Source organism: Saccharothrix stipae, from assembly GCF_054781895.1.
Map to the genome: position 1 here is coordinate 344,681 of NZ_BAAGTN010000007.1, position 57,140 is coordinate 401,820.

The window sequence follows — 57,140 nt, forward strand, 5'->3', positions numbered from 1 at the left end:
TGTTCAACGGCGGCACGGCGGCCGCGACCGTCGAGGGCACGACGGCCACGGTCGACGGCTTGGCCGCCGGCACCGAGTACACGTTCACCGTGGTGGCCGAGGACGCGGCGGGCAACCGCTCACCGGCGGGCGCCGCCGTCACCGTCCGCACCGACGACGCGCCGGACACCCAGGCGCCCACCGCGCCGAGCGCCCTGCGGTCCACCGCGCAGACCCGGAACAGCGTCGCGCTGGCCTGGGACGCGTCGACCGACAACGTCGGCGTGACCGGCTACGAGGTGTTCGAGGGCACCACCTCGGTCTCCACCACGACCGGCACCACGGCCACGGTCAGCGGCTTGACGCCGGACACCGAGTACACCTTCACGGTCGTCGCGAAGGACGCTGCGGGCAACACCTCCGACGTGAGCGCCGCGCTGAAGGTGCGCACCCAGCCGCTGCCCGACACCGAGGCGCCCGCCGCGCCCGGCAACCTCAGGTCGACCGCGCAGACCGAGAACAGCGTCGCGCTGGCGTGGGACGCGTCGACCGACAACGTCGGCGTGACGGGTTACGAGGTGTTCAACGGCGCCGCGTCGGCCGGTACCACCGCCGGCACCACGGCGACGGTCAGCGGCTTGACGCCGGACACCGAGTACACCTTCACGGTCGTCGCCAAGGACGCCGCGGGCAACACGTCGGCGGCGAGCACCGAGGTGAAGGTCCGGACGAAGGCGGGACAGGGCCCGCCGGTCGTCGAGCACGGCTACGGCCTGTCCGGCAGCACCAGGATCAAGGCCGCCAACGGCACGGTCCCCCTCACCGGTGGCATCGCCGCCGTGCTCGACCTGTCCACCGGGGCGTTCCAGGCCGACCTCACACTCGACCCGACCGTCGGCCGGTTCAAGGCCTTCGGCTTCGTGCCGGTCCAGGCGAAGATCCGGTTCGTGCAGGCGGCCAAGACCACCGGCGCGCTGGCGGGCGGGGTGCTCAAGTCCACGTCGAGCGTGACGGTGAAGCTGCCGCACGTCACCGTGCTCGGCATCCCGGTCAGCACCAGCCCGGACTGCCGGACGAAGACGCCGGCGTCGATACCGCTGGAGTCCAAGCCCGGCTTCGACCCGCTCCGCGGCGGCACGCTGACCGGCACCTACACCCTGCCCGCGCTGACCGGCTGCGGTCCGCTCAACGGCTTGATCAGCGGGATGACCGCGGGGCCGGGCAACACCATCGAGGTGAAGCTGTCGCCGCGCCCGCGGCGCTGACACCCGGCACCTGACACCTGGCACCCGGACGAGTGGCCCCGCACCGGAAACCCGGCGGGGCCGCTCGGCCGCCGCACCCGGACGCGGACCGACAGGTTCGCACAGCGGAAGATGCACGGGGTCGGCGAACTGCGCCACAGTCGCCGAATGACGCATGCGGTGGTGATGGGCGCGAGCATGGGCGGGCTACTGGCGGCACGGGCGCTGGTCGGCTCCTACGATCGGATCACGGTGGTCGACCGGGATCCCTTACCGGCCGACGTCGGGCACCGCCGCGGTGTCCCGCAGGCCAAGCACTTCCACACCATCCTGTTGCGCGGCAAACAGGTGCTCGACGAGATGTTCCCCGGCCTGACCGACGAGCTGGTCGCGGAGGGCGCGGTACCGGTCGGCTTCAACGTCGACGCGCGGTTCGTGCTCGCGGGCCACCCCATGGTGCGCGCGGACACCGGCGCGTCGGACATCCAGACGACCCGGCCGATGCTGGAGGGCGCGGTCCGCGCGCGGATCGCCGACTACCCCGGCGTGAAGATCGTGCCCGAGTGCGACGTGGTCGGCCCGGTGTTCGAGGGCGGCCGGGTGACCGGCGTCAAGGTCACCCGCAACGGCGCGGACGAGGTGCTGGACGCCGACCTCGTGATCGACGCGATGGGCCGGTCCGGCCGGGCGCGGTCGTGGTTGGCGTCGTTGGGCTTGCCGACGCCCGCCGAGGACCGGATCGACGTCAACATGGTGTACGCGAGCCGGTTGGTGCGCCCGCCCACGCCGTTCAAGGACAAGCTGGTGCTCGTCGGCCCGGTGCCCGGCCGGCCGACCGGGTTCGCGTTCGCCGCGCAGGAGCACGGCCAGTGGATGGTCACCCAGGTGGGCATGGCGGGCGACCACCCGCCGACCGACGAGGCGGGTTTCCTGGCGTTCCTCAAGCGGTCCGCGCCGCCGGACGTGCTGGACGCCGTCATCGCCTCCGAACCGCTCACCGAGATCCGCACGCACCGGTTCCCGGCCAGCCTGCGCCGCCGGTACGAACGGCTCCGGCAGTTCCCTCCCGGCCTGCTGGTCTTCGGCGACGCGATGTGCAGCTTCAACCCGATCTACGGCCAGGGCATGACCGTCGCGGCGATGGAGTCCGAGGCGCTGCGCAAGTGCCTGGCCGACGGCGAGACGGACCTGGCGCGGCGGTTCTTCCGGGCCGCGGGCAAGATCATCGACCCGGTGTGGCAGCTCAACGCGCTCGGCGACCTGGCGCTGCCGGAGATCCCCGGTCACCGGTCGCTGTCCACCAAGGCGTTGAACAGGTACGTCGCCCGGATGCAGCGCGTCGCCACGCACGACCCGGTGGCGGCGACCGCGTTCATCCGCACCATCGGCCTGCTCCAGCCGCCGACGTCGATCCTGCGCCCCGACGTGCTGGCCCGGGTCGTGGCCGGCGGGATGCGCCGCGACTGAACCGAGGAGCCCGCGCGAACGGCTACTTTGGGCACCATGCTGCTGCCGTCCGCGATCCTCGCGGTGAGCGCGGTCTTCGTGATCGCGGGTGTGATCAGCCGCCGGGTGCAGCCGCACAACCGGATCGGGCTGCTGTTCGTCGGGGTCGGCGTGGGCTGGCTGCTGGAGTACGTCGTCGACCAGGGGCCCTTCGCGCTGATGCTGGTCTCCAGCCTGTGGCCGTCGGTGCTCGGGCACGCGCTGGTGGCGTTCCCGACGGGCAGGCTGCGCACGGTGCCCAGGCGGCTGGTCGTGACCGCCGGGTACCTCGAGTCCCTCGTGCTGAGCGTGGCGTTCGAGTTCGAGCGCGAACCGTGGGCCGCCGCGGTCATCGGGTCCGAGACGGCGATGACGGCCGTGGTCGGGGGCTCCATGCTGGGCCTGCAACTGCACCGGTGGAGGTGCAGCAGCATGGCGCAGCGGCGCACCCTGACCGCGATGCTGGGCGCGACCGCGGTGGCGATCACCGCGTTCGCCGTGTGGGAGCCGGTGGAACGCGCGGGCCTCGACCCGCCGGTCGTGGTGCTGATGCTGGCGATGAGCGGGATCCCGTTCGCCTACCTCGCCGGGTTGCTGCGCCGCCGGATGGACCGCGGCGAGGTGGCCGACCTGGTGGTGCGGCTCAGCGGCGACAGCAGGCACGCCGGGGTGCAGGAGGCGCTGGCCGCCACGCTGCACGACCCGAGCCTGCGGGTGGCGTACTGGGTGGCCGAGCAGCAGCGGTACGTGGACGCGGACGGCCGGCCGGTCGCGCTGGACTCCGCGCACACCAGGGTGGACCGAGGCGGCGCGCCGGTCGCCGTGCTGCTGCACGACCCGGTGCTCGACCTGGAACTGGTGGACGCCGCGTGCGCCGCGGTCGGCCTGGCGCTGGAGAACGAACGGCTCACCGCCGAGCTGCGGGCCAAGGTGCGGCAGCTGGCCGAGTCGCGCGCGAATGTCCTGCGCGCCGCCGAGGACGAACGCCGCCGGTTGGAGCGCGACCTGCACGACGGCGTCCAGCAACGGCTGCTGTCGGTGGCGATGACGTTGGGCCTGGCGGAAACCGTGCCGCCGCAACGCGGGCGGGTGCTCGCCGCCGAGGCCAAGCAGGCGGTGCTGGCGACGATCGACGACGTGCGCGCGGTGTGCCACGGCATCCACCCGCCGGTGCTGACCGAGCGCGGCCTGCACGGCGCGGTGCGCGAGCTGACCGCGTTGGCCGAGCCGCGGGTCGACCTGACGCTGGACCTGCCCGACACCGTGCCGCCGCTGGTGGAGACGACCGCGTACTACGTGGTCGCCGAGGCGCTGGCGAACGTCGCCAAGCACGCCGAGGCGTCCCGGACCAAGGTCGTGCTCAGCGGTCGGGCCGGGCAGCTGGTCGTGGAGGTCGAAGACGACGGGTGCGGGGGAGCGGACCCAGAGCGGGGCACGGGGTTGCGCGGGCTGTGCGAACGGGTGGAAGCGAACGGGGGGACGATGCGGGTGCTCAGCGCGCCCTCGACGGGCACGAGCGTGCGGGTGGTGCTGCCGTGCGGGTCGTGATCGCCGAGGACTCGACGTTGCTGCGCGAAGGGCTGGCCAGGCTGCTCGCCGAGGCGGGCTTCGACGTGGTCGCGGCGGTGGAGGACGCGCCGACGTTGCTGGCGTCGGTCGACGAGCACCGGCCGGACGTGGCCATCGTGGACATCCGGATGCCGCCGACGCACACCGACGAGGGGCTGCGGGCGGCGGTGGTGCTGCGCAGGCAGTACCCGGCGACCGGGGTGCTGGTGCTGTCGCAGTACGTCCGGGTGAGCTACGCGGCGGAGCTGCTGGACGCGGGCGCGGACGGCGTCGGCTACCTGCTCAAGGACCGGGTGTCGGACCTGGCCGAGTTCACCGCCGCGATCCGGCGCGTGGGTGCGGGGGGCTCGGCGTTCGACCCGGACGTGGTGAGCCGGTTGCTGGTGCGGCGGCGCGACGAGAGCGACGACCGGTTGACGGAGCGGGAACGGGCGGTGCTCGCGCTGATGGCGGAGGGCCGCACCAACCAGGCGATCGCACAGCGGCTGTTCATCGCAGAGCGGACCGTGGAGAAGCACTGCACCAGCATCTTCACCAAGCTGGACCTGTCCGCGAGCCCGCACGACCACCGCCGCGTGCTCGCGGTGCTGCGGTACCTGAACGCGTGACCCGCGGGGCCACCGCCGTGCTGCGTCACCTGAGCCGGTAGCCCGCCGGTGCCCGGGTGGTGCGGTTAACCGCACCACCCGGTGGTGCTGGCACGGTTCCGGCGCGCCCCGGCGCGCGGGCAGGCTCGCACCATGACACTGGGGCGCGACTTGGAAGTTGACCACCTGACGGGCAGCCCGGCGCCGGCGCGCGGGCGGCCCCGGTCCGGCTTCCGCACGGACCTGATCACGGTGCTGCTCGGCACCTGGTTCTCGATCGGCCTGTTCCTGGACGCGTGGGCGCACTCCAACGTGCCCGAGCTGGAGTCCTTCTTCACGCCGTGGCACGCGGTGTTCTACTCGGGCTTCGCCGCGACCGGCGCGTGGATCCTGTGGGTGCTGTGGCGCAACTACCAGCAGGGCCTGCGCGGGCTGGACGCGGTGCCGGTCGGCTACGGCCCGGCGGTGCTCGCGCTGCCCGCGTTCGCGGCCGCGGGCGTCGGCGACTACCTGTGGCACACGTTCATCGGCATCGAGCAGGGCATCGACATCCTGTTCAGCCCCACCCACCTCGTGCTGATCGCGTCCATGATCGTGATCCTCACGACGCCGCTGCGCACGCTGTGGAGCGACCGGGACGTGGTGAGCCCGTCGTTCAAGCAGTTCCTGCCCGCCGGGCTCGCGCTGGCGTTCGCCACCTCGCTGGTGCTGCTGTTCGCCGGCTACGCCGACGCCACCGTGTTCCGCAGCGATCAGGTGATCAGGGCGTTCAGCTTCGACAAGGCCGAGGGCGGCTCGGGCCGGGCGGTGGAGCTCGCCGCCTCGATCATGTTCACCAACCTGATCATGGTTGTGCCGCTGCTGCTGGTCGTGCGCCGGTTCCGGCTGCCGTTCGGCGTCGCGACCCTGCTGGCCTTCGTGGTGATGCTGCTCAGCACGGCCGTCGCGAACTACACCAACATGAGCATCGCCGTCGGGTTCGTCGTGGCCGGCGTCGTCATCGACGTGCTGCTGCTCAAGCTGCGCCCGTCCGAGGAGCGGGTCAAGGAGTACCGGATCTTCGCCCTGGCGGCGTCCTTCGTCACGTGGGCGGTGTACTTCGCGGCGGCGATCATCGACAGCGGCACGACGCCGAGCGTCACCGAGATGTGGACCGGCGCGCCGATCATGGCCGCGCTGCACGGTCTGCTGATGGCGGTGGTGCTCGTGCCGACCGCCCGCCGGTGAGGGTGTCGCCGCCCGCCCTCGTGCTGCTGGTCGCCACCCTGCTGGTCGCCCCGGCCACCCCGGCCCGGGCGCACGCCGGCGGCCTCACGCCGCAGGACCACCTGAGCCGGGTCACCGCGATCGACCCGCCGCTGCCCGGCGTGACGGCGGCGATGGTCAACCACGGCACCCAGCTGGAGATCCGCAACGGGAGCGCGGTCGCCGTCACGATCGCCGCCGGGGGAACCGGTGGGGGCACCGGTGATCCGGCCGAGGTCGCCGACCACGTGGTCGGACCGGGCGAGACCTACCGCTTCCGCGACGAGCGCACCACCGCGCCCCAGTGGGAGATCCCGCTCGGCACGTCGGTGGTCAGGGGGCGGGTGGACGTCACCCCCGGCCCGAACCCCCTGTGGTGGCTGCTGATCACGCTCGCGCTCGCCGTCGGCGGCTACTTCCTGGGCCGCCGCCGGGCGCTGCTCGCGGCCGGCGTGGTCGTGGTGACGGCCGGGCACGTCTGGCACGCGGTCGGTTCGACGCTCGCCGTGACCGGCCAGTCGTTCGTGCCCCTGCTGCTCGGGGCCAGCGGCGTCGGACTGGTGGCGTGGCCGCTTGCCGCGGTCGCGGTGGTGGCGGCGGTGCGGCGGAAGCCGGCGACCGCGTTCGTGGCGGCCGTCGTCGGCGCGATGCTGGTGGTGGCGGGGATACCGGACTTCGACAGCTTCCGGTTCTCCCGGCTGCCGTTCGCCGGTCCGGCCGACGTGGACCGGCTGCTCGTGGCACTCACCCTCGGCGGGGGACTCGGCCTCGCCGCGGGCGGATTCGACTACTTGAGAAGGACTGGTTCGACCACATGAGGACCATCTGCGCCGTGGCGTTCGCCCTGCTCGTGCTCGCGGGCTGCGCGCCGGCGGCCGAGCCCGCGCCACCCTCCGGACCGCTGCGGCTGGAGCTGTCGGTGGACCAGGCGTCACCGCAGCGGGTGGAGGCGGCCCGCGGGCAGGCCGTCGAGCTGACCGTCACCAGCGAGGAGCCGGTGGACGTGCACGTGCACGGGTTCGACGTGCTGGCGAAGGCGGAGCGGGGGAAGCCGGCCGTGCTGGCGTTCACCGCGGACCGGACGGGCACGTTCGACGTGGAGGCGCACCCGGACACGTTGTTGGTGCAGCTGGTGGTGCGGTGACGGTCCTGGCGCACGGCGTCGGCGCGCGGCACGACCTGCCGCTGCCGCTGGACCTGGTGCTCCAGGGCGCGGCGGTCGCGCTGCTGGCGTCGTTCCTGGCCCTGGGTCTGCTGTGGACGACACCGCGGTTCGACACCGCCAAGCCTGATGCCGCCGAACCCGACCGGGACTGGTGGCCGGTGCGGCTGCTGGTCGCGGTCGGCCTGCTGTTCGTACCCGCGCAGGCGTGGCCGCACCTGGTGTTCGTGCTCGGCTGGGTCGGCGTGGCGGTGCTGTCGATGCTGTTCGGCCCGGTGTGGCGGGTGGTCAACCCGCTGCGCCTGGCCACCCGCGTCACGCTCGGCCGCGCGTACCCCGGGTGGCTGGGCCACTGGCCCGCCGCGCTGGGCCTGCTCGCGTTCACCTGGGTCGAGCTGGTCGAGCCGGGCGCCCTGCCGTGGTTCCTGGTGGTGTACGCGGTGGCGAACCTCGCCGGCGGCGTGGTGTTCGGACCGACGTGGTTCGAGCGGGCCGACGGGTTCGAGGTGTTCTCGACGCTGCTGGGCCGGCTGTCGCCACTGCGCGGCAACCCGTTCCGCGCGCTCGTGGCCACGCCCGTGCGGCCGGGTCTGGTCGCGGTGGTGGCGGTGCTGCTCGGCTCGACCGCGTTCGACAGCATCGGCTCCACCCCGACCTGGGCACGCCTGTCGGTGCCCGACTCGGTCGGGCTGGTGGCGGCCGTGGCCGTGGTCGCGGGCAGCTACCTGCTCGCGTGCCGGTCGTTGAGCGGGCGGCTCGCCCACTCGATGGTCCCCATCATCGCCGGGTACGTCGTGGCGCACTACTTCTCGCTGCTCGCGGTGGAGGGCCAACGGGGCGTCGCCCTGCTGTTCGGCGTCACCGGCTTCACCCCGGACGACACCCTCGCCGCACCGGCCCTGGTCGCGTCGGTGCAGGTCGGCGCGGTGCTCGCCGGACACCTGCTGGCCGTGGTGGCCGCGCACGACCGCACCTTGCGGCTGCTGCCGCCCCGCGAGCACCTGACCGGTCAGGTGCCGCTGCTGGTGCTCATGGTCGGTTACACCGCCGGTGGGCTGGCACTGCTGTTCGCCGGGTGAACGCGGTGCCGGCGTGTTCGCGACCGTCTGTCGTGGCACGAACAACCCAATTGGGCTAACCGATTACCTCCATGAGGTGGGTCTCTCCGCATTCCAGCGGTCTTGGCATCGTGATCATGGTGCGGTGCGGCGTGCTCGTCACCTGACAGCCTGGCATTTCCCGGCACACGGATGAACGTTCTTCTCACCGGATCGGGTCTATCACTAGTTTTCGTAGCGTGAAATCGCCAGATCTGTGGAATTCATCCGAGTGACGAAAGGGCGTTGATGAGCATTTATCTCACAGGTCTGCTGTGGGTCGCCGGCGCGGCCGTCGTGGCCGCCGTCCTGGCTTACTTGATCCGCAAGTACGGCGAGCTGGAGGGCCGCTCGGCGAACAACGAGGCCGCGGGGCAGGTGTTCACGATCGTGGGCGGCTTGCACGCGGTCCTGGTGGCGTTCGTGCTCATCGCCCTGTTCGACGCCGTCAACCAGGCCAGTGATGCCTCGTACCGGGAGGCGGACGGGCTGGTCGCCGCCACGTGGGCGAGCGACGCGCTGTCCAAGGAAACCGGCGAGGAGGTCCGTGAGATGTCGCGGGTCTACGCCGAGACCGTCATCGACGACGAGTGGCCCGGGATGATGGAGGGCACCGACTTCGAGTCGACCGGCTGGTCGCAGCTCGACCGGCTGCGCCAGGTCGTGGCCGAGGCGCCCGCCACCGACGAGTGGCAGGTCGAGCGCAAGACCGAGGCCGCGAACCAGCTGTGGCTGGTCTACGAGGCCAGGCAGGAACGGCTGAACGCGGCGGGCGGCGGGGTCAGCTCGGTCGTCTGGTTCGTGCTGGTGGCGGGCAGCGTGCTGGCCGTCTGCCTGCCGCTGCTGTTCGGCGGCCCGCGCATTCGCACCCACGTGCTCATCGTGGCCACCCTCGCCGCCACCATCACGCTGCTGCTGTACGCGACCTACCAGCTGCAGAACCCGTTCGGCGGTGGGGCCGGGGTGAGTCCAGCGGCCTTCGAGGCCGCCGTGGAGCGGTTCGGATGATTGAAGCTCTCGCGCAGGTCGTGTGCACCGTCATCCAGGTCGAGGCGGGGGCGCATGGGCCCTCGACCGCCTTCCAGGTGCGGTTCCCGTCCGGCGAGGCGACCCCGCTCAACCCGCTCGACGTGCGGCTGAACGCCATCGGCTTCTCCGCCAGGCAGAACCTCGTCTACGGCCTGGACCCGCAGGGCAGGCTCGTCGCGCTCGACCGGTCGGGCCGGGTGGTCGGCAAGCCGACGCCGCCCTCGCACCTGCTGGGGCACGCGACGGCGGGCGCGGTGGTGGGCGAGCGGCTGGTGGTGCGTGCCGGGCCGTGGCTGCACTCGGTCGACATCGACCCGAAGAGCCCCACGTTCGGGCACGTCGTGCACAAGGCCTGGCTGTGGCCCTCGGAAGGGGTGACCGTCGACGACTTCGACGTCAACCCGGCCGACGGCCTGCTCTACGGCGTCGCCACCCACCACGGCCGCGGCGTGGTGGTGAGCATCGACCCGCGCACCGGCAAGACGACCACCGTGCCCGGCGTCGCTCGGCTGCCCGGCGGCAGCGGGTACGGCGCGGTGACGCTGGCACCCGACGGCGCGCTCTACACGACCAACAACCGGCACGGCGGCCGCAGCACGTTGTGGCGGGTGGCGCTGGACGGCACGGGCGTGGTCACCGAGATCTCGTCACGGCCGGCGCTGCACACCATCGACTCGACCGGCTGCCTGTCCGCGATCCCGACGCCGACCACGACTACCAAGCCCACCACGACCACGAAACCCACGACGACCACCAAACCCACCACCACCACCACGAAACCCACGACCACCACCACGACCACCACGACGACACCCAGCCCGACGCCGACGACCACCCCGCCGACCACGACCACCCCGCCACCGACGACGACCACCACCACGAACCCGCCACCGACGACCACCATCGCGCGGACGACCACCACACCGCGGGCCGTGCCCCTCGTTCCCCTGCCCAACCCACCGCCGCCACCGCAGCACACGCCACCTCCGCCACCTCCGCCGCCGCCGGTCGACGTGGACATCCCCGATCGTCGGGCGGAGACCTTGGCGCCGGCCAACAACAACGTGCGCGACCAGCGTCGCTGGGGCCTGGTGGCGATGATCCTGATCCTGGGCGCGGGTGCGCTCGCCCGCCAGGCCGCGAGCAGGCGGCGGTAGGACCGGGCGGCTCACACCGCCAGCATCCGCCGCACCTCCTCGTCCTGGAGTTCGTCGGTGGAGCCCGCGTGCACGACCTCGCCCGCGTCCATCACCACGAAGCTGTCGGCCAGCCGCACCGCGAAGTCCAGGTACTGCTCGACCAGCAGCACGGTCAGCCCGGCCTCCCGGTGCAGCCGCTCGATCGCGGCCTCGATCTCGTCGATCACCGACGGCTGGACGCCCTCGGTCGGCTCGTCCAGCAACAGCAGCCGCGGCCGGGTGATCAACGCCCGCGCGATGGCCAACTGCTGGCGCTGCCCACCGGAGAGGAACCCGGCGGGCCGCTTGAGGAGCTGCCGCAACGCCGGGAACACGTCCAGCGCCCCGTCCACCGCCGTCGGGTCGCGGTGCCCGGTGGCCTCCAGCGTGACCTGGAGGTTCTCCCACGCGGTCAGCTGCGGGAACGACACGTGCCCCTGCGGCACGTACCCGATGCCCGCCCGCACCCGCTGGTGCGTCGGCATCCGCGTGATGTCGTGGCCGTCGAACGTGATCCGGCCGGCGGTGGGCGTGAGCGTGCCCATGAGGGTCTTGAGCAACGTCGTCTTGCCGACGCCGTTGCGCCCCATCACGCACACCAGCGACCCGGCGGGCACCTCCAGCCCCACGCCGAACAGCACCCGCGCCCGCCCGTAGGCGGCGTCCACCCCGGACACCGACAGCATCACGTCACCGCCTTCCCCTTGGCCCGCCCCAGGTACACCTCGCGCACCCGCGGGTCCTCCTGCACCTCGGCCACCGAGCCCTCGCGCAGCACGTGCCCCTGGTGCATCACGGTCACCTTGCGCGCGTACTTGCGCAGGAACTCCATGTCGTGCTCGACCACGACCACCGTGTGGGTCGACGCGATCCGGTGCAGCAGCTCGCCGGTCCGCTCGCGCTCGGCGCGGCTCATCCCCGCCACCGGCTCGTCCAGCAGCAACAGCTTCGGCCGCTGCACCAGCAGCATCCCGATCTCCAGCCACTGCCGCTGGCCGTGCGAGAGCACCCCGGCCGGCTTGTCCGCCAACGCGGTCAGCTCCGCCGCCTCCAACGCCGAGGCCACCGCGTCGGACACACCGCGCCGACGCCGCAACAAGGACCGCAGCGGCAGCCGGAAGCCCTCCGCGAGGTCCAGGTTCTCCACCACGGTCAGCTCCTCGAACACGGTGGCGGTCTGGAACGTGCGGCCGACACCCATCCGCACGATGTGGTGCTCCCGCCTGCCCACCAGCTCCCGACCGCCGAACGTGACGCTGCCCGCCGCGGGTCTGGTCAGCCCGGTCACCACGTCGATCAGCGTCGTCTTGCCGGCGCCGTTCGGCCCGATCAGGAACCGCAGCTCGCCCTCCTCGACGGTGAAGTCCAGTCCGTCGATCGCGGCGAAGCCGTCGAACACCACGCGCAGCCCGCGCACCTCCAGCAACGCCCTCACGCCGTCACCTCCGCGGGTCGCCGACGGGCGGGCAGCCGGTGCCGCGCGGACTCGACCACGCCCGCCAGGCCCTTCGGCGCGAACACCAGCACCAGCACGAACAGCCCGCCCTGCAGGTACAGCCAGCCCTCGGCGAAGTCCTCGCTGAACAGGGTCTTGGCGTAGTTGACCGCGATCGCGCCCGCGATGGCTCCGGCGAGCACGAACCGCCCGCCGACCGCGACGCCGACCAGCAGCTCCAGCGACGGCACGATGCCGAGCAGCGCGGGGGAGATGATGCCGACGACGGGCACGAACAGGGCACCGGCCAGACCCGCCATCACCGCCGAGACGGTGAACGTGATCGTCTTGACCACGGCCGGGTCGTAGCCGAGGAACCGCACCCGGTCCTCGCCGTCGCGCACCGCCACCAGCAACCGGCCGAACCGGCTGCGCACCAGCAGCTTCGCCACCAGGAACGTCACGCCGAGCACGACGGCCGCGATCGCGTACACGGCGCGCTGCCCGTTCGGGTCGGTCAGGTCCAACCCGAAGAACTGGCTGAAGTTGGTCATGCCGTTGGTGCCACCGGTGAGCCCCTGCTGACCCACCAGCAGGATCACGAACGCCGCCGCCAACGCCTGGGACAGGATGGCGAAGTACGCGCCGCGCACCCGTTGCCGGAACACCAGCAACCCCAGCAGGAACGCGACCAGGCCGGGCACCAGCACCACCGCCGCCAGCGCGAACACCGGGTTGCCGAACGGTTTCCACAGCGCGGGCAGCTGCTCGACCCCGCTCCACACCATGAAGTCGGGCAGCCCGGCCGACCCGGCCTCCTGCAACTTCAGGTACATGGCCATCGCGTAGCCGCCGAGGCCGAAGAACACGCCCTGCCCCAGCGTCAGCATCCCGCCCTGGCCCCAGGCCAACGCGATGCCGACCGCGACGATCGCGAAGCACAGGTACTTCGCCAGCAGCCCGAGGCGGAACGGCGAGAGCGCGAACGGCGCCACCGCCAGCAGCACGACGCACGCCACGAGGGAGATGCGACCCCACGTCATACCAGCGCCCTCCCCTTCAGCACGAACATGCCCTGCGGCCGGACCTGGAGGAACGCGATGATCGCCAGGAACACCAGCACCTTGGCCAGGCTCGCGTCGGTCCAGAACTCCAGGTAGCCGTTGAGGAACCCGAGCGCGACCGCCGCCAGCACCGCGCCGCGCAACTGGCCGAGCCCGCCCGCGACCACGACCAGGAACGCGTCCACGATGTAGAAGGTGCCCAGGCTCGGGCCGACCGGGCCGACGAGCGTCAGCGCGACGCCCGCCACCCCGGCCAGCCCCGAGCCGAGCAGGAACGTGAACCGGTCCACGCGCCCGGTGGCGATGCCGCTGTAGGCGGCCAACTCCCGGTTCTGCACCACCGCCCGCATCCGCCGGCCGGCGGGCAGCCTGGTCAGGTAGAGCCACACCCCGACCACGCACAGCACGGCGAGCACGATGATGAACACCCGGTTGTACGGCAGCCGGACACCGAGCACGTCCACGCCGCCGACCAGCCACGACGGCGCGGTCACCTGCACGTTGGGCGCGCCGAAGACGTCACGTGCGAGCTGTTGCAGCACCAGGCTCACGCCCCAGGTCAACAACAGCGTGTCCAACGGCCGCCCGTAGAACCGGCGGATCAGCGACCACTCCAGCAGCAGCCCCATCAACCCGGCCACGACGAACGCGACCGGGAGCGCGATGAGGAACGACTGGCCGGCGTCACCCAGGAACGACGAGCTCTGCAAGAGGTACGCGGTGTAGGCGCCCGCCATGATGAACTCGCCGTGCGCCATGTTGATCACGCCCATCTGGCCGAACGTGAACGTCAGGCCGAGCGCGATGAGCAACAGCACCGCGGCGATGCTCAGCCCGATGGGCAGCTGGTTGGCCAATGCCCCCATGGGATCGACCCCCTAACCCAGGCCGCCGGCCCAGTCGTAGGACTTGAGGTACGGGTCGGGCTTGATCGGGCCGGGGGAGGACCACACCTCCTTGATCTGGCCGTCCGCCTGGACCAGGCCGATCCGGGCGGTCTTGGCCACGTGCTGGTTCTCGCCGTCGATGGTGGTCGTGCCCTCGGGCGCCTCGATCGAGATGCCGCCCGCGGCCTTCTTCACGGCCTCCACCTCGGTCGTGCCCGCCTTCTTCACCGCCTCCGCCCACAGGTGGACCGCGTTGTAACCGGCCTCCATCGGGTCGGACGTCACCTTGTCCGCGCCGTACTTCGCCTTGAACGCCTTGACGAACGCGTCGTTCGCGGGCGTGGTGGTGGTCTGGTAGTAGTTCCACGCCACGAGGTGGCCGGCCACGTTCTCCGGGCCGATGCCCTTCACCTCTTCCTCGGCGACGCTCACCGACACCACCGGCGTGGTCTGCGGCGTGATGCCGGAACCGCGCAACTGCTTGAAGAACGCCACGTTGCTGTCGCCGTTGAGGGTGTTGAACACCGCGTCGGGCTTGGCGTCGGCGATCTTGTTGACCAGCGTGCTGTACTCCGTGTGGCCGAGCGGCGTGTACTCCTCGCCCAGGATCTCGATGCCCTTGGCGGCGGCGTACGCCTTGATGATCTTGTTGGCGGTGCGCGGGAACACGTAGTCGCTGCCCACCAGGAACATCTTCTTCTTGCCCTGCCCGGCCAGGTAGTCCAGCGCGGGCACGATCTGCTGGTTGGTCGTCGCGCCGGTGTAGAAGATGTAGGGCGAGCTCTCCAGGCCCTCGTACTGCACCGGGTACCACAGCAGCGCCTTGTTGCGCTCGAACACCGGCAGCATCGCCTTGCGGCTGGCCGAGGTCCAGCCGCCGAACACCGTCGCCACCTTGTCCTGCGAGATCAGCTTCTGCGCCTTCTCGGCGAACGTGGGCCAGTCCGACGCGCCGTCCTCGGTGACCGGGACGACCTTCTTGCCCAGCAGGCCACCCTTGGCGTTGATCTCCTCGACGGCCAGCAGCTCGGCGTCGCGCACGGTCACCTCGCTGATGGCCATGGTGCCGCTCAACGAGTGCAGGATGCCGACCTTGATCTCGTCACCGGAGGCGCCCGCGCCGCCACCGGGTTCGTCGACGCAAGCCGTCACGAGCAGAACGGGCAGCAGGAGGGCGAGCAGACCGCGACTGAAGGTTCCGGGACGCACCGGCGGCTCCTTTCGAGCAGGTGGAACCGAGAAGCTATGAACCGCGTGTTGCGTGCCGGGCGCGCGAGGTTACGTTCGTGTGGCCAGGTGCGCACGGTATGCACTTGTGACCTTCCGTACTCACGATCCGCTGCCATCGCGTCATCCGTTCGGCCGAGCCGGTCGTCCGAAGGTGCGACACGACCGCGGACCTTCGGCCGACGATCGACCACCGCCCCTCGCCCTAGCTTCGCCTCACGGGAGTTGTTCGGGAGGAGCGACATGGGTGGACGCATCGCGGCGTTGGACGTGCTGCGCGGGGTGGCGATCCTCGGCACGCTGGGGGCCAACGTCTGGATCTTCACGCACCCCGAGGGGGTGATGGGCTTCCTGACCGAGTTCGGCGGGGGTGCGGGCGACACCGCGACCACGCTGCTGCAGATGATCAGCAACGGGAAGTTCCTCGGCCTGCTGTCGATCATGTTCGGCATCGGCCTGGCGATCCAGCACCGCTCGGCGCAACGGCGGGGGCGGCGGTGGCCGGGCTGGTACCTGTGGCGCTCGGCGCTGCTGCTCTTCGAGGGCCTGGCGCACTACGTGCTCATCTTCGAGTTCGACGTGCTGATGTTCTACGCCGTGGTGTCCGTGCTGGTCGCCTACCTGGTCGGGCGCGGCTCGCGGGTCCAGACCGGCTGGATGGTCGCGGCGGGCGTGGTGAACCTGGCCGTCGTCGGCCTGATCACGGCGGCGCTGCTGGCCGAGGGCACGACGGTCGGCGACGCGGGGGTCGTCCTCGCCGCGGACAGCTGGTGGGGCGGTGTGCGGGACCGCGTCGAGTACTTCGGGATGTTCCGCGCCGAGGGGTTCCTGGTGCTGCCGCTGAGCACCCTGCTGTTCCTGGGTGGCGCGCGCCTGTTCCAGGCCGGCGCGCTGGAGGACTCCGCGCGGGGCGCGCTGATCCAACGGCGGCTGATGGTGTGGGGCCTGGGTGTCGGCGTGCCGCTGAACGTCGCGGCCACGTTCGCCGGGCCCGAGTGGTTCGCCGTCGAGCGGTACGCGTGCGCGCCGATGGTCGCGTTCGGGTTGCTCGGCGGGATCACCGCGCTGGTCAACCGGATGCGCGCCGAGCCGGGGCGGCTGCGCCGGGGCGTCACGGCGGTCGGCCGGTCCGCGCTGAGCTGCTACATCGCGCAGAACGTGATCGCGTCCGTGCTCTGCTACCGGTGGGGTCTCGGGCTGACCGAGCGCTGGGGGCACCTCGGTGCGTGGTTCACCTTCGGCATGTGGCTGGTGATCTCGGCCCTGCTGCTGGTCGGCGCGTCGTGGTGGATGCGGCGGTTCCCGCGCGGACCGGTGGAAACGGTGTGGAACCTCGCCTACCAGGCGCCGCAACGGCGACGCGCGGTGCAGCCGACGGGCTGAAGGCCGGCGGGTTGAGGCCTGGCGGGTGGGCACCGGTGGATCCCGGTGCCCACCCGGCCGTCACGGGGTGTCCACCAGTGCCTGCCCGCCGTCGCCCAACCCGGTGACGTTGGTGAGGCTCGGGTGCTGCACCGGCCGCAACGCCGGCTTGCCGCTGGACGGGATGCCGAGGTCGGCCGACTGGTTCCAGCCCCACATCCAGAGCCGGCCGGAGGAGTCCAGCACCTGTCCGCCGTGGTAGTGGCTGACGACGTCGACCGCGCCGCCGATGCCCTCGACGCGGGCCGGCACGTTCCTGGTGCACTCGTGGCAGTCGGTGCCGTCGCCGAGACCGGCCCACGCGCTCGTGCCCCACGACCAGACCGTGCCGTCGTCGCGCACGGCGTAGCCGTTCTGGTTGTCGCCGTCGACCGCGACGACCCCGGTCAACCCGGAGACGCGCACCGGTACCCGCGACAGGCCTCCGGTCGTGCCGTTGCCGAGGGTGCCGTTGTGGTTGGCGCCCCACGCCCAGACGCTGCCGTCGGCGGTGACGGCGAACGCGTTGGACGAGCCGGCGGCGATCTCGACGACCCCGGTGAGGCCGCCGACCCGGACCGGCACGTTCGACTCCGGGGCGGTGGACCCGTTGCCGAGCTCGCCGTGCTCGTTCCAGCCCCAGGCCCACACCGTGCCGTCGGCGCGCAACGCGTACCCGGTGCCCCAACTGCCCGCGATCGCGGTGACGCCCGTCAGCCCGGATACCTGCTGCGGCCGCATCGCCGGTGGCCACACCCCGCCGGTGCCGAGCGCGCCGTAGGCGTCGCCGCCCCAGGACCAGACCGTCCCGTCGGCCCGCAGCGCGTAGTGGGTGTTCGAGAAGCCCGCCCCGTCGGTGTTGGCGACCGCGACGACCCCGGTGAGGCCGGGCACCCGCACCGGGAACGGGACGTGCGCGGTGGCGTTCCAGTCGTCACCGGTGTTGTGGCCGGCGTTGAAGCCCCAGACCCACGCCGAGCCGTCGGCCAGCGCCGCGGTCCGCGACGCCACCGACACCACGCCGGACAACGCGTACAACGGCGTCGGCAGGGTGTCGCCCGTCCTCGTCCCGATGCCGAGGTAACCGCCGTTGCCGCCCCACACGTACGCGCAGTCGTGGGTGCACGGCGCGGGCGGCATGGCGAAGTACCCGGCCAGGTCGATGGCGACGTGGGCGTCGCCCGCGTTGTTGTAGGCGTAGAAGCGCCCGCTGTCGACCTCGCCACCGATCTCGACCACGGCGAGGTTCGCCGCCGTCTGGCCGCGCGTCAGGTTCAGGTTGGACGTCCACGGGCCGTGGATGTTGGTGTACTGCCAGGCGGTGATGTGGGTGTCGGCGGTCGGTGCGATCCCGGTGATGTTGACGACCGCGCCGATGGCCTCGTTCGGCACCGCCGCGCCGGGGACGACGCTCCGGTGCTGCGCCTGCCCGATGGGCGTGCGGTTCTGGTCGTAGTTGCCGGTGCCGTCGCGGGTGTCGAAGATCCGCTGCGGCGCCAACGGGGTGAACAGCGCGCCGAACTCCGGTGTGTAGAAGCCCTGGATGTCGACCAGCAGCTCGACAACACCGGCGTTGTTGTACAGGTTCACCAACCGCCCGGCGCCCAGCGCGACGGTCGTCAGGTTGGGATTGGTGCCACCGGTGGGCACGTTCACCGTCGAGGCGTTGGGCCGGGCGCCGCCGGCGGGCCACGCGGTGACGAACGTGTTCGCCGTCGCGGTCGCGGCGGTCACGTTGAGCGCGACGGCGGTGGCCGACTGCGGCACGGCCCACGAGAGGTCCAGCGTCGTGGTGCTCCCGGCGCCGGCACGCACGCTCAGCACGCGATTCGGTTGCACCGGCAGGAACCTCGACCCGGTGCCGGTCGAGTAGTACCCGGCCAGGTCGACGACGACATGGGTGCTGCCCGCGTTGTTGTAGAGGTCGAGCACGCGGTCCGCCCCGACGATCACGGTCACCAGGTTCGCCCGCGTCTCACCCGCCCGCAGGTTCAGGTTGGACACCACGGGCCGGGTCTGCCCGTGCGGTGAGGCCGTGACGTAGGTGTCCGCGGTCGGCTCGGTCCCGGTCAGGTTGACCACGACCGCGGTGGCCGAGGCCGGCACCCGGCCGGCCAGGTCGACGGTCGTGGTGCCCCCGGCACCGATCGGCCCCCGGCCCGAACGGGTGTCCAGGACCCGCGTCGGCGACAGCGCCGTGTAGGTGGACCCGGCGGCCGCGGCTGGTGGCTCGGCCACCGCGGCGGGCCCGGCCGGCACGACCACGGCCAGGGCAGCCGCCATCAAGGCAGCGGTGAGAAACCGCATGAATTCCCCCCGTACTCCGGATCCCCCGACCCGAATTCGAGGCTAACAGCCCACCGCCGGGCGACCGCGGCTCCGCAGGCATCGCAGCCGAAGAGAACCGAGGGCGGGCCGGCGCTGCTATCGTCCGTTGGTCGCCACACGAACGACTGGGGGGTTGCCGTGGGGGATGTGTCCGAGCAGTGGTCGGTGGTCCGGGCCGTGCTGCCGACCGTGACCGGGCGGTTCGCCGAGCTCGTCGTCGCCTCGGACCCGGATGCGCGCGCCACACCCGACTGGACCGTGACCGACACCGCCGCGCACGTCGTTATGATCGCCTCGATCTACACCACGCTCCTGGCGCCCGACGGCGGCGAGGTCGCCGACCCGGCCCTGGCCGAGTTCATCCCCACGGTCACCGTGGACACCGTCGCCGACCTGAACGCCTTGGCGCTGAACCGGTTCACCGAGCGCGACCCGGCGAAGCTCGCGGCCATGCTGCGGTCCATGGTGGCCACCATCCTGGACCTGACCGCGCAGGCCGACCCCGAGCGGACCGTGCCGTGGTTGGGCGCGTCGAAGGTGCCCATCGGCGGTGTGCTCGCCCACCTCGTCAACGAACTGCTCATCCACGGCTGGGACATCGCCCGTGCCGTCGGCACGCCGTGGGCGATCCCGTCGCGTGAAGCGGCGCCGTTCTTCGACCTGTTCATCATCGGCCTGCTGCGCAACGACGTCGGCAGCCTGCTCGACGGCGCGCCACCCCGCGACCGCCGCATCGCGGTCGCCTTCAGCTCCCGCTACACGACGCCGGTGACGGTCGTCCTGCACCGGGGCCGGGTGACGGTCGAGGAGCCGGGCGGGCCGGTCGACGTGCGCCTGGGCTTCGACCCGGCGGTGCTGCACCTCGTGCTGTTCGGCCGGGTCAGCCGGACCCGGGCGGCGTTGACCGGGAAGCTGCGCGTCACCGGGAAGCGGCCGTGGCTGCTGCCCACGTTCCTGCGCGCGGTCCGGATGCCGACGAACTCCCTGCCGCTGTCCGCGAACTAGCCTGCCGACCGGACCCGGGCCGAGCGGACCCGGGCCGAGCGGCTCAGCCGGACAGCAGCCGGCGCAGCGCGGTGGGCGTGTGGCCCAGGTGCTCGCGGACGGTGCGGGTCATGTGGGCCTGGTCGGCGAAACCCAGGTCCACCGCCAGACCCGCCAGGTCGACCTCGCCCGCCTCCAGCCGTTCGACCGCCCGCCCCACCCGCACCCGGTTGCGGAACCTCGTCAGCGACACGCCGACCTCGCGGCTGAACGCCCGGCTCAGCCGGTACGGCGACACGCCGAGCGCCTCCGCGAGCGGCACCAGCCCGGCCGACTCGGGCGCGTCCGCCAGCACCGCCTCGCGCGCCGCGGCCACCACCGCGCGGTCCGCCGCACCGGGCAGCGGGCGGTCCGAGACGCGGCCCACCGCCGCACCCACCAGCCGGACCAGGTCCTCGGCGACGCCGAACGCCACGTCACGGCCGGCCACGAGCCTGCGGTGCGCCAGCTCCACCGCCGCGTCGACGTAGAACGCCGTCCGCGCCGGCCGGTCCTCACCCGCCACGGACCGCCACAGCTCCGGCCGCACCCACACCGCCGTGCACACGTCACCGCCGGCCGGGTGCGCGAACCGCACCGGCTCGTCCGGCGCGTGCAGGTACGCCGTGCCCGGCTCGGCGTCGAACACCCCGTCCCGCGCCCGCCGGCGGAACCGGCCGCGCCGCACCAGCACGACCAGGTGCCCGGACCCGAGCTCGGCCTCCGACCACCGGGCGTGCGCACCCGTGCAGGTCACCGCGTCGACCGCGAAATCGGCCGACGCCACGAGCCGGGTCTGGGTGAGCACGCCCCGGAACCTATGCCGGGGGTCCGACAAAAAAGTTCAATACCGGCGCCCGGCCGGCCGGAGAAGCTGTCCGCACCGAACCCGGAAGGAACGATCATGCGCTTGGCCACGATCCTGCTCGACAGCGCCGACCCGGCGAAGCTCGCGGAGTTCTACGCCGCCGCGACCGGCTGGCCGTCGACCTACGCCGACGACGACTTCGTGTACCTCGGCGACGGCGGCGCGGTGCAGCTGGGTTTCCAGCGCGTCGCCGGCTACCAGGGCCCGAGCTGGCCCGACGACCGCAAGCACGCCCACCTCGACTTCGCCGTGGACGACGTGGGCACGACCGTCGCGACCCTGCTCGACCTCGGCGCGGGCAAGCCGGACTTCCAGCCCGGCGGGGAGAAGTGGACCGTCCTCACCGACCCCGAGGGCCACCCGTTCTGCGTGATGCCCGCCGAATGACGTGAACCGCCCCGCCGGGACTCGGCGGGGCGGTTCGTCGAACGCACGGTCAGGCAGCGGTCGTCACGGGTAGTTGACGACGTACCGCTGCTGCGTGGCCATGTTCGCGGCGCCACCGATGCCGTTCACCACGTTGTCGATCGTGCCGACACCGCCGAGCGACACCGTGACCAGGTCGTGCAGCCGCACACCCGGTCGGTTGGGCACCTCGAAGCCGTTCGCCGTCCGCACGCTCGGGTCGGCCTGGTTGAAGGCGTACACGCCCATGCCCCAGCCCTCGTGCGTGGTGACGTGGTCGGCCACCTTGTACCCGGCCCAGCCCAGCTGGGAGCCGTTCATCCAGGCGGCCTGGTTCGGCGGGTCGTACGGCAGCTCGTTCTGGTAGAAGTACGTGCGGCCGCCGTTGCCGTTCCACACCGTGTTGTACTGCTGGTAGTGCTCGACGAACAACCCGTACGCGGTCACGTTGTCGCCGTTGACGACGACGCCGTTGCGGCCGGTGTTGGCGGTCCAGCCGGTGGGGCCGGTGCCGTGGTCGGCGCGCCACACCCACGTGTGGTCGATGATCACGTTGTCGCTGTTGACCTCCAGCGAGACCGTCGCCTTGCCCGCCTGGGGACCGCCGACGCGCAGGTACACGTCGTGCATCGAGGTCGGGTTGGCGGCGTGCGAGGCCGACGAGTTCGTCGGGCCGAGCTGGAGCAGCACGGGGGAGTTCTGCACACCGGCGTCGACCAGGAAGCCGGCCAGCTTCACACCATCCACATCGGACACGGCCAGCGCGGCCCGGCCGGTGTCCGGCGACAGCGTCGCCAGACCGAGGCCCAGCACCACGGTGTTCGGCCGGGTCACGTTGATCGTGTCGTTGAGGCGGTGCACACCGGGCGTCAGCAGCAGGTGCTTGCCCTGTGCCAGCGCCGCGTTCGTGGTCGCCACCGGGGTGCCCGGCTTGACGATGAAGAAGTCGGCCAACGAGATCGACTGGCCGGCGGGCGCGCCGGACTCCCAGCTCGTGCCGCGGGAGTTGTGCCGCAGCGCGGGGACGAACACCTTGTACTCGCCGTTCTCGAAGTGCAGGAACGGCTTCTCGCGCACGACCGGCGTGGTGTCGACCGTGGTGTGCGAGGGGTTCGGGAAGTGCTGGGCGGGCGCGCCCTGCGAACCGACGAACACCATGTTCCACACCGAACCGTTCCAACCGCCCGCGAGGTTGCTGTTGCGGGTCAGGAACTGCTGCTGCGAACCGGACACCGTGACGCCGTCGATCTTGCTGTCCACGATGAGGCCACCGGACGCCCAGCCGTCGCCGCCGTTCCACAGCTGGACCTGGCCGCTGAGGTGCATCCGCCGGTAGGACGCGGCCTGGGAGACGGCCCACCGCTCGATCTGCCCGGCCGGCAGGTTGACGTGCAGGTTCTCCGCCTGGCGCCAGAAGTTCTGCGTCGCGTTGCCCAGGTTGTTCGGGTTGTCGCCCTGCTGCAACCAGTCGGCCTCGACGCGCACGTGGCCGTTGAGCCGCACGTCGTCCGGCCGCAGGCCGAGGCCCGCGACCTGGGTGTAGAAGCGGAGGTTGACGTCCGCGTCGTACACGCCCGGCTTGTACAGCACGGCGTACCGCTCCGAGCCGAACTGGTTGGTCTTCATCTGGGTGGCGATCTGGTCCAACCGCGACTGCATCGCGGCGCGGTCGTAACCGGGGCCGTAGACCAGCACGTTCGGGCCGAAGTCCGGGTTGCGCGGGTCGGTCGGCGGGATGACGATGCCGCCGGTGGTCTCGGTGTTGACCGCCAGCTCCCACAGCGAGTAGCCGTAGCCGGTGGCGCGCGCCGTGCCGTGCACCCTCAGGTAGCGGCCGCTGCCGGCCACGGTCAGGGTCTGCACACCGCCCGTGCCGGTGGTGGTGGAGTAGGCGGTGTTCCAAGTGGACGCGTTGTCGGACAACTGCACCTGGAACGCCCGGCCGTAGGCGGCCTCCCAGGTGAGCGTCACGCGGCACACCTGCTGCGTGGAGCCGAGGTCGACCTGGATCCACTGGGGGTCGGCGAACGCGCTGGACCAGCGGGTGCCGGTGTTGCCGTCGACGGCGGCGGCGGCAGGGGTGCCGCCGTTCTCGACGGACGACGCGGTCACCGGCCGGTTCAGCGCGGCGTTGGTCGTGCCGCACTCGGCGGCCTGCGCGGACTGGGTGATCACGGGGCTGAGCACCGCGGCGAGGCCGAGTGCCAGCGCGGCGGTCAGGACCCGTGACAGGGAACGGGGAGAGCTCATGGTCCTACCTGACGAGGTAAGGGGCGCGAGATGGCCCGGAGCTGTGCCTCCGTGGCACCGGAGGCGCTGAGAGAGCGCTCTCTCGGAGCGTAACGCCGATGTTGCGAAGACGTCAACGACGGTTCAGGCGGACTCGCGCACCACCAGCGCGGGCTCGAAGATGACCGATTTCGGGCGCAGTCCCGGTTCTTCGACGTGGTCGAGCAGCAACCGGGCCATCCCGGCCGCCATGTCCTCGACCGGTTGGCGCACGGTGGTCAACCGCGGCCGGCAGACCAGCGCGGGGCTGCTGTCGTCGAAACCGACCAGCGCCACGTCGTCCGGCACGCGCCGACCGTGCTTGTGCAGCACCGCCAACGCGCCCTGCGCCATCAGGTCGTTCGCCGCGAACACGCCGTCGATCCCGGGGTGCTCGGCCAGCAGCCGTTCCATGGCCACCTCGCCGCTGGCGGCGGTGAACCCGCCCTCGGCGATGGGGACGTACGGGATCCCGTGCCGCGCCACGGCGTCGCGGAACCCGGTCAGCCGGTCCTGCGACGCGGGCACGTCCAGCGGTCCGGTGATCGCCGCGACCCGGCCGCACCCGCGCCGCACCAGGTGGTCGGCGGCGAGCTTCGCCCCGGCCCGGTGGTCGAGGTCTACGTAGCTGATCGGCACGGGGCGGGCGGGCCGCGCGAACAGCACGGCGGGCAGTTCGGCCGCCACCAGCCGGGCGGGCAACGGGTCCTCGGCGTGGGTCGAGACGAGCAGCGCGCCGTCCGCGCTGCCCTGCCGCAGGAACGCCAGCACGTCCTCCCTGGCCCGCTCGGTGTCGGCGACCATGAGCACCGGGTGCACGCCGCGCGTGCGCAGGAAGCCCAGCACCCCGCTGGCCACCCGGCCGAAGAACGGGTCGGAGAACACCCGCGTGGCGAACGCGTCCTCCTCGCCGGGGTCGCCCGCGCCCGACACCACCAGCGCGATCGTGCCGGACCGCTTGGTCACCAAGGACCGGGCCGCGCGGTTGGGCGCGTACCCGGTCTTGTCGATGGCCGCGCGGACGATCTCCTGGATCTTGCGGTCGACGTTGCGGGTGCCGTTGATGACCCGGGAGACGGTCGCGCGGGACACGCCGGCGACCCGCGCCACGTCCTCCAACGTCGGCGGGGCCGTCGGCGGTCTGCTCATGCGGCTCATTCTGCCATGTCTGGAGAGCGCTCTCCTCGCCTTGACGGACCTCGCCGCCCGTGCCGGGCACGACCGGGCGGTGCCACACTCGAACGATGGACGCCGACGACTTCCGCGCGCGGCTCGTCCCCGGTGCCGACCTGCGCGGAACCACCTTCCCCAGCGGGGAGTTACCCGGGATCGACCTGCACGGCGCGGACCTCCGCGGCGCCAGGCTCGGCGCCCCGGACTTCGACGGCACCGACCTCGTCGGCGCGGTGCTCACCTCCTGCGCGCAGCCGCACGCCCGCCTCGTCGGAGCCGACCTCCGGGGAGCCGATCTCACCTCCACCGACCTGCGCGGCGCGATCCTCACCGACGCGCTGCTCCCCGCCAGCGGGCACTCGGCCGACGGGCACTCGGCCGGCCTCGACCCCTCGGCAACCCGGCGGTGCGCACCGCGCGGATCGACCTCTCCGCGTTCGACGGGGCGCGTTTCGACGCCTCCACGCAGTGGCCCGAGGACGTGCGCGAACAGGTCGTGGCCAACTCGGTCGTCGCCCCGGACGGCAGCCGGGTGATCACCGCGCCACCGAAGCCGCCCGGACCACCTTCCCGCCCGACACCTCGGCGCCGCCGTCGGTCCCAGGAAGGGACCCACCTACACCTGGTGATCCCACCCGGGACCAGACCTAGCCGCGGGTGCTGCGGGCGGTGAGCGGTGTGGTGCCCGCCGACGGGCCGACCAGCACCGTGAACCCGCCGGGCTCGGTCGTCCAGCCGGCCGCGGTCCAGTGCTGGTACGCGCGCTCGGGCACCTCGACGTCGACCTCGACCGCCTCGCCCGCGCCGGCGGTGGCGATGGCCCAGCCGGCCAGCCAGCGCTCCGGCCGTTCGACCGCGCTGTCCGGCCGTGCCAGGTAGACCTGCACGACCTCGCGCCCGGCGCGGTCGCCCGTGTTGCGCACGCGCACTCGGACACCGGACGCGGTGGCGGTGACCTCCTCGTACGCCCAGGTCGTGTAACCGAGGCCGTGGCCGAACCAGTAGGCCGGCCGCGCGTCGGACCGGTGCCAGGCGCGGTAGCCGATGTGCAGGCCTTCGTCGTAGCGCAGGATGCCGTTCTCGGGTGCCACGTTCGACACGGGCAGGTCGCGCGCGGTGGCGGCCCACGTCGTGGGCAACCGGCCACCGGGTTCGCGGACGCCGAACAGCACGTCGGCCAGCCCGTGGCCGGCCTCCTGGCCGGGGAACCAGGAGAGCAGCACCGCGGCCACCTCGTCGCGCCAGGGCAGTTCGACCGGGCCGCCGGAGTTGACCACGACCACGGTCCGGTCGTTCACCGCGCGCACCGCGCGGACCAGCTCGTCCTGGCGTCCGGGCAGGGCCAGCGAGGTCCGGTCGAAGCCCTCGCTCTCGATCTCGTCCGTGGTGCCGACCACGACCACGGCGACGTCGCTCGTGCGGGCCAGCTCGACGGCCAGCGCCAGCTCGTCCGCCTCGCTCAGGTGGGGCGGGTCGGCCGCGAGGACGGTCGCCGTCCCGGTGTGTTCGCGCAGCTCACGGCGTGCCACGAGGTCGACGGTCGTGCCCTCGTCCAGGTGCGCCGTGGCGTGCCGGGACGGCGGGGTGAGGTGGATGACGGCCGGGTCGTCGGTGTCGAGCGGGACGTCTTCGTCCACCAGCCGCTCGCCGTCGACGTCGAGGGTGAGGCGGCCGAAACCGGCGACCGAGATCGTCCAGTCGCCGGTGACGTCCACGGTGAGCTTGCCGTGGATCTCCACCGTGTGTGCGCCGTCGACCAGCGGCACCTCAAGGATGCGGCCGAGGAACCGGTGCTCGGCGGTCAGCTCCGCGCCGTCGGCGTCGAGCAGCCGGACCAGCACGCCGGGCTCGCCGTCGTGCGGGTGGCGGGCGTTGGCGGTGGTCAGCGGCGACGGTCGGGTCCGCGGCCGGACGCCGGCCGTGTGCCCGACCTCGGCCACCTCGGCCAGACCGTCCACGAAGGACACGACCGACTCGGGGTAGACGCCCGCGCTGCCGCCGCCCTGGATGCGGGCGGTGGCGGCGTTGGGACCGAGGACGGCGACCTTCGCACCGGGGGACAGCGGGAGGGTGCCGTCGTTGCGCAGCAGCACGGTGCTCGCCGCGACGGCTTCGCGGAGCAGTTCCAGCGGGGCTTCGACCTGCGGTTCCCGTGCGGCCGTGCCGTTGAGCGCGCCGACCCTGGCGGCCAGCCGGAGCAGCCGTGCGACCTTCAGGTCCAGCGCGTGCTCCGATACGTCGCCGTTCCCGACGGCGGCGACCAGGTCGTTCCAGGGGCTCTCCGGGCCGGGCATGGCGAGGTCCTGGGCGGCGTTCGCGGACGGCGCGGTGGACCGGGTCGCGCCCCAGTCGGAGACGACCAGCCCGTCGAAGCCCCAGGAGCCCTTCAGCGGCTCGTCCAGCAGCGGGCTCTCCGACATGGTGGTGCCGTTGACGCCGTTGTAGGCCGACATCACCACCCACACGCCCGCCTCGACGGCGGCCTCGAACGGGGCCAGGTAGACCTCGCGCAGGGTGCGGTCGTCCACGTCGGCGTCCAGCGTCATGCGTTCGGTCTCGGAGTCGTTGGCCACGTAGTGCTTGGCGGTGGCCGCGACGCCGCCGCTCTGCACGCCGGTGATGTAGGCGGCGCCGATGCGGGCGGTGAGCAGGGGGTCTTCGGAGTAGCACTCGAAGTGCCGGCCGGCGAACGGCGACCGGTGCAGGTTGAGCGTGGGCGCGAGCAGCACGTCCACGCCCTTGCGGCGCGCCTCCGCCGCCAGCAGCACGCCGAGCCGGCGGACCAGTCCGACGTCCCAGGTGGCGGCCAGCGCGGTGGGGGAGGGCAGGGCCAGCGACGTGCTGCGCTCGTCCCACCCCTGGCCGCGCACCCCGATCGGCCCGTCCGACACCACGATCGACCGCAACCCGATGTCCGGCTCGTCGTGCGTCCGCCAGACCGCGGCCCCGGTCAGCAGCCGAACCTTGCGCGCCACGTCCAACTTGCCGACCAACAACCCCAACTCCGGCTCGTCCACACCGACCCCTCACCTCGGAGAGCGCTCTCCCATCCCACCTTCGGCCCCCACCACCCACCATGTCAACCACCCCGACCGTAGAACTCGGGGTACCTGAACGTACGACTCACCCGACCTGAACGTACGACTCACGCGAGAGTCCTACGTTCAGAACGCGCGTGTCCTACGTTCAGAACGCGCGTGTCCTACGTTCAGAACGCGCGTGTCCTACGTTCAGGTACCCCGAGTTCAACGTTCAGGTCAGGCGATGTCGGCGCGGGAGACCGGTTTGCGCGGGTCGGCTGCGCGGTCCAGCAGGGCCGCGACGGGCAGGGTGGCGGCGCCGACGGCGACGGCGTCCGGACCCAGCCGGCCCAGCTCGATCGAGATCTGCTCGTACGGGTGCCGCAACGCGTGCGCACGCGTCGCCGCCACGATCCGGTCCAGCTGGTGCGAGCCGAGGGCCAACCCGGCCCACCCGCCCAGCACGATCCGCTCCGGGTTGAACAGGTTCACCAGGTTCGCGATGCCCGCCCCCAGGTAACCGGCGGTTTCGTCGAGGACGCGGGCTGCCGTCCTCGACCGGGACGCGGCGTCGATCAACGCGGCCACGGCCGACTGCTCGTCACCTCCGGGCAGCTCACGCCCCCGCGCCTTGCGGTACCGGTCGAGGATGCCCTCCGCGCCCACGTAGGCCTCCAAGCACCCCGAAGCCCCGCACCGGCACGGCCGACCGCCGTACACGATCGTCGTGTGCCCCCACTCGCCCGCCGAACTGGTGGCGCCCCGGTACACACCGCCGTCGGTCACGACCGCCGCACCGACCCCGGACCCGATGAGGGCTATCACCACGTGCCGAGCCCCACGACCGGCCCCGAACCACATCTCCGCCTGACCCTGCGTCTTCGCCCCGTTCTCCACGTACAACGGCCACGCGGACTCCGACGCCGAGGCCACCAACTCCTCCAGCCGCACGGCGTCCCACCCGATGGTGGGCGCGTGCACGACCGCCGTCGCACCCTGCTCGACCGTCCCGGGCACGCCGATCCCGACGCCGAGCACGGTCGATGCCGGGACTCCGGCCGAAGCGACCACGTCCCGGACCGACGACGCGATCAACGACGCGACCGCGCCGGGGGACGACGGCGACAAGGCGTGGTCGAAGGCGGCCAGCTGCGTCAGCGACAGGTCGAACAGCTCGACCTTGATCCCGGTCTCGCCCACGTCCACCCCGACCACGTGCCCGAACGCCGGGTTGACGCGCAACAGCACCCGCGGCCGGCCGCCGTCGGAGTCGACCGAACCGGCCTCCACCACGAGCCCGTCGTCGACCAGCTCCGCGGTCACGTTCGACACCGTCGCGGCCGACAGCCCGGTCCGCCGCGACAGCTCGTACCTGCTCAAAGGCCCGTCGAAGAACAGCGTCGACAGCAGCGTCGACCGGTTCTGCCGACGCAGGTCGCGGACGGTGGTGCGCTTCGGAGCCACGGCTCGGACCTTAGTTTGCGACTTAAAATTAGACTAAGTTTGTAACCTGTTCGTTATTGACGTGACTTGGCTCACCGGGGTTGAGTCTGCAACGACACGAGGACGCCGTCGGCGTCCCAGCCGCGATGGCACCCGCGGCCCGCACTCACGAGCGCTCGCCCTTCCCCCGCCCGACAAGGAGAACCCATGCGACTCAGGCGAACGTCCGCTCTCGCCGTCGCGGCAGCACTGCTGTTCTCGGCCGCCTGTTCCACCACGAACCCCGGTGCGAACAGCACGAACGAAGGCGTGCTGAACGTGGGCATGCCGAACGGCCCGCAGACCGAGAACAACAACCCGTTCCTCAACACGTCCGCGGCCAGCTCGCTCGGCTACCGCCGGCTGATCTTCGAGCCGCTGGCGATGGTCAACGAGACCAACCCCACGGAGAAGCCCAAGCCGTGGCTGGCCACCGAGTGGGAGTGGTCGGACAACTACGGCAAGCTGAGCCTGACCATCCGCGACGGCGCGACGTGGTCGGACGGCAAGCCGCTCACCGCCGAGGACGTGGCGTTCACCTTCGAGCTGCTCAAGAAGAACCCCGGCCTCAACGTCGACTCCGTGCCCTACGACGTGATCTCCACGTCCGGCAAGAAGGTCGACGTCGCCTTCCCGAGGTCGCAGTTCGTCAACCAGAAGAAGATCCTCGAACAGCTGATCGTGCCCAAGCACATCTGGTCGACGATCGCCAACCCGAGCACGGACGCGGTCAAGACCCCCGTCGGCAGCGGCCCGTACACGCTCAAGACGTTCACGTCGCAGACCGTCACGCTGACCGTGCGCGACTCGTACTGGCAGGAGCTGCCCAAGGTCAAGGAGGTCCGCTACACCTCCTACAGCGACAACAACGCGCAGACCACCGCCCTGGCGACCGGCGCGGCCGAGTGGAGCTTCGTGTTCATCCCGAACTACGAGGCCGTCTACACCTCCAAGGACCCCGAGCACTACAAGCTCTACTTCCCGCCGGTGCTCGGCATCCACGGCCTGTGGTTCAACACCAAGGTCAAGCCGTGGGACAACCCGGCCCTGCGCCGCGCGGTCAACATGGTGATCAACCGCGACGACATCTTCGTGCAGGGCGAGGCCGGGTACTTCTACCCGAAGGTCGACAACATCACCGGCATCCCGACGCCCGCCGGCGACTCCTACATCGCGCCCGAGTTCAAGGGCAAGGTCGTCAACGTCGACGTCGAGGGCGCGAAGAAGGAGCTGACCGCCGCCGGCTTCACCTTCGAGGGCGACAAGCTCAAGGACCCGTCGGGTCAGCCCGTCACGCTGAAGATGACCGTGCCGTCGGGCTGGTCGGACTACGTGACGAACCTGGAGATCATCAAGGACAACGTGTCCAAGATCGGCATCGAGGCGACGGTCGACCTGCCGAACGCCGACGCGTGGAGCAAGGCGCTCGACACCGGTGACTTCCAGGCCGCGCTGCACTGGACCAACAACGGTCCGACGCCGTACGACATCTACGAGAACATCATGAACGGCGCGCTGTACAAGCCGATCGGCGAGAGCGGCATCAACGGCAACTACGGCCGTTACGAGAACCCCGAGGCGACCGCGCTGCTCAACGAGTACGCCAACGCCTCCGACGACACCGCCCGCAACGCGGCCCTGCACAAGCTCCAGCAGATCCACGTGCGGGACATGCCGGTCGCCATCACCTCCGCGGCCAACGCGGGCGGCCAGTACAGCACGAAGAACTGGGTGGGCTGGCCCGACCAGGCCAACCCGTACGCGCCCGCCCAGCCCACGCTGGAGAACGCGCTCGACGTCGTCATGCACCTGAAGCCGGCCGCATGACGACCGGCACCGCACCGTCGGCCTCCGGGACCACTGAGGTGGTCCTGGAGGCCGATGGCCTGACCAAGCACTTCCCGGTCCGCAAACGCGGGCGCGAGCTGCTGTCCCGGACCGTGCGCTCGGTGCGCGCGGTCGAGGACGTGACGCTCGGGCTGCACCGCGGCCGGGTCACCGCCCTGGTCGGCGAGTCCGGTTCGGGCAAGTCGACGGTGGCCCGGCTGCTGGCGCAGCTCTACCCGCGGACCGCCGGCGTGATCCGGCTACACGGTGAGGCGGTCGAGGTCAAGGGCGGCAGGCGCTTCCGGGCGTACAGCAAGCGGGTCCAGATGATCTTCCAGGACCCGTTCGCCTCGCTGAACCCCGTGCACACCGTGCGCTACCACCTGACCCGCGCGTTGAAGATCCACGGCAACTCGGGCCGCACGCCGCAGGAGTTGGAGCGGGCGCTGGCCGACCTGCTGACCCGCGTGCAGCTCACCCCGCCCGAGCGGTACGTCGACAAGTTCCCGCACGAGCTGTCCGGGGGTCAACGCCAGCGCGTCGCCATCGCGCGCGCCCTCGGCGCCGACCCCGAGGTGCTGCTGGCCGACGAGCCGGTGTCCATGCTGGACGTCTCCATCCGGCTCGGCGTGCTGAACCTGCTGCGCGACCTGAAGGAACGCCTGCACCTGGCGATCCTCTACATCACCCACGACATCGCGTCGGCCCGCTACTTCGCCGACGAGACGTTCGTGATGTACGCCGGGCGCGTGGTCGAGGGCGGCGACAGCGAGACCGTGACCCAACGGCCCGCGCACCCGTACACGCAGCTGCTGATCGACTCCGCGCCGGACCCCGACCGGCCCGCCGCGCAGGAGAAGGACGGCGGCACGGGGGAGCCGCCGAGCCTGATCACGCCGCCCGAGGGCTGCCGGTTCAACCCGCGCTGCCCGCACGCCATGCGGGTCTGCGCGGAGCGGGTGCCGCCGCGGTTCGCCATCGGCGACGACGGCGCGCGCGGCACCGAGGCGCACTTCGCCGCCTGCTGGCTCTACGACGACGACCTGTCCGAGGGCGACAAGGTCAAGCTGCGCGTGGTCGAGGTCGGGTCGGAGACGGCCGGCACCGGCGCCGGGGAGGTGCCGTGAGCTACCTCCTCAAGCGGATCGCGTTCTACCTGTTCACCGCGTGGGCCGCGATCACCATCAACTTCTTCATCCCGCGCGTCATCCCCGGCGACCCGGTGCAGGCGCTGATCACCCGCTCGCGCGGCCAGATGACCAGCGAGGCCGTGCAGTCGCTGTACGTGCTGTTCGGGCTGGACAAGGACGCGAGCCTGGTCGAGCAGTACGTCGACTACCTCGGTCAGCTGCTGCGCGGCGACCTCGGCCTGTCGTTCACGCACTTCCCGTCGCCGGTGTCGCAGGTGCTCGGCGACGGCCTGCCGTGGACGCTCGGCCTGGTCGGCATCACCACCGTGCTCGGCTTCGCGATCGGCACCGCGCTGGGCACGGGCATCGGCTGGCGGCGCGGCTCGTGGGCCGACGCGCTGATCCCGGTGACCACGTTCGTCTCGTCCATCCCGTACTTCTGGCTCGGCCTCATCGCGATCGCGCTGCTGACCGGCCCGGACAGCTTCTTCCCGGCCTCCGGCGCCTACGACGGCGGCCTGGTGCCCAACCCGGACCTCCAGTTCATCGGCAGCGTGCTGCGGCACGGCATCCTGCCCGCGTTCACCATCCTGATCTCGTCCATGGCGGGCTGGATCCTGTCCATGCGCAACATGATGGTCACGGTGGCCTCCGAGGACTACGTGACCGTCGCGCACGCCAAGGGCCTGTCCGACCGCCGCGTGATGGTGGCCTACGCGGCGCGCAACGCGTTGCTGCCCAACGTCTCCGGGTTCGCGCTGTCGTTGGGCTTCATCGTCGGCGGCACGCTGCTGGTCGAGATCGTGTTCTCCTACCCGGGCCTGGGCCTGCAGCTGTTCCAGGCCGTCGGAGCCAAGGACTACCCGCTCATGCAGGGCATCTTCCTGATCATCACGTTGTCCGTGCTGCTGGCGAACTTCCTCGCCGACGTGGCCTACCTCGCGCTCGACCCGCGCACCCGACGGGAGGGCTGAGCCGTGACCGTGGTTCCCACCACCGGGACGGCCACCCCGGTCGCCGCGCCGGTGAAGCGCCGCCGGCTGCGGTTCGTGGCCAACCCCAAGGCCACCACCGGCCTGGTCATCCTGGGCTTCTTCGCCCTGATCGCGGTCATCGGGCCGTGGATCGCGCCGTACGACCCGTCGGCGCGCGGCAACGACCTGCTCCAGGGGCCGTCGGCCGCGCACTGGTTCGGCACCACCCACCTCGGCCAGGACATCTTCAGCCAGATCGTGGTCGGCACGCGCAGCGTCATCGTGGTCGGGTTCGTCGCGGGCCTCGTGGCGACGGTCCTGTCGATCCTGGTCGGCGTCACGTCCGGCTACCTGGCCGGCGCCGGCAGCGAGCTGCTCTCCGCGCTGTCGAACGTCTTCCTGGTGCTCCCGGCGCTGCCGCTGATGATCATCATCACGTCGACCCTGCCGGAGACCGGGACGATGACCATCGCGCTGGTGATCGGCCTGACGTCGTGGGCCTGGGGCGCACGCGTGCTGCGGGCGCAGACGCTGTCGTTGCGCGGGCGCGACTACGTGGAGGCCGCACGGGCCACCGGCGAGAAGACGTGGCGGATCATCCTGTTCGAGATCATGCCCAACCTCACCGCGGTCATCGCCTCCGGCTTCGTCGGCACGGTCATCTTCGCGGTGACCCTGGAGATCACGCTGGCGTTCATCGGCATCGGCGCGGGCGGCGACTGGAACTGGGGCACGGTCCTGTACTGGGCGCAGAGCCAGCAAGCCCTCGGGCAGGGCGCGTGGTGGTGGTTCGTGCCCGCCGGCCTGGCGATCGCACTGCTGGGCACCGCGCTGTCGCTGGTGAACTTCGGCATCGACGAGTTCGTCAGCCCGCGCCTGCGCGGCAGCGGCAAGACCAACGTCAAGACCGCCGACGGCCACACGGTCCGGATGCGCGTCGGCTTCACGCCGGTGCTCGCCACGACGGCCCCGTCCGAGGGAAGGGAGAGGCCGTGACCGACGCGGTGCTGGAGATCCGCGGCCTGAACGTGGACTACGGCCTCGGCGACGAGGCCGTGCACGCCGTCCGCGACGTGGACCTCACCCTCTACCGGGGCGAGGTGCTCGGCCTCGCGGGCGAGAGCGGCAGCGGCAAGTCGACCCTGGCCTACGGGCTGACCAGGCTCCTCCCGCCGCCGGGCGTGATCGCGGGCGGCGAGGTGCTCTACCACCCCGACGGCGGCGACCCGGTCGACGTGCTCCGGATGACCCACCAGGAGCTGCGGGCGTTCCGCTGGGCGGAGGTCGCGATCGTGTTCCAGGGCGCGATGAACTCGCTCGACCCGGTGCACCGGATCTCCGCCCAGCTCACCGACGTGATCAAGGCGCACGACCCGCGCGGCACGCCCGCGGCCCGGCTCGCCCGCGCCCGCGAGCTGCTGCACCTGGTCGGCATCTCCGCCGACCGGCTGGACAGCTACCCGCACCAGCTCTCCGGCGGGATGCGGCAGCGCGTGATGATCGGCATGGCGCTGGCGCTGGAACCGAAGGTCGTCATCATGGACGAGCCGACCACCGCCCTGGACGTGGTGGTGCAGCGGCAGATCCTGCGCCAGCTCGTGGAGCTGCGCGAACGCCTCGGGTTCTCGGTCGTGTTCATCACCCACGACCTGTCCCTGCTGGTCGAGTTCTCCGACCGGATCGCGATCATGTACGGCGGGCGGATCGTGGAGCAGGCGGACTCCGCCGACCTCTACCGCGACCCGCTGCACCCCTACAGCCACGGCCTGCTCAACTCGTTCCCCGCGCTGCGCGGACCGAAGCGCGAGCTGACCGGCATCCCCGGCTCACCACCGGACCTGCGCGCGATGCCCCCGGGCTGCGCGTTCCACCCACGCTGTCCGCACGCAATGGAGCGCTGCGGTGTGGAGGTCCCGGTGCTCGGAACCCCCTCGGCACACGAGGGGCCGGCCGACCGCACCGTGGCCTGCTGGCTGCACCCCGTTCACGACAACGGGCTCTGACCCCGTTCACGACGACGGGTTCCGACCTCCAGAGGAGTTTCCCCAAGTGGAGAGTTACACCGACACCACGGCGCCGACCGTCGGGCTCGACCCCGCGATCGACACCCTGCCCGCCTCGTTCCGCTGGGGCGTGGCGACCTCCGCGTACCAGATCGAGGGCGCCCACGACGAGGACGGTCGCGGACCGTCCATCTGGGACACGTACTGCCGGACGCCCGGCATGGTGCACAACGGCGACAACGGTGACGTGGCGTGCGACCACTACCACCGGATGCCCGAGGACGTCGCGCTGATCGGCTCCCTCGGCGTGGACACCTACCGCTTCTCCGTCGCCTGGCCGCGCGTGCAGCCGGGCGGCAAGGGCCCGGTCAACGCGCCCGGCATGGCGTTCTACGACCGGTTGGTGGACGAGCTGCTCGGCCAGGGCGTCACCCCGTGGGTCACGCTCTACCACTGGGACCTGCCGCAGGAGCTGGAGGACGCGGGCGGCTGGCCGGTGCGCGACACCGCCTACCGGTTCGCCGACTACTCGATGCTCGTGTTCGAGGCCCTGTCCGACCGGGTGCGCCACTGGACCACGCTCAACGAGCCGTGGTGCTCGGCGATGCTCGGCTACTACGAGGGCCGCCAGGCGCCCGGCAGGCAGGACTTCGAGGCGGCCATCCACTCCGTGCACCACCTGCTGCTCGGCCACGGCCTGGCCACGCGGCGGATGCGCGAGGCGGCCACCGTGCCCATGGAGTTCGGCATCACGCTGAACATGAGCCACGCCAGCCCCGCCACCGACAGCCCGGCCGACCACGACGCGGCCCGCCGGGCGGACGGCCTGTCCCGGCGGATCTACCTCGACCCGCTGGTGCGCGGCCACTACCCGGCCGACGTGGTGGCCGACCTGGCGGCGCGCGGGGTGGAGATCCCCGAGGAGCCGGGCGACCTGGAGATCATCAAGCAGCCCATCGACGTGCTGGGCGTGAACTACTACTCCAGCTCGAAGTTCTCCGGCGTGGACGAGGCGGGCAACACCGAGGACGCCGACGGCGTGCCGGTGTGCCGGGAGGTCCGCTACGGCCGCCCGGTGACCGCCATGGACTGGGAGATCGTGCCCGAGGGCTTCACCAACCTGCTGGTGCAGATCGGCGAGGACTACCCGGGCGTGCCGATGGTCATCACGGAGAACGGCGCGGCGTTCGACGACAAGGCCGACGAGGGCGGGTTCGTCCGCGACGACGACCGCACCGCCTACCTGGACTCGCACATCGCGGCGGTGGCCAAGGCTCGCACGGCCGGCGCCGACGTGCGCGGGTACTTCGCGTGGTCCCTGATGGACAACTTCGAGTGGTCCTACGGCTACGACAAGCGGTTCGGCCTGGTGCACGTCGACTACGACACGCAGGTCCGCACCCTGAAGAGCAGCGCGTTGTGGTACCGGGACACGATTCGCCGCGTCCGCGGCAGCTGACGCAACCACGGAAGGGCCGGGGGGACGTGCTCCCCCCGGCCCTTCCGTCGCGCCCGTCAGCGCCGGTAGACGCCGAACTCGTAGAGCGAGTAACCCCACCCGGTGCCGCGCTGGGTGGCGTGCAGCCGCACGTACCGGGCGGTCGCGGTGACGTCGATCGAGTCGACGCCGCCGTTGCCGGTCGTGGTCCCGTACGCGGAACGCCAGCTGTTGCCGTCGTCGGACACCTGGATCTCGTACGCCCGGCCGTACGCGCCCTCCCACACCAGCTGCACGTGCTGGAACGTGGTCACCGCGCCGAGGTCGACCCGCAACCACTGCGGGTCGGACCAGTCGGTGGCCCAGCGGGTGCCCGCGTTGCCGTCGACGGCGTTGGCGGGCGGGAACGGCGCGCCGTCGCCCACCTGCTGGTAGGAGGACGCCGCGGTCGGCTTGCCCCGGGCCACGTTCACGCCCGCCGGCTGCGGCGCGACCACCCGCACCGACTTGGTCTCGATGCCGATGTTGCCGCGGCCGTCCTCGGCCATCACGTACACCTTCCACACGCCGAGCCGGTCGGGTGCGGTGACCGTGAGCCGGTTGCCGCTGACCTGGACGGGCGTGAAGCCCAAGCCGCCGCTGTTGTCGACGTACTTGCTGTTGAACGCCGCCGACCAGGTGATCGGGTCGCCGTTGGGGTCGCTCGCGGCCACGTCGACGTCCAGCCGCGCGCCCGCCGGGATGCTGGTCGGCAGGTTCATGCCGGTGATCACCGGCGGGGTGTTGGCGGGCGTCGCGCCACCGAACGCCCGCTGCACCGCGTAGAACGACAGCCGCTTCTTGCCCGCCGGGGTCAGGTTGAACCACACCGCGCCGAAGTCGTACTCCGTGCCGTAGTGGAACAACGTGCCGCCGAACGACACCCCGGTGTGACCGGTGATGCAGTTCCACGCCTGCGTGTAGCCGTCCCGCTTCTGCACGTCCGTCGGTTCGCTCGGCACGCCGTTGACGTCGTCGGGCACCTCCCACTCACCGGCCGGGCCGGCCTCGGTGAGGATGTAGGGCTTGGTGTACCCGCCGTCGACCCAGTCCTGCCGGACCCGGCACACGTTGCCGTAGGAGTTCACCGAGTACAGGTCGAGGTCGGGCGCGTGGGCCTTGAGGTAGACCCAGGCGCCGGTCCACGCGTCGGTGTTGGTGACCGGGTGGTTGGTGTCGATGGCGTGGATCGCCCGCGCGGCCTCGTTGACGTACTTGGCGTACGCGACGCGCTGGTCCTCCAGCACCGCGCCCGAGTAGCAGTTCTGCAAGCCCAGGATGGACTCGTTGCCGACGTTCCACATGAGCACGCCGGGGTGGTCCTTGTAGGTGGTCACCCACTGCCGGATGGTGTTGAGCATGTCGTTCTTGTAGGTGGCGTCGGTGACGTAGTCGACGCAGCCGCCCGAACCGGGGCCGCCGCCGGGCTGCAACCAGAAGCCGTTCATCACCCGGAGGCCGTTGGCCGCCGCCGCGTCCAGCAGCGGTCGCGTCGAACCGTCGGTGCCCCAGGTGCGCAGGGTGTTGACGCCCATGGACTTCAGCTCCGGCATGTACCGGGCCGCGTCGGCCGCCGGCGGGCCCCAGGTGAGTCCCTTCACCGTCCACGGCCGACCGTCCACCACGAGCTGCCAGTTGCCCTGGGAACCGGTGACGTGCACGCCCGTGCCGGGCGCGGGGGTGTCGCCCTGGGTGCCGTAGACGCGGAACTCCCACAACGAGTAGCCGTAGCCGTTGGCGCGCTGCGTGCCGTGTACGCGGACGTACCGGCCGGAGCCGGTGACGTCGAAGCCCTGCCTGCCGCCGGTGCCGGCCGCCGTGGTGTGGACGGTGGTCCAGGCGTTGCCGTCGGCGGAGACCTGGAGCTGGAACGAGGTGGCGTACGCGGCCTCCCAGTCGAGCTCGACGCGGCTGAGGGTCGAGGTGGCGCCGAGGTCCACCCGCAGCCACTGCGGGTCGCTCCACGCGCTGGCCCAGCGGGTGCCCGCGTCGCCGTCGACGGCCGCCGACGCGGGGGTGCCCGCGCCCTCGGTCGAGGACGCCGTGGCGGGCTTGCCCCGGGAGAGCAGCACGGGTGCGGCGCTCGCCGTGCCCGGGACCACGGTGAGTCCGATGAGCAGGGCGAACCCCAGGACGGTGGCGGACACCACTCTGGCGGATCGGAGGCGGTACATGGCGTCTCCAGCGGGATTGTCGGGTCGAGGTGCGGGAGAGCGCTCTCTCAACCCGCTCGCAGTGTTGCGAACCAATCACGGATCTGTCAACGAGATGCCCCCTTGACACCCGGGTGGACGAGCGGGCAACCTCAGCCGGGAGAGCGCTCTCCCAGCCACGTTCCCACGTCGGCAGGAGGACAAAGGTGTCCCGAAAACTTCGCGCGCCCGCCGCTATCGCCGCGGCCGGCCTACTCGCGACCGTCCTGGCGGTCGCCACCCAACCGGCCCAGGCCGATGAGCTGGTCACGCACCACGAGTTCCAGGCCAACTGCTCGGTCACGGTGCACCGGCCGGACGACCCGATCGTGTTCCCGGGGTTGCCGGGCGCGTCCCACATGCACACGTTCCTGGGCAACAACTCCGTCAACGCGAGCAGCACCAACGCCTCCCTGAAGGCCGGGCAGACCAACTGCCGGACCCCGGACGACAAGTCGGCGTACTGGTTCCCCTCGCTCTACAACGGCGACCAGCTCGTCGTGCCCGACTTCCCGCAGGTCGTCTACTACAAGTCCGGCATCCTGAAGTACCAGGAGGTCCGGTCGTTCCCGGCCGGGATCCGGTTCGTGGTGGGCAGCCCCACCGCGACGCGGGACCAGTTCCGCACCGCGCCGGGCGCGGTGGAGGGCTGGGAGTGCGGCAACAGCGCCCACAACTGGGACTTCCCGTCCTGGTGCCCGCCGGGCAGCCGGCTCAACGTCCGGTACCAGGCACCGAGCTGCTGGAACGGGCGCGACCTCGACTCGGCCGACCACAGGTCGCACATGGCCTACCCGGACCGGGCGAGCCTGGTGTGCCCGGCCACGCACCCGGTGCCCGTGCCGATGCTGGAGTTCAAGATCGCGTTCCCGGTCTCGGGCGACATGTCGCGGGTGCGCCTGGCCGGCGGGCGCGGGTACACCTGGCACTACGACTTCATGAACGCGTGGGACGGTCCCACGTTGCAGGCGTTGGTCAGCCACTGCGTCAACGGCGGCCTCCAGTGCGACCCGCGGGGGTACGACCAGTACAAGCCGCACCGGGGCGCCGCCCTCGGGCCGGACTACCGGTTGCCGCGGTGAGGATCCTCCCGGCCACCCCGGGGCGCCTCCGGGTGCTCTGGGGTGCCACCCTGCTCGCGCTGGCCGCCTGCACCCAGGCCCCGGCGCCCGAACCGCCGTCGGCGTCGCCGTTCAACACCACGGACACCGCGTGGATCCAGTTGATGATCCCGATGAACGAGCAGCTGCTGCCCGCCCTGGACCTCGCACCGCCGCCGCTGGCGCCGTTCGCGGCGGAGCTGAGGGCGTCGCACGAGCAGGAGTTGGCTCAGCTCAAGCGGTTGCGCGACCGCGCCGGGCTGTCGGACGACAACGTGCACGCCGGCCACCAGATGCCCGGCCTGGTGTCGGAGGTGGACCTCGCGGCCCTGCGCCTGGACCCGTCCGGCCTGTCCGCGAAGCTGCGCGAGCACCTGGAGCAGGGCGCGTTGCTGTCGCGCGGCGAGCAGGACAGCGGCGCGGACCGGGAGACCCGCGACCTGGCCGCGTCGATCGGCACGGCCCGTGCCGCGCAGACGTCACGACTCGGGGCGGTGTCGCCTTAGCCGCGCACGACCGGATCAGGCCGAGGGCAGCCCTTCCGGCGCGAGCCCGGCCAGGGACTCCGCCGCGAGGCAGGGGTCCTCGCCGCCGCCGACCACCGACAGCTCCAGCACCGGCAGGTCGTCCGCGTCCTCGGCCGGTGGCGTGTGCCGCAAGCCCGGTTCGCGTTGGGCAACACCGGAGAAATGCGCGACTCCCGGCCCGACGGACTCGGGCGTAGCGTCGTGACCATGAGTGCTGCGGAACGTGGACGGGTGCGGGTGGAGACCGGGACCAAGCGGGTTCGGGCCTACCTGGCGGGCGAACTGGTCGTGGACACCACGCGGCCGGCGTTGGTGTGGGAGAAGCCGTACTACCCGACCTACTACTTCCCGGCGGAGGACGTCCGGGCGACCTTGGTGGCCACCGGCGAGGTGAAGCGCTCGCCCAGTCGGGGCAACGGCCAGGTGTTCGACGTGAAGACCGGCGCCGCCACCGCGGCGGGCGCGGGGCTGCGCTACCCGGACTCGCCGCTGGAGCCGTTGCGGGACCTGGTCCGGTTGGACTGGGACGCGATGGACGAGTGGTTCGAGGAGGACGAGCCGGTCTACGTGCACCCGCGCGACCCGTACACCAGGGTCGACGCGTTGCCCAGCAGCAGGCACATCCGGGTGGAGGTGGGCGGCGTCGAGGTGGCGAACTCGCACCACCCGGTGATCCTGTTCGAGACCGGTCTCCCGGCCCGCTACTACCTGCCGATGACCGACGTCCGGATGGACCTGCTGCGGCCCACCGACCTGCGCACGAGCTGCCCGTACAAGGGCACCGCCGAGTACTGGTCGGTCGTCGTCGGCGACGAGACGCACGAGAACGTCGTCTGGGGCTACCGGACGCCGCTGCCGGAGAGCAGGCAGGTCACCGGCCTGGTGGCGTTCTACAACGAGAAGGTCGACACCTACGTCGACGGGGTCCTCGAAGAGCGGCCCCGCACCCACGTCCGTTAGCCTCCGTGTCGACGCGGTGCGACCGCGCGGTCACCGCTGCCGCCCGTACGGCGGATGGCCGGGCCTGATCACTCCGGGGACGCTTGCCAACCATGAACGTCTTCCCCTCCACCCCGAGGGCACACCGGAACCCCGTGGTCGTCGCTCGGAAGATGGCTCTGCTCAAAGCGCCGCACGTGGCGAAGTTGACGGAGTTCGCCCAGCGCGTCGCCACCGAGCGCAAGGCCGACGTGCCGCTGTTCGACCCGGCGAGCGGCGGCGTGAACTCGAAGGTCCTCCTGCTGCTGGAGTCACCCGGGCCCGCCTCGGCGGGCTCGGGCCTGAACTCCCTCGACAACGACGACCCGACCGCCGCGAACGTGTTCGCCGCGATGGCCGAGGCCGGGCTGTCGCGGCAGGTGTGCCTGAGCTGGAACGTGGTGCCCTGGTACCTGTCCAACCGCGAGCCGACGCCCGCGGAGCTGCGCGCGGCGGTGCCGTACCTGGTGGAGCTGCTCCGGATGCTGACCGCGCTCAAGGCGGTCGTGGTGCTCGGCAGGCCGGCGGGCACCGGCTGGACGCTGTCCGGCCGCGGCCACAAGCTGAAGGTGTTCAACGCACCCCACCCGTCCCCGCTGTCGGTCAACCGCGACCGGGCGGCCCGGTGGCCGCAGCTCGTGGACGCCTTCCGGCAGGCGGCGAAGGCGGTCGAGTGAGCAAGCCGCCGTCGGGTGCCGCGTGAACCGTCATGCGGACCCCGCCGAGCCTTCCTAGGCTGGGCGCATGGCTCATGTGGCGGTGCGACGACCTTTGGCCGGACTCGCGGTGTTCGCCGCCGCCGTGGCCGCGACCGCGGTGATCGGCTCGCTGGCCGCCGTCTCCTCCGCGGCCGAGTACGAGCAGTTGCGCACACCGTCGTGGGCGCCGCCGTCCTGGCTGTTCGGCCCGGTGTGGACGACGCTGTACGTGATGATCGCGCTGTCCGGCTGGCTGTTCTGGAAGCGGCACGGCGCGAGCCGGGAACTGGTCCTGTTCGCCGTCCAGCTGGTCCTCAACGCGGCGTGGACGCCGCTGTTCTTCGCCGCCGGCTGGTACGGCGCGGCCTTGGTCGACATCATCGCGCTGCTGGTCTCGATCATCGCCCTGGTCGTGGTGTTCGGCCGCAAGCACCGGGTCGCCGCGCTGCTGCTCGTGCCCTACCTGGCGTGGGTGGGCTTCGCGACCGCGCTGAACGCGAGCATCGTCGGCCTGAACTGATCGTCAACCCGAACCGACCGCGCGCCCGATCCGACCGTGCAGCTCGCGCAGGTGCGCCACCAGCTCGGGCGGCTCGTGCACCTCGAACTCGCAGCCCAGTTGCAGCAGGTGGAACGCCAGGTACTCGATCGTGTCGCCGAGGTCGCTCACCCGGCAGGTCCGCTCGTCCACGACCTCGACCGTCATGCCGGGGAACCGGGTGCGCACGTCACGGGCGGGCAGCCGGACCGTCGCCACCGCCGTGTAGGTCGGCGCCCGGCTGAGCATGTGCTCCGCCAGGTAGGTCGCCGGGTCGTCGGCGGGCAGCGCCCGCGGCGGGAACCGCGCACCGGTGGGCGTCAACGCGGTCATCCGGTCGACCCGGAAGAACCGCCAGTCGTCGCGTTCCGGGTCGAACGCCACCAGGTACCACCGCCGGCCCGACGGCACCAGGTGCAGCGGCTCGACGTGCCGCCTGCTCTCCGCACCGTCCGCGGCCGAGTAGCGGAACCGCAGCCGTTCCCGGTTCGCGATGGCGGACGCCAGCGTGGTCAGGTGCTCGGGGTCCACGGTCACCCCGTCCGCGCCGAGCACCACCGGCACGGTCGCCGCGCCCAACGCGGCCACCCGTCGCCGCAGCCTCGACGGGAGCACCTGCTCCAGCTTCGCCATGGCCCGCACGGACGCCTCCTCGATGCCCGCCACGGTCTGCCGCGCCGCCGTGCGCAAGCCGACCGCGATCGCCACGGCCTCCTCGTCGTCGAGCAGCAACGGCGGCATGGCCGTGCCCGCGACCAGCCGGTACCCGCCGTCGGCGCCCATCGTCGCCTCGACGGGGTAACCCAGCTCCCGCAGCCGGTCGACGTCGCGGCGGATCGTGCGCGGGCTGACTTCGAGCCGTCGCGCCAACTCGCTGCCCGGCCACTCGCGCGGCATCTGGAGCAGGGACAACAGGGAGAGCAGCCGGCCCGCGGTGTCGGTCACGCCGACCAGCATGACCGACGTCCAGGACGGTTCGTGACCTACTCGCCCGGCTCGACCCGCTCGACCTGCTGGACCTGCTGGACCTGCTCGACCTGCTGGACCTGCTTGGCCCGGCTGGGCGCCACGCGCGGCGGTTCGTTGGGCATCTTCGGGTAGACCGGCGGCCACGGCGCGTCCATCAGCCCGGCCGCCATGTCCCGCTCCGACAGCTCCAGCAGCGGCAGCAACGACTGCGGCTCGTCCACCATCGCCTCCCACGGGTCACCGCGACCCGGCACGGTGGCGATGGTGAGCTCGTCGGGGTCCACGGTGGCCAGCTCGTCCCAGGCGACCGGCGTCGACACCTGCGCGCCCACGCGCGGTCGGACGCACCACGCCCCGAACACCGTCTTGTGCGGGGCGTTCTGGTTGAAATCCACGAACACGCGCGCGCCGCGCTCCTCCTTCCACCACTGAGCGGTGATCAGCTCCGGGTGCCTGCGCTCCAGCTCGCGCGCCAACGCCACCGCCGCCGCACGCACCTGGTAACCGTCCCACCTCGGTTGCAACGCCACGTACACGTGCAGCCCGCGCGAGCCGGTCGTCTTCACGTAGGCCCGGATGCCCAGCTCGTCCAACAGCCCGTGCACGAGCACCGCCGCCTCCCGCACCTGCGGGAACCCCACACCCGGCGAAGGGTCGAGGTCGATCCGCAGCTCGTCGGTGACCTCGGGCGCGGACGCCCGGACCGGCCACACGTGGAAGCCGAGGCACCCCAGGTTCACCGCCCACAGCACGTGCCGGATGTCGGCGGCGACCAGCGCCTCGCTGGTCGTGCCGTTCGGCGTGGACACCACGGTCGTGCGCAACCACTCCGGCGGCGACTTCGGCACCCGCTTCTGGAAGAACGACTTGCCGCCCGCGCCCTCCGGGTACCGCTCCATCAGCAGCGGCCGGTCGCGCATCGTGCGCAGCAACGGCCCGGCGACCGCCGCGTAGTACCGCGCCAGGTCGAGCTTGGTCTCGCCCCGCCTGCTGAAGAACACCTTGTCCGGGCTGGTGATCGGCACGCCCTCGACCTCGATCACGGGCTGAACACGTCCCTCAGCTCCGCCGGCGCGACCTCTTCGAGCTGCGCGTACGTGCACGACTCCGGGGTGCGGTCCGGTCGGAAGCGCACCAGCCTGCTCGTGTGCCGGAACCGCCGCGACTGGAGGTGCTCGTACCGCACCTCGGCGACCAGCTCCGGCCGCACCGGCTCCCAGGACAGCGTCTTGGTCGGCGCCCACCGGCTCTGCGCGCCCGGCGTCGTCGCGTCCATCCCGGCCCACGCCGCCCACGGGTGCCCAGCCAGCGCGTCCTCCCGGTACGGCGCCAGCTCCTCCAGCAGCTCACGGCGGCGCGCGGCGGTGAAGCTGCTGGCCACGCCCACGTGGTGCAGCACGCCCGCGTCGTCGAACAGGCCGAGCAGCAGCGAACCGACGCCCTCGCCGTCCTTGTGCGGTCGGAACCCGGCCACCACGCAGTCGGCGGTGCGCTCGTGCTTGACCTTCCACATGACCCGCTTGTCCTGCTCGTACGGCAGGTCGGTGCGCTTGGCCACCACCCCGTCGAACCCCGCGCCCTCGAACCGGGTGAACCAGTCCTCGGCCCGGTCCGGGTCGTCGGTCGCGGGCGTCAGGTACAGGCCGGGCACGTCGCCGAGCACGTCCGCCAGCAGCCGGCGGCGTTCGCCGAAGGGCGTCGCGGTGAGGTCCCGGTCGTCGAGCGCGAGCAGGTCGAACGCGACGAACCCGGCGGGCGTGTCGACGGCGAGCTTGCGCACCCGTGACGCGGCCGGGTGCAGCCGCAGCTGCAACAGGTCGAAGCTCAACCCCTCCGGCGTGACGATGACGATCTCGCCGTCGACCACGCACCGGGGCGGCAGCCCGGCCAGCAGCACGTCGACCACCTCGGGGAAGTACCTGGTCAACGGCCGGTCGTTGCGTGAGCCGAGCTCCAGCTCGGAGCCGTCGCGGAACACGACGCACCGGAACCCGTCCCACTTCGGCTCGTAGACGAGCCCTGGCTCGCGCGGCACCGAGTGCACGGCCTTGGCGAGCATCGGCCGCACGGGTGGCATCACGGGGAGGTCCACGCCGCCGAGCGTAAGTCCAGCCGGACGTGTTCACCGCAGATCCGAATAGAGGACGGGAGTTGTCCGCAATCGTTCGTAGCGTGGGCAGCACACCGAACGGAAGGCAGAAACACGATGAGCACCACGGCGATCGCCTCGACCGAAGTCACCGACCTGCTGGCCGCCCTGGCCAAGCACCGCGGGTTCCTCCGCTTCACCGTGCGCGGGCTCGGCGACGAGCAGGCCAGGCTGACGCCGACCGCCAGCGAGCTCTCCCTCGGCGGCCTCATCAAGCACGTCCGCACCGTCGAGGAGGCGTGGATGCGGTTCGCGGTCGGCGGCGCCGAGTTGATGGAGAGCGAGCAGTCCGACTGGGTGAACGGTTTCCGGATGCTGCCGGACGAGACCCTGGAGGGCCTGCTCGCCGCCTACGCGGAGACCGCCGAGAAGACCGACCGGCTGCTCCAGGAGCTGGACCTGGACACCTCCTACCCGCTGCCGGAGGCGCCGTGGTTCGAGGCGGGCCTCCGCTGGAGCGTCCGGCGGGTCGTGCTGCACCTCATCGCCGAGACCTCCCAGCACGCGGGCCACGCCGACATCCTGCGGGAGAGCATCGACGGCCAGAAGACGATGGGCTGACCGGCGCCCGGTCCTAGAGGCGGCAGAGCCGGCGCACGGCGTCGGCGTGCGAGGGGTAGCGCGGGGCGAGGGTGTCGGCCGCACCGAAGGTGACCACGTCATCGGTGTAGGGCGGCACCACCACCGTGCCGACCAGCGACCACGCGCCGTCCGGCTCACTGGCCTGCCACACCCCCGCGGGCACCACGACCTGCGGCCGCTGACCGGCCGCGAGGTCCGGACCGAGCACCGGCGTGGTCACCTCGCCGTCCGGGTGCAGCAGCAGCATCCGCAACGGCGCGCCGCAGTGGTATGAGTAGATCTCCACGTGGTCCAGCTTGTGCACGCCGGAGAACTCGCCCGCGCGCAGCAGGTAGTAGATCGCGGACACCTCGGGCGACCGCCACGACTGCCCGAACCACCCGCCCTCCACCGGCAGCTCGGCCAGTCCCAGCGCCGCGATGGCCTCGTCCGCGTCCACGACGACCCCCGTCCCCTTCACGACAACTCGGCTTCCACCGAACCGTGCACCACGACCATGCCCTTGCCCAGCCGCTTCGCCGTGTACATCGCCGCGTCGGCCGTGCCGAGCAGGTCGTCGGCGGTCAACGACGGGTCGAACGCGTCGCGGTGCGAGATCCCGATCGACGCCCGGATCACGTGCGAGCCGTTCTCGGTCCGGTGCGGTTCGTCCAGCGCCCGCAGCACCCGCCTGCCGATCTCCTCCGGCGGCTGCGGGTAGCCGTCGACCAGCACGCCGAACTCGTCACCGCCCAGGCGGGCCACCACGTCCTGGGACCGCACGCACCCCTGCAACCGCGACGCCACGATCCGCAGCACCGCGTCGCCCTCGGCGTGGCCGAAGTTGTCGTTGACGTCCTTGAACCCGTCCACGTCGATGAACAGCACCACCACCGGCGAGGGGCCGGCCAGCGCCGCGTCCAGCCGTTCCCGGAACAGCGCCCGGTTCGGCACCCCGGTCAACGGGTCGTGGTAGGCCTGGTGCCGCAGTCGCTCCCGGCTCTCCCGCAGCTGGTCGAGCAGCCGGACGTTGTCGATCAGCGTCAGCAGTTGCCGTGCGATCACCAGGAGCACCACGCCGAGCCCGACGTAGATCTCCAACGGGTTGAGCCGCACCCCGGTCGCCGTGCCGACCACGATGAACAGGCCCGTGACGAGCATCGGCAGGTACGGCACCAGCAGGTGCAGCAGCTCGCCCGCGCGCAGCCGCGCCGCGCCGGCCCGCTCCCGCCCGCCGCCGCCCGGCGCGATCGAGCTGAGGTAGAACAGCGCCGGGCAGACCATGAAACCGATGTCGGCGGCCGTGGGGATGGCGGTGGCGCCGTTGCTGACCATGTACGCGAACACCCAGCCGGACGACGACTGCGCCAGGCCCGCCAGCGCGATGAACAGCACCGGCAGCTGCCGCACCGAGCGGTGCGTCCACGACGACACCAGCAGCACGACCAGCATCACCAGGTAGGCCGCCGGGTGCGCCACGACGGTCGCGAACCCCGGACCGGAGGTGGCCCACGCGCGGACCATCGACTCCAGCAGCGACACCCACGTGAGCACGAACAGCGAGCCGACCACGATCAGCCCGTCCAGCGCGACCACGAGCTTGCTGCGGTGGCCCGGCAACTTGCCCGACCCGCCGTGCGCCAGCACCAGGATCGCGCACAGCGTGAGCCCGGGCACGAGCATGAAGCCCAGCGGCGCCAGCGTGGACGAGGGCAGCGACACCCCGAGGAACACCTGGCCCCAGATCCACGCGGCCAGGCCGACGACCAGGCTCGCCATCGCCGCGGCCATCCACAGCCGCCAGCGCCGCGCCACACCCTGCCGCCGCCGTGCCGCCCGCCAGTACGACACCATCGCGGCGGCCGAGGCGAGCAGTTGGGTGAACTTGTCGATGGCCACCGACGTGGGTCGGTCGAGCACGCCCGAGACGACGAGGAAGACGATGCCGAAGACCAGAGCGCAGACCGCACCGGAGACGATGCCGAACCGCCTCAGGGTCATGGCACCCCGCTCATGCCGCCACTGGGAGTCGATCAGTTGACCGAGCCACTGTAATGACCTCGTGACGCTGTGTCGATCGCGGGGTGTCTGTTCGTCACCGTGCGCGTGTCATCCGGAGCGGTCGTCGTGATCGAGGTCTAAGGTTTCGAACTGGTGTTCGTCGGCGGTTGAGGGGACCAGCGTGCGCGTGTTCGGAGTCGACCCCGGCTTGACCCGGTGCGGGTTCGGGGTGGTCGACGGCGGTGCGGGCCGCACCGTGCGACCGGTGGCCGTGGACGTGGTGCGCACACCGGCGGACATGGACCTGGCGCTGCGGCTGCTCCAGTTGTCCGACGCGGTCGAGCAGTGGCTGGACCACTACCAGCCGCAGGTGGTGGCCATCGAGCGGGTGTTCAGCCAGCACAACGTGCGCACCGCCATGGGCACCGCGCAGGCGGGTGGCGTGGTCGCCCTGTCGGCGGCCCGCCGAGGCCTGCCGGTCGTGTTCCACACGCCGAGCGAGGTCAAGGCGGCCGTCACGGGTTCCGGTCGGGCGGACAAGGCCCAGGTCACCGCCATGGTGACCAAGCTGCTCGGCCTCAAGACCGCCCCGAAACCCGCCGACGCCGCCGACGCGCTGGCCCTGGCCATCTGCCACCTGTGGCGCGCACCGATGCGGTCGCGCTTGGAGGAAGCACAGGCGAGGGCCGCCGAGATCGCCCGAACGCACCGCGCGAAACTGGCGCAGGCCGGCGCGCGGACCGCGCGGACACCGACCACAGCGACCCCATCAACCACACCGCCGGCCACCAGACGACCGGCGGCCCAGGTCAAGACCACTGCCACCCCGGCCAAGACCACCAGGGCCAAGGCTGCACCGGCCAAAACAGGTCAGGCCAAGACCACATCGGCCGAACCCCGATCGGCCGCGGCGGCCAAGACCGAGGCCACGCCGGCCGCGACCGCGTCGGCCAAGGCAGCGAAGGCCCAACCCGCGACCGCATCGGCCACGGCGAAGACCCCGGCCGCACCTGCCAGGGCCGGATCGGCCGGGTTGGCGGCGGTGCCGATCGCACCTGCCCCCACCCCACCTGCCCCCACCCCTGCCGCCCTCACCCCACCAGCCGCGAGTCCGGCCGCGATCGCGGTTGCGGTGGCCGGGTCGGTGCCGGGCCAAGAGGTACCGGGCGAGAGCGTGTCGGACGCGGCGGCCAAGATGGGGGGCCTGTCGGTGGCGACCGAAGTCGCGCCGGCCAAGGCCGCGAAGACCGGAGGTAGAAGCCAGTGATCTCGTCACTGCGCGGGCAGGTGTTGTCGATCGGGCTCGACCACGTCGTCGTCGAGGTCGGCGGCGTCGGCTTCGCCGTGCAGGCCACTCCCGCCACGCTGGCCACGCTGCGGCGCGGTGAGGAGACCCGGCTGGCCACGTCGCTGGTGGTGCGCGAGGACTCGCTGACCCTCTTCGGCTTCGCCGACACCGAGGCCCGCGAGCTGTTCGGCCTCCTCCAGACCGTGTCCGGGATCGGGCCGCGGCTGGCGTTGGCGACGCTGGCGGTGCTGGAACCGGACAAGCTGCGCGCCGCGCTCGCCGAAGGCAACATCACCGTGCTCACCCAGGTGCCCGGCATCGGCCGCAAGGGCGCCGAACGGCTGATCATCGAGCTGCGCGACAAGGTCGGCCAACTCGCACCCACCCCGACCGCCGGCGACGGCACCGGCCAGGTGCGCACCCAGGTCACCGAGGCGCTGCTCGGCCTCGGCTTCCCGGCCAAGCAGGCCGAACAGGCCGTGGACGCCGTGCTGGCCGCCGACGGCTCGCTCGGCACCTCCGAGGTCCTCCGCCGCTCCCTGGCCACGCTGGGCCGCAAGCGATGACCCCCGACGGCCACGCGGACGACTACGCCGACGACACGCTCAACCCGCTGCCCGACGTCGGCGAGCAGGATGTCGAGTCCACCCTGCGCCCCAAGGACCTGCACGAGTTCGTCGGCCAACCGAAGGTCCGCGAACAGCTCGAACTCGTCCTCCAAGGCGCGATGCAACGCGGCTCGCCGCCCGACCACGTGCTGCTGTCCGGCCCGCCCGGCCTGGGCAAGACCAGCCTCGCCATGATCATCGCCGCCGAGCTGGGCGCGTCGCTGCGCATCACCTCCGGCCCCGCCCTCGAACGCGCGGGCGACCTGGCCGCGATGCTGTCGAACCTGGTCGAGGGCGACGTGCTGTTCATCGACGAGATCCACCGGATGGCCCGCCCCGCCGAGGAGATGCTGTACCTGGCGATGGAGGACTTCCGGGTCGACGTGGTCGTCGGCAAGGGGCCGGGCGCGACCAGCATCCCGCTCGACATCGCCCCGTTCACCCTGGTCGGCGCCACCACCCGGTCCGGCGCGCTGACCGGACCGCTGCGCGACCGGTTCGGCTTCACCGGGCACATGGAGTTCTACAGCCCCGACGAGCTGGAGCTGATCGTCCGCCGGTCGGCCAAGATCCTCGGCGTCGACCTGCGCGACGACGGCGCCCGGGAGATCGCGGGACGCTCCCGCGGCACGCCCCGCATCGCGAACCGCCTGCTGCGCCGGGTCCGGGACTACGCGGAGGTGCGCGCGGACGGCGCGGTCACCCTCCAGGTCGCACGGGACGCCCTGAAGGTCTACGACGTGGACGAACTGGGCCTGGACCGGCTGGACCGGGCGGTGCTGGGCGCGCTGGTCCGGTCGTTCGGCGGCGGCCCCGTCGGCGTCTCCACGCTGGCCGTCGCGGTGGGTGAGGAGCCGACCACCGTCGAGGAGGTCTGCGAGCCCTACCTGGTGCGCGCGGGCATGCTGGCGCGCACTCCGCGTGGTCGGGTCGCCACCGCCACGGCATGGCTGCACCTCGGGTTGCAGCCACCGCCGCAGGCGCCCGGTGAGGCCACCCGGTCCCTGTTCGACGACGCCACCGAGTGATCGGGATTACTCACCTGGCACAATCGGCACCGGCACCCCAGAAATTCGGACGTTCCGGGCGCTCATCGCGTCCGCCCGTCCGGTTGATCGGAGAATGATGGACCTGTCCTCCTTGATGTTCCCGCTGCTGCTCGTGCTGCTCGCGGTGCCGCTGTTCCTCAGCGCCCGCAAGCAGAAGCGAGCCGTCGCCGCACAGCAGGCGCTGCTGAACTCCCTGGAGCCGGGCGACCGGGTCATGACCACCTCCGGGCTGTACGCGACGGTCGCCGACGTGAACGACGACGACAACACGATCGACCTCGAGATCGCCGACGGCGTGGTCACCACTTGGCTTCGCCAGGCCATCCGCGAGAAGGTTGTGGTGGACACCGAGAGCGACGCGGTCGTCGACGACGTCGACGATGTCGCCGACGAGACCGTGGACGTCGAGCCCGCACAGCAGGAGAGCAAGAAGTAACCCGAAGCACCCCGCGGACCCCTCGGCCTGGAGCCGGCAACTGTCAACGTGCCGACTCCAGGCAGTGACGCGCAGCTCACACCATCAGGGGTACGCTCCCGCTTCGCTGACCTTGTCAACTATCAGGAGACGGACGGACCGTGGCACCTCCGGCCGGGCAAATCCGCCCCGCGAAGTACCTGGGCGCATTTGTCCTCATCGTGGTCGCGCTGTACTCCCTGGTGTTCTTCACCGGGAACGGCAAGGCGACCCCCAAGCTCGGCATCGACCTCCAAGGTGGCACCCGTGTCACGTTGACCGCCCGGGCTCCTGATGGGAAAGCACCGTCGGAAGAGTCGCTCGACCAGGCCCGCACGCTCATCGAGACGCGGGTCAACGGTCTGGGCGTCGCCGGGCCGGAGGTCATCCGCGACGGCACCAACCTGGTGATCACGGTCCCCGGTTCCGACAGCGAGGGCGCCAAGCGCCTCGGCCAGACCGCGAAGCTGAACTTCCGCAAGGTCATCGGCTCGCCGGTGCCCAACGCGCCGGAGCCCGCGCCGTCCGAGAGCAGCACGCCGCCGTCGACGTCCGGCTCGGCACCGCCGAGCGCCTCGACCACGCCGCCCGCGAGCGGCGACAAGGAGCCGACGGAGACCGCGAACTCCGCCGCGCCGACCACGACCGCGCAGGGTCGTCCGGCGCCGGCGTTCGAGGGCCAGCCGGAGACCACCACCCCGCCCGCGGCGACCACCACGCCACCCGCGGACCCGAACGCGCCGCCCACCGAGCCGCAGGTCGACTGCCGCGCGGTGTTCGGGGGCGTGTACTCGGAGGACCCGACCAAGGCCATCGAGGAGTCCCGCACCTGCCGGCAGGACCCGCAGTTGACCACCCTGGACGCGCAGACCGTGTCCCAGGCGCTCGGCGCGTTCACCTGCCCGAAGGTCGACCCGCTGATCGGCAACGACGACCCGGCGCTGCCGCTGCTGACCTGCGACCGCGACAACACCGAGAAGTACGTGCTGGCGCCGGTCACCCCGCCGACCGACGGCAGCGTGAAGGACGACGACTTCAGCCTGTACTCGCGGCTGACCGGTGAGGACATCGACAACGCGGTGTCCGGCACCGACCCGCAGGGCGCGGGCTTCGTGGTCGACCTGACGTTCAAGAGCGACGGCGGCAAGAAGTGGGGCCAGTTCACCTCGGCCAACGTGCAGCAGCAGGTCGCGGTCGTGCTGGACAGCCAGGTCGTGTCCGCGCCGAACATCAACGAGGCCATCCTCGGCGGTTCGACGCAGATCAGCGGCAAGTTCAGCCAGGCGGAGGCCACCAGCCTCGCGAACGTGCTCAAGTACGGCTCGCTGCCGCTGTCGTTCGAGGCCTCCGAGGCCGAGACGGTGTCCGCGACGCTGGGCCTGGCCTCGCTGAAGGCCGGCCTGATCGCGGGCGGCATCGGCCTGCTGCTGGTGTTCGTCTACTGCCTGTTCTACTACCGCCTGCTCGGCGTGCTGACGATCCTGTCGCTGGCCCTGTCCGGTGTGATCGTCTACGCGGTGCTGGTGCTGCTGGGCCGCTGGATCGGGTTCACCCTCGACCTCGCGGGCATCGCCGGTTTCATCGTGTCGATCGGTATCACCGCGGACTCCTTCGTGGTGTTCTTCGAACGGCTCAAGGACGAGATGCGCGAGGGCCGGTCGTTCCGGTCCGCGGTGCCGCGCGCCTGGGTCCGCTCGCGCCGCACCATCCTGTCCGCGGACGCGGTCAGCTTCCTCGCCTCGGCCATCCTGTACGTGATCGCGGTCGGCCAGGTGAAGGGCTTCGCGTTCACCCTCGGCATGTCCACCGTGCTCGACCTGGTCGTGGTCTTCCTGGTCACGCACCCGCTGGTCAGCATGGTGTCCAAGTCGAAGTCCCTGTCCAACCCGAAGCTCTCGGGCCTCGGCGGCGCGGCACAGGCCGCCGCCCAGGACCGCGCGCTGTCGGGTGCGAAGAGCACCGCTGTGAAGGAGGTCTGACGTGGCCGAGACGAAGAAGGCCAACGTTTTCCAGCGGCTCTACGTCGGCAACGGCGCGTTCGACATCATCGGCAAGCGCAAGCGCTGGTACCTGGTGTTCGGCGCCATCCTGCTGATCTGCATCTTGTCGATCGTGTTCCGCGGCTTCAACCTCGGCATCGACTTCACCGGCGGCACGCGGGTGCAGATGCCCGCCGCCGGCGCGTCGGGCACGATCAGCATCGAGGCGGCCAAGGAGTCGTTCGAGAAGGCCATCGGCAACGAGCCCGCCGCGACGCAGACCGTGGGCACCGGTGACGCGGCGACCATCCAGATCCGGTCGGAGACGCTGACCGCCGACGAGGTGTTCAAGCTCAAGAACACGCTCAACGAGGACCTCAAGCCCAACGGCGGCACCGGCGCGATCAGCGACAGCGCCGTGTCCGCCTCGTGGGGCGGCGAGATCACCAGTCAGGCGTTGATCGCGCTCCTGGTGTTCTTCGTCGCGGTGATGATCTTCCTGGCGTTGTACTTCGAGCTGTCGATGGCGATCGCCGCGCTCGTCGCGGTGCTCCACGACGTGGTGATCACGGCGGGTGTGTACTCGCTGGTCGGCTTCGAGGTCTCGCCGGCCACGGTCATCGGTCTGCTCACCATCCTCGGTTTCTCGCTGTACGACACGGTGGTCGTGTTCGACAAGGTCCGGGAGAACACCCGCGGCCTGCTCGGCCTGACCCGCCGCACCTACGGCGAGGCCGCGAACCTGGCGGTGAACCAGACCCTGATGCGCTCGATCAACACCTCGTTGATCGCGTTGCTGCCGGTGCTGGGCCTGCTGGCGATCGGCGTGGGCCTGCTCGGCGTCGGCACCCTGAAGGACCTGGCGCTGGTGCAGCTCACCGGTATCGCGATCGGCGCGCTGTCCTCGATCTACATCGCGACCCCGGTCGCGGTGGACCTGAAGATGCGCGACCCGAAGTTCAAGGCGCAGGCCGCGCGGGTGCAGGCCCGTCGCGACAACCTGGCCCGCAAGGCCGCCGCCGGCGAGGCCACGGCCGAGGCCGCCGGCGCCGGCGACGTCGTGGAGTCGACCGACGACGAGTCGTTGCAGGCCGAGTTGCGCAGGGAGAAGGCCATGGCGGCCGCGGCGGGCGTGCCCGCGCGGACCGGCAAGGCAGGCGACGCGCGGCGGCGCCCGACCGGCAAGAAGCACCGTTGAAGCTGGACCGCGCCCTAGGGCTGCTGCGTGAGGTCCCGGACTTCCCCCTGCCGGGGGTCGTCTTCCGGGACCTCACGCCGGTCCTCGCCGACCCGGACGCGTTGCGCGCCGTGGTCGACGCACTTCAGGACAAGATCCACCCGGACACCCAGGTCGTGGCCGCGATCGAGTCGCGCGGCTTCCTGCTCGGCGCCGCGCTCGGCTACGGCTGGCGCTACGGCGTCGTGCCGCTGCGCAAGCCGGGCAAGCTGCCCGCCGTCGCGCACCGCGTGTCGTACGACCTGGAGTACGGGACCGCCACCCTGGAACTGCCCACCGACGCCGTCGCGCCAGGTCAGCACGTGGTCGTGGTGGACGACGTGCTGGCGACCGGAGGCACGGCGGCGGCGGCGTGCGAGCTGGTCGAGCGTGCGGGTGGCATCGTCACGGGCGTCTCGGTGGTGCTGGAGATCCCCGGCCTGGGCGGGCGCGAGCGCTTGGCGGGCCGCGAGGTCAACGCCCTGCTCACGGTTTGACCACCGCTGGGTCCGTCCCTAGGGGGGACTGACCACCACTGGGTCTGGCCACTACTGGGTGCGACCACTGTTCGGGTTGACTACCACTCGGCCAGACCGAAGTCGCCGACCTTGAGCAGTGCCGGTGCCGGTGGCTCGGCGGCGGAGCTCACGGCGTCCTGGAGCGCCGTCACCTCTCGCACGAGCTCGTGGGCGCCCGCGTCGGCGAAGTCGTCGACGGCCCGCTTGAAGCAGAGCAACGCCGCTTCGCGGTCCCCTTGCGCCAACCGCGCCCGCCCGAGCAGCACCCGGCACTCGCCGCGCTCCTCGGCAAGTTCGTCGTCGCAGTCGTCGTCGCGGTCGTCTTCGCCGCACTCGGCGTAGAGCTCGACGGCCCGGGTGAACTGGACGACCGCGTTGTCCGGATCGCCGGACAGCAGCGCCTGCGCGCCGAGCTCGCGCACCGCCCACGCCACCCCGGCGGAGTTGCCGCACTCGAAGTGCAGCTCGACCAGCTGCACCAGGCACCCCGTGACGGCGTCGGTCATCCCGCGCGCCCGGAAGATGCTCGCCAGCAGGTCCAGGGCGTACGCGTGCTTGCCGAGCCGGTCCTCGGTCGCCGATTCGAGGCAGAGCCCTCGCCTGACCTCCACCGCCTGCTCCGCCAACCGCGTGGCGGCGGGGAATCGCCCCAACCGGGCGTAGACCTGGGCGGCCACCTCCAGCGGCTCGGCCGCCTCGTCCTCGTTCACGTTCATGCCTGCCACCCTATTGTTTGCGAGCAGCAAAACCCTGGTAAGCAATCGAGTGAACTCTGCGTGCAAGCCGACTACGGACAGTGGTTAAGGTGATCGTCATGGCGGTAGGAACCACGCGTGCCAAGCGAAGGCTCGGCCGACACGTCAAGCCGATCGTGGAGCGGGCCGGGCTCAAGCCGGCCGAGGTCGCGGCCCTGGTCAAGACGTCGAAGGACACGGTCAACCGACTGCTGTCCGGCGACCACCTGCCGCGTTACCCGACGTTCCTGGCGATCATGACCGTCCTCAAGGCCACCGAGGAGGAGCTGGACGAGGGCACGTCGCTCTGGGAGCGAGCGAACGTGGACGCGGTCGTGGTGGAGCACGCGTCGGCGCTCTCACCGGGCTACCTGCGCTTCAGGATGGACGAGGGTGAGGCGACCAAGGAACGCTCGCTCGACCCGACGGTGATTCCGGGCATCCTCCAGCTCGGCAACTACGCCGAGGCATTGGGCCAATGCGCTCCGGCACTGACCGCGGGCAAGGGGTGGACCGCGCAGGCGGCTGCCGAGCGCCGCGATCGGCAAGGGCTGCTCTCGCGTGAGTCCGATCCGCTCCACCTGCACGCACTGATCGACGAGGCGGCCCTGTACCGCGTGGTCGGCGGTCGTGAGCTGATGGTCGAGCAGTTGACGCACCTGCTCACGGTCGCCAAGCAGGACAACGTCACCCTCCAGGTCGTTTCCTTCGACGCAGGCGCGTACGGCCCCCAGTTCGGCGCGTTGACCCTGCTCGACTACCCCGAGCCGGAAGAACCGCTCTCGGTCTACGTCGAAGGACACCACGGGATCAAGGTCGTGGAGAATGACCGGATGGTGAGCAAGCTGGTCGCGGCCTGGGGTGACGTGGCCCGGCTGGCGCTCGATCCGAAGCAGTCCACGAAGCGCATCCGAGACGTGAGGGACACCAGGTATGCCTGACCAGCAGAGGCAGTGGCGCAAATCGACTTACAGCTCCAGCCAGCCGGACTGCGTCGAGCTGGCAGTCGCCGCC

The 57,140-nt window shown here is 71.5% G+C and carries 53 protein-coding genes and 1 pseudogene (2 of these 54 running past the window's edge); 35 read left to right on the plus strand and 19 right to left on the minus strand.

What is annotated here, in order from left to right; genetic code table 11:
• The 10 genes from ACYVLT_RS14325 to ACYVLT_RS14370 form a co-directional block, all read left to right on the plus strand.
• Nucleotides 1–1,244: the 3' end of a fibronectin type III domain-containing protein gene (locus tag ACYVLT_RS14325; protein ID WP_461120658.1), read on the plus strand. The gene continues 2,119 nt to the left of window position 1, outside the view; the window shows 1,244 of its 3,363 coding nt (coding positions 2,120–3,363); its start codon lies off the left edge, out of view; it ends in the stop codon at nt 1,242–1,244.
• A gap of 147 nt (nt 1,245–1,391) precedes the next feature.
• Entirely contained in the window at nt 1,392–2,690 is a 1,299-nt protein-coding gene (locus ACYVLT_RS14330) for an FAD-dependent oxidoreductase (RefSeq protein ID WP_461120659.1), read from the plus strand.
• Between the two features lie 36 nt (nt 2,691–2,726).
• Complete coding sequence (locus tag ACYVLT_RS14335) at nt 2,727–4,256, plus strand: sensor histidine kinase (protein ID WP_461120660.1); 1,530 nt, start codon at nt 2,727–2,729, stop codon at nt 4,254–4,256.
• A complete protein-coding gene (locus ACYVLT_RS14340) occupies nt 4,244–4,885 on the plus strand; it encodes a response regulator transcription factor (protein WP_360451059.1) in 642 nt (213 codons plus the stop codon). Before ACYVLT_RS14335 ends, ACYVLT_RS14340 begins: the two co-directional genes overlap by 13 nt.
• A gap of 132 nt (nt 4,886–5,017) precedes the next feature.
• Nucleotides 5,018–6,091 carry a hypothetical protein gene (locus ACYVLT_RS14345; RefSeq protein ID WP_461120661.1) on the plus strand — a complete coding sequence of 358 codons (1,074 nt, stop codon included), beginning with the start codon at nt 5,018–5,020 and terminating at the stop codon, nt 6,089–6,091.
• On the plus strand, nt 6,088–6,927 hold the full coding sequence (locus ACYVLT_RS14350) for a hypothetical protein (RefSeq protein WP_461120662.1): 840 nt from the start codon (nt 6,088–6,090) through the stop codon (nt 6,925–6,927). The genes ACYVLT_RS14345 and ACYVLT_RS14350 overlap by 4 nt, the downstream gene beginning before the upstream one ends.
• The gene (locus ACYVLT_RS14355; protein WP_461120663.1) at nt 6,924–7,253 is read left to right on the plus strand and encodes a cupredoxin domain-containing protein; all 330 of its coding nucleotides are present in this window, start codon (nt 6,924–6,926) and stop codon (nt 7,251–7,253) included. The genes ACYVLT_RS14350 and ACYVLT_RS14355 overlap by 4 nt, the downstream gene beginning before the upstream one ends.
• Nucleotides 7,250–8,350 carry a hypothetical protein gene (locus ACYVLT_RS14360; RefSeq protein WP_461120664.1) on the plus strand — a complete coding sequence of 367 codons (1,101 nt, stop codon included), beginning with the start codon at nt 7,250–7,252 and terminating at the stop codon, nt 8,348–8,350. Before ACYVLT_RS14355 ends, ACYVLT_RS14360 begins: the two co-directional genes overlap by 4 nt.
• Nucleotides 8,351–8,617: 267 nt before the next feature.
• Nucleotides 8,618–9,376 (plus strand): bestrophin-like domain, encoded by a 759-nt coding sequence (locus ACYVLT_RS14365; RefSeq protein WP_461120665.1) that lies wholly within the window; start codon nt 8,618–8,620, stop codon nt 9,374–9,376.
• Nucleotides 9,373–10,554, plus strand: a complete 1,182-nt coding sequence (locus tag ACYVLT_RS14370; RefSeq protein ID WP_461120666.1) for a hypothetical protein — start codon at nt 9,373–9,375, stop codon at nt 10,552–10,554. Before ACYVLT_RS14365 ends, ACYVLT_RS14370 begins: the two co-directional genes overlap by 4 nt.
• 11 nt (nt 10,555–10,565) lie before the next feature.
• On the opposite strand, the gene urtE is transcribed toward ACYVLT_RS14370, so the two are convergent.
• The 5 genes from urtE to urtA are packed head-to-tail and all read right to left on the minus strand — an operon-like array spanning nt 10,566 to nt 15,170.
• Entirely contained in the window at nt 10,566–11,261 is a 696-nt protein-coding gene (urtE, locus tag ACYVLT_RS14375; RefSeq protein WP_461120667.1) for an urea ABC transporter ATP-binding subunit UrtE, read from the minus strand.
• Nucleotides 11,261–12,010 carry an urea ABC transporter ATP-binding protein UrtD gene (urtD, locus tag ACYVLT_RS14380; RefSeq protein ID WP_461120668.1) on the minus strand — a complete coding sequence of 250 codons (750 nt, stop codon included), beginning with the start codon at nt 12,008–12,010 and terminating at the stop codon, nt 11,261–11,263. The genes urtE and urtD overlap by 1 nt, the downstream gene beginning before the upstream one ends.
• The gene (gene urtC, locus ACYVLT_RS14385; protein WP_461120669.1) at nt 12,007–13,053 is read right to left on the minus strand and encodes an urea ABC transporter permease subunit UrtC; all 1,047 of its coding nucleotides are present in this window, start codon (nt 13,051–13,053) and stop codon (nt 12,007–12,009) included. The genes urtD and urtC overlap by 4 nt, the downstream gene beginning before the upstream one ends.
• Nucleotides 13,050–13,940 (minus strand): urea ABC transporter permease subunit UrtB, encoded by an 891-nt coding sequence (gene urtB / locus ACYVLT_RS14390; protein WP_461120670.1) that lies wholly within the window; start codon nt 13,938–13,940, stop codon nt 13,050–13,052. Before urtB ends, urtC begins: the two co-directional genes overlap by 4 nt.
• A 12-nt stretch (nt 13,941–13,952) precedes the next feature.
• Entirely contained in the window at nt 13,953–15,170 is a 1,218-nt protein-coding gene (urtA, locus tag ACYVLT_RS14395) for an urea ABC transporter substrate-binding protein (protein WP_461120671.1), read from the minus strand.
• A gap of 261 nt (nt 15,171–15,431) precedes the next feature.
• On the opposite strand from urtA, the gene ACYVLT_RS14400 reads away from it, so the two are divergent.
• Nucleotides 15,432–16,571: a DUF418 domain-containing protein gene (locus tag ACYVLT_RS14400; protein ID WP_461120672.1), complete on the plus strand. Its 1,140-nt coding sequence runs from the start codon at nt 15,432–15,434 to the stop codon at nt 16,569–16,571.
• Between the two features lie 60 nt (nt 16,572–16,631).
• Here ACYVLT_RS14400 and ACYVLT_RS14405 read toward each other — a convergent pair whose 3' ends face one another.
• Nucleotides 16,632–18,872, minus strand: a complete 2,241-nt coding sequence (locus ACYVLT_RS14405; RefSeq protein WP_461120673.1) for an RCC1 domain-containing protein — start codon at nt 18,870–18,872, stop codon at nt 16,632–16,634.
• Between the two features lie 183 nt (nt 18,873–19,055).
• On the opposite strand from ACYVLT_RS14405, the gene ACYVLT_RS14410 reads away from it, so the two are divergent.
• The gene (locus ACYVLT_RS14410; protein ID WP_461120674.1) at nt 19,056–19,922 is read left to right on the plus strand and encodes a maleylpyruvate isomerase family mycothiol-dependent enzyme; all 867 of its coding nucleotides are present in this window, start codon (nt 19,056–19,058) and stop codon (nt 19,920–19,922) included.
• A 43-nt stretch (nt 19,923–19,965) separates the two neighbouring features.
• Here ACYVLT_RS14410 and ACYVLT_RS14415 read toward each other — a convergent pair whose 3' ends face one another.
• A complete protein-coding gene (locus tag ACYVLT_RS14415) occupies nt 19,966–20,748 on the minus strand; it encodes a helix-turn-helix domain-containing protein (RefSeq protein ID WP_461120675.1) in 783 nt (260 codons plus the stop codon).
• Between the two features lie 96 nt (nt 20,749–20,844).
• On the opposite strand from ACYVLT_RS14415, the gene ACYVLT_RS14420 reads away from it, so the two are divergent.
• Nucleotides 20,845–21,195: a VOC family protein gene (locus ACYVLT_RS14420; protein WP_461120676.1), complete on the plus strand. Its 351-nt coding sequence runs from the start codon at nt 20,845–20,847 to the stop codon at nt 21,193–21,195.
• A 63-nt stretch (nt 21,196–21,258) separates the two neighbouring features.
• Here ACYVLT_RS14420 and ACYVLT_RS14425 read toward each other — a convergent pair whose 3' ends face one another.
• Nucleotides 21,259–23,463 (minus strand): discoidin domain-containing protein, encoded by a 2,205-nt coding sequence (locus ACYVLT_RS14425; protein WP_461120677.1) that lies wholly within the window; start codon nt 23,461–23,463, stop codon nt 21,259–21,261.
• A 123-nt stretch (nt 23,464–23,586) separates the two neighbouring features.
• Complete coding sequence (locus tag ACYVLT_RS14430) at nt 23,587–24,630, minus strand: LacI family DNA-binding transcriptional regulator (protein ID WP_461120678.1); 1,044 nt, start codon at nt 24,628–24,630, stop codon at nt 23,587–23,589.
• A gap of 95 nt (nt 24,631–24,725) precedes the next feature.
• On the opposite strand from ACYVLT_RS14430, the gene ACYVLT_RS14435 reads away from it, so the two are divergent.
• A complete protein-coding gene (locus ACYVLT_RS14435) occupies nt 24,726–25,190 on the plus strand; it encodes a pentapeptide repeat-containing protein (protein ID WP_461120679.1) in 465 nt (154 codons plus the stop codon).
• Between the two features lie 111 nt (nt 25,191–25,301).
• Here the strand turns inward: ACYVLT_RS14435 and ACYVLT_RS14440 are convergent, their stop codons facing one another.
• Nucleotides 25,302–27,671 carry a glycoside hydrolase family 3 C-terminal domain-containing protein gene (locus ACYVLT_RS14440; RefSeq protein ID WP_461120680.1) on the minus strand — a complete coding sequence of 790 codons (2,370 nt, stop codon included), beginning with the start codon at nt 27,669–27,671 and terminating at the stop codon, nt 25,302–25,304.
• Nucleotides 27,672–27,911: 240 nt separating this feature from the next.
• Nucleotides 27,912–29,138, minus strand: coding sequence for an ROK family transcriptional regulator (locus ACYVLT_RS14445; protein WP_461120681.1), 1,227 nt, complete (start codon nt 29,136–29,138; stop codon nt 27,912–27,914).
• 186 nt (nt 29,139–29,324) lie between these two features.
• On the opposite strand from ACYVLT_RS14445, the gene ACYVLT_RS14450 reads away from it, so the two are divergent.
• From ACYVLT_RS14450 to ACYVLT_RS14475, 6 genes are read left to right on the plus strand one after another with little or no spacing between them, the layout of a single operon-like run.
• Entirely contained in the window at nt 29,325–30,983 is a 1,659-nt protein-coding gene (locus ACYVLT_RS14450; protein ID WP_461120682.1) for an ABC transporter substrate-binding protein, read from the plus strand.
• Nucleotides 30,980–32,110: an ABC transporter ATP-binding protein gene (locus ACYVLT_RS14455; RefSeq protein ID WP_461120683.1), complete on the plus strand. Its 1,131-nt coding sequence runs from the start codon at nt 30,980–30,982 to the stop codon at nt 32,108–32,110. The genes ACYVLT_RS14450 and ACYVLT_RS14455 overlap by 4 nt, the downstream gene beginning before the upstream one ends.
• On the plus strand, nt 32,107–33,087 hold the full coding sequence (locus ACYVLT_RS14460; protein ID WP_461120684.1) for an ABC transporter permease: 981 nt from the start codon (nt 32,107–32,109) through the stop codon (nt 33,085–33,087). The genes ACYVLT_RS14455 and ACYVLT_RS14460 overlap by 4 nt, the downstream gene beginning before the upstream one ends.
• Nucleotides 33,088–33,090: 3 nt before the next feature.
• Nucleotides 33,091–34,083 (plus strand): ABC transporter permease, encoded by a 993-nt coding sequence (locus ACYVLT_RS14465; protein ID WP_461120685.1) that lies wholly within the window; start codon nt 33,091–33,093, stop codon nt 34,081–34,083.
• On the plus strand, nt 34,080–35,090 hold the full coding sequence (locus tag ACYVLT_RS14470; RefSeq protein WP_461120686.1) for an ABC transporter ATP-binding protein: 1,011 nt from the start codon (nt 34,080–34,082) through the stop codon (nt 35,088–35,090). The genes ACYVLT_RS14465 and ACYVLT_RS14470 overlap by 4 nt, the downstream gene beginning before the upstream one ends.
• Before the next feature lie 46 nt (nt 35,091–35,136).
• Nucleotides 35,137–36,549, plus strand: coding sequence for a GH1 family beta-glucosidase (locus ACYVLT_RS14475; protein WP_461120687.1), 1,413 nt, complete (start codon nt 35,137–35,139; stop codon nt 36,547–36,549).
• Between the two features lie 56 nt (nt 36,550–36,605).
• On the opposite strand, the gene ACYVLT_RS14480 is transcribed toward ACYVLT_RS14475, so the two are convergent.
• Nucleotides 36,606–38,741 carry a discoidin domain-containing protein gene (locus ACYVLT_RS14480; protein ID WP_461120688.1) on the minus strand — a complete coding sequence of 712 codons (2,136 nt, stop codon included), beginning with the start codon at nt 38,739–38,741 and terminating at the stop codon, nt 36,606–36,608.
• Nucleotides 38,742–38,926: 185 nt separating this feature from the next.
• Here ACYVLT_RS14480 and ACYVLT_RS14485 point away from each other — a divergent pair, with 185 nt between their 5' ends.
• Complete coding sequence (locus tag ACYVLT_RS14485; RefSeq protein WP_461120689.1) at nt 38,927–39,841, plus strand: DUF1996 domain-containing protein; 915 nt, start codon at nt 38,927–38,929, stop codon at nt 39,839–39,841.
• Complete coding sequence (locus tag ACYVLT_RS14490) at nt 39,838–40,365, plus strand: DUF305 domain-containing protein (protein WP_461120690.1); 528 nt, start codon at nt 39,838–39,840, stop codon at nt 40,363–40,365. The genes ACYVLT_RS14485 and ACYVLT_RS14490 overlap by 4 nt, the downstream gene beginning before the upstream one ends.
• A 15-nt stretch (nt 40,366–40,380) precedes the next feature.
• Here the strand turns inward: ACYVLT_RS14490 and ACYVLT_RS14495 are convergent, their stop codons facing one another.
• Nucleotides 40,381–40,518, minus strand: a complete 138-nt coding sequence (locus tag ACYVLT_RS14495; RefSeq protein ID WP_461120691.1) for a hypothetical protein — start codon at nt 40,516–40,518, stop codon at nt 40,381–40,383.
• Between the two features lie 75 nt (nt 40,519–40,593).
• On the opposite strand from ACYVLT_RS14495, the gene ACYVLT_RS14500 reads away from it, so the two are divergent.
• The 3 genes from ACYVLT_RS14500 to ACYVLT_RS14510 all read left to right on the plus strand — a co-directional run bounded on the left by ACYVLT_RS14500 (nt 40,594) and on the right by ACYVLT_RS14510 (nt 42,582).
• Nucleotides 40,594–41,346, plus strand: a complete 753-nt coding sequence (locus ACYVLT_RS14500) for a DUF427 domain-containing protein (protein WP_461120692.1) — start codon at nt 40,594–40,596, stop codon at nt 41,344–41,346.
• Between the two features lie 152 nt (nt 41,347–41,498).
• Entirely contained in the window at nt 41,499–42,041 is a 543-nt protein-coding gene (locus tag ACYVLT_RS14505; RefSeq protein ID WP_461120693.1) for a uracil-DNA glycosylase, read from the plus strand.
• Between the two features lie 67 nt (nt 42,042–42,108).
• Complete coding sequence (locus ACYVLT_RS14510) at nt 42,109–42,582, plus strand: TspO/MBR family protein (protein ID WP_461120694.1); 474 nt, start codon at nt 42,109–42,111, stop codon at nt 42,580–42,582.
• A gap of 3 nt (nt 42,583–42,585) precedes the next feature.
• On the opposite strand, the gene ACYVLT_RS14515 is transcribed toward ACYVLT_RS14510, so the two are convergent.
• The 3 genes from ACYVLT_RS14515 to ACYVLT_RS14525 are packed head-to-tail and all read right to left on the minus strand — an operon-like array spanning nt 42,586 to nt 45,661.
• The gene (locus ACYVLT_RS14515) at nt 42,586–43,545 is read right to left on the minus strand and encodes a helix-turn-helix transcriptional regulator (RefSeq protein WP_461120695.1); all 960 of its coding nucleotides are present in this window, start codon (nt 43,543–43,545) and stop codon (nt 42,586–42,588) included.
• A gap of 38 nt (nt 43,546–43,583) precedes the next feature.
• Nucleotides 43,584–44,612 carry a non-homologous end-joining DNA ligase gene (gene ligD / locus ACYVLT_RS14520; RefSeq protein WP_461120696.1) on the minus strand — a complete coding sequence of 343 codons (1,029 nt, stop codon included), beginning with the start codon at nt 44,610–44,612 and terminating at the stop codon, nt 43,584–43,586.
• Complete coding sequence (locus ACYVLT_RS14525) at nt 44,609–45,661, minus strand: ATP-dependent DNA ligase (protein WP_461120697.1); 1,053 nt, start codon at nt 45,659–45,661, stop codon at nt 44,609–44,611. Before ACYVLT_RS14525 ends, ligD begins: the two co-directional genes overlap by 4 nt.
• Before the next feature lie 114 nt (nt 45,662–45,775).
• On the opposite strand from ACYVLT_RS14525, the gene ACYVLT_RS14530 reads away from it, so the two are divergent.
• Nucleotides 45,776–46,279: a DinB family protein gene (locus tag ACYVLT_RS14530; protein WP_461120698.1), complete on the plus strand. Its 504-nt coding sequence runs from the start codon at nt 45,776–45,778 to the stop codon at nt 46,277–46,279.
• 13 nt (nt 46,280–46,292) lie between these two features.
• Here the strand turns inward: ACYVLT_RS14530 and ACYVLT_RS14535 are convergent, their stop codons facing one another.
• Nucleotides 46,293–46,760 (minus strand): cupin domain-containing protein, encoded by a 468-nt coding sequence (locus ACYVLT_RS14535; RefSeq protein ID WP_461120699.1) that lies wholly within the window; start codon nt 46,758–46,760, stop codon nt 46,293–46,295.
• The gene (locus ACYVLT_RS14540; RefSeq protein ID WP_461120700.1) at nt 46,757–48,280 is read right to left on the minus strand and encodes a diguanylate cyclase domain-containing protein; all 1,524 of its coding nucleotides are present in this window, start codon (nt 48,278–48,280) and stop codon (nt 46,757–46,759) included. Before ACYVLT_RS14540 ends, ACYVLT_RS14535 begins: the two co-directional genes overlap by 4 nt.
• Nucleotides 48,281–48,461: 181 nt before the next feature.
• Between ACYVLT_RS14540 and ruvC the strand changes: the two are divergent.
• The 7 genes and pseudogenes from ruvC to ACYVLT_RS14575 form a co-directional block, all read left to right on the plus strand.
• Nucleotides 48,462–49,043 (plus strand): annotated as a pseudogene (gene ruvC / locus ACYVLT_RS14545) (crossover junction endodeoxyribonuclease RuvC); the annotation flags it as partial.
• Nucleotides 49,044–49,543: 500 nt separating this feature from the next.
• Nucleotides 49,544–50,134 carry a Holliday junction branch migration protein RuvA gene (ruvA, locus tag ACYVLT_RS14550; protein WP_461120701.1) on the plus strand — a complete coding sequence of 197 codons (591 nt, stop codon included), beginning with the start codon at nt 49,544–49,546 and terminating at the stop codon, nt 50,132–50,134.
• Entirely contained in the window at nt 50,131–51,204 is a 1,074-nt protein-coding gene (ruvB, locus tag ACYVLT_RS14555) for a Holliday junction branch migration DNA helicase RuvB (RefSeq protein WP_461120702.1), read from the plus strand. Before ruvA ends, ruvB begins: the two co-directional genes overlap by 4 nt.
• A 97-nt stretch (nt 51,205–51,301) precedes the next feature.
• Nucleotides 51,302–51,661 carry a preprotein translocase subunit YajC gene (yajC, locus tag ACYVLT_RS14560; protein ID WP_461120703.1) on the plus strand — a complete coding sequence of 120 codons (360 nt, stop codon included), beginning with the start codon at nt 51,302–51,304 and terminating at the stop codon, nt 51,659–51,661.
• A 140-nt stretch (nt 51,662–51,801) separates the two neighbouring features.
• Nucleotides 51,802–53,658 (plus strand): protein translocase subunit SecD, encoded by a 1,857-nt coding sequence (secD, locus tag ACYVLT_RS14565; protein WP_461120704.1) that lies wholly within the window; start codon nt 51,802–51,804, stop codon nt 53,656–53,658.
• Between the two features lies 1 nt (nt 53,659).
• A complete protein-coding gene (gene secF, locus ACYVLT_RS14570; RefSeq protein ID WP_461120705.1) occupies nt 53,660–54,856 on the plus strand; it encodes a protein translocase subunit SecF in 1,197 nt (398 codons plus the stop codon).
• Nucleotides 54,853–55,371 (plus strand): adenine phosphoribosyltransferase, encoded by a 519-nt coding sequence (locus tag ACYVLT_RS14575; protein WP_461120706.1) that lies wholly within the window; start codon nt 54,853–54,855, stop codon nt 55,369–55,371. The genes secF and ACYVLT_RS14575 overlap by 4 nt, the downstream gene beginning before the upstream one ends.
• Nucleotides 55,372–55,451: 80 nt before the next feature.
• Here ACYVLT_RS14575 and ACYVLT_RS14580 read toward each other — a convergent pair whose 3' ends face one another.
• Entirely contained in the window at nt 55,452–56,108 is a 657-nt protein-coding gene (locus ACYVLT_RS14580) for a tetratricopeptide repeat protein (RefSeq protein ID WP_461120707.1), read from the minus strand.
• A 98-nt stretch (nt 56,109–56,206) separates the two neighbouring features.
• Between ACYVLT_RS14580 and ACYVLT_RS14585 the strand changes: the two genes are divergently transcribed.
• Both ACYVLT_RS14585 and ACYVLT_RS14590 read left to right on the plus strand, forming a co-directional pair.
• On the plus strand, nt 56,207–57,067 hold the full coding sequence (locus ACYVLT_RS14585; protein WP_461121121.1) for a helix-turn-helix domain-containing protein: 861 nt from the start codon (nt 56,207–56,209) through the stop codon (nt 57,065–57,067).
• A protein-coding gene (locus ACYVLT_RS14590; protein WP_461120708.1) for a DUF397 domain-containing protein crosses the window boundary here: on the plus strand, nt 57,060–57,140 show its 5' portion. It continues 102 nt past the right edge of the window; 81 of the gene's 183 nt are visible here — the first part of the coding sequence; its start codon is at nt 57,060–57,062; its stop codon lies beyond the right edge, outside the window. The genes ACYVLT_RS14585 and ACYVLT_RS14590 overlap by 8 nt, the downstream gene beginning before the upstream one ends.

What these genes read in the sequence shown, in the direction of transcription:
- ACYVLT_RS14400 (WP_461120672.1), top strand. Translation starts at nt 15,432, where the DNA reads ATGGGTGGACGCATCGCGGCGTTGGACGTGCTGCGCGGGGTGGCGATC.
- ACYVLT_RS14530 (WP_461120698.1), top strand. Translation starts at nt 45,776, where the DNA reads ATGAGCACCACGGCGATCGCCTCGACCGAAGTCACCGACCTGCTGGCC.
- ACYVLT_RS14510 (WP_461120694.1), top strand. Translation starts at nt 42,109, where the DNA reads ATGGCTCATGTGGCGGTGCGACGACCTTTGGCCGGACTCGCGGTGTTC.
- urtB (WP_461120670.1), bottom strand. Translation starts at nt 13,940, where the DNA reads ATGGGGGCATTGGCCAACCAGCTGCCCATCGGGCTGAGCATCGCCGCG.
- ACYVLT_RS14455 (WP_461120683.1), top strand. Translation starts at nt 30,980, where the DNA reads ATGACGACCGGCACCGCACCGTCGGCCTCCGGGACCACTGAGGTGGTC.
- ACYVLT_RS14345 (WP_461120661.1), top strand. Translation starts at nt 5,018, where the DNA reads ATGACACTGGGGCGCGACTTGGAAGTTGACCACCTGACGGGCAGCCCG.
- yajC (WP_461120703.1), top strand. Translation starts at nt 51,302, where the DNA reads ATGGACCTGTCCTCCTTGATGTTCCCGCTGCTGCTCGTGCTGCTCGCG.
- ACYVLT_RS14430 (WP_461120678.1), bottom strand. Translation starts at nt 24,630, where the DNA reads ATGAGCAGACCGCCGACGGCCCCGCCGACGTTGGAGGACGTGGCGCGG.
- ACYVLT_RS14505 (WP_461120693.1), top strand. Translation starts at nt 41,499, where the DNA reads ATGGCTCTGCTCAAAGCGCCGCACGTGGCGAAGTTGACGGAGTTCGCC.
- urtC (WP_461120669.1), bottom strand. Translation starts at nt 13,053, where the DNA reads ATGACGTGGGGTCGCATCTCCCTCGTGGCGTGCGTCGTGCTGCTGGCG.
- ACYVLT_RS14365 (WP_461120665.1), top strand. Translation starts at nt 8,618, where the DNA reads ATGAGCATTTATCTCACAGGTCTGCTGTGGGTCGCCGGCGCGGCCGTC.
- ACYVLT_RS14405 (WP_461120673.1), bottom strand. Translation starts at nt 18,872, where the DNA reads ATGGCGGCTGCCCTGGCCGTGGTCGTGCCGGCCGGGCCCGCCGCGGTG.
- ruvB (WP_461120702.1), top strand. Translation starts at nt 50,131, where the DNA reads ATGACCCCCGACGGCCACGCGGACGACTACGCCGACGACACGCTCAAC.
- ACYVLT_RS14480 (WP_461120688.1), bottom strand. Translation starts at nt 38,741, where the DNA reads ATGTACCGCCTCCGATCCGCCAGAGTGGTGTCCGCCACCGTCCTGGGG.
- ACYVLT_RS14330 (WP_461120659.1), top strand. Translation starts at nt 1,392, where the DNA reads ATGACGCATGCGGTGGTGATGGGCGCGAGCATGGGCGGGCTACTGGCG.
- ACYVLT_RS14450 (WP_461120682.1), top strand. Translation starts at nt 29,325, where the DNA reads ATGCGACTCAGGCGAACGTCCGCTCTCGCCGTCGCGGCAGCACTGCTG.
- ACYVLT_RS14420 (WP_461120676.1), top strand. Translation starts at nt 20,845, where the DNA reads ATGCGCTTGGCCACGATCCTGCTCGACAGCGCCGACCCGGCGAAGCTC.
- ACYVLT_RS14580 (WP_461120707.1), bottom strand. Translation starts at nt 56,108, where the DNA reads ATGAACGTGAACGAGGACGAGGCGGCCGAGCCGCTGGAGGTGGCCGCC.
- ACYVLT_RS14500 (WP_461120692.1), top strand. Translation starts at nt 40,594, where the DNA reads ATGAGTGCTGCGGAACGTGGACGGGTGCGGGTGGAGACCGGGACCAAG.
- ACYVLT_RS14335 (WP_461120660.1), top strand. Translation starts at nt 2,727, where the DNA reads ATGCTGCTGCCGTCCGCGATCCTCGCGGTGAGCGCGGTCTTCGTGATC.
- ACYVLT_RS14370 (WP_461120666.1), top strand. Translation starts at nt 9,373, where the DNA reads ATGATTGAAGCTCTCGCGCAGGTCGTGTGCACCGTCATCCAGGTCGAG.
- urtE (WP_461120667.1), bottom strand. Translation starts at nt 11,261, where the DNA reads ATGCTGTCGGTGTCCGGGGTGGACGCCGCCTACGGGCGGGCGCGGGTG.
- ACYVLT_RS14425 (WP_461120677.1), bottom strand. Translation starts at nt 23,463, where the DNA reads ATGAGCTCTCCCCGTTCCCTGTCACGGGTCCTGACCGCCGCGCTGGCA.
- ACYVLT_RS14585 (WP_461121121.1), top strand. Translation starts at nt 56,207, where the DNA reads ATGGCGGTAGGAACCACGCGTGCCAAGCGAAGGCTCGGCCGACACGTC.
- ACYVLT_RS14435 (WP_461120679.1), top strand. Translation starts at nt 24,726, where the DNA reads ATGGACGCCGACGACTTCCGCGCGCGGCTCGTCCCCGGTGCCGACCTG.
- ACYVLT_RS14355 (WP_461120663.1), top strand. Translation starts at nt 6,924, where the DNA reads ATGAGGACCATCTGCGCCGTGGCGTTCGCCCTGCTCGTGCTCGCGGGC.
- ACYVLT_RS14540 (WP_461120700.1), bottom strand. Translation starts at nt 48,280, where the DNA reads ATGACCCTGAGGCGGTTCGGCATCGTCTCCGGTGCGGTCTGCGCTCTG.